The 57,671-nt window shown below is 43.7% G+C and carries 59 protein-coding genes and 1 other RNA gene (1 of these 60 only partly in view); 9 read left to right on the top strand and 51 right to left on the bottom strand.

The features are described 5' to 3' along the window. Nucleotides 1-60: 60 nt before the first annotated feature. The 8 genes from GC096_RS29530 to GC096_RS29495 form a co-directional block, all read right to left on the bottom strand. A complete protein-coding gene (locus tag GC096_RS29530; protein ID WP_171635298.1) occupies nt 61-1,035 on the bottom strand; it encodes an ABC transporter ATP-binding protein in 975 nt (324 codons plus the stop codon). Further along, nucleotides 1,028-2,065 (bottom strand): ABC transporter ATP-binding protein, encoded by a 1,038-nt coding sequence (locus GC096_RS29525; RefSeq protein WP_057314638.1) that lies wholly within the window; start codon nt 2,063-2,065, stop codon nt 1,028-1,030. The genes GC096_RS29530 and GC096_RS29525 overlap by 8 nt, the downstream gene beginning before the upstream one ends. 13 nt (nt 2,066-2,078) lie before the next feature. Then, nucleotides 2,079-3,011, bottom strand: coding sequence for an ABC transporter permease (locus tag GC096_RS29520; protein ID WP_171635296.1), 933 nt, complete (start codon nt 3,009-3,011; stop codon nt 2,079-2,081). A gap of 3 nt (nt 3,012-3,014) precedes the next feature. After that, on the bottom strand, nt 3,015-3,947 hold the full coding sequence (locus GC096_RS29515) for an ABC transporter permease (protein ID WP_171635294.1): 933 nt from the start codon (nt 3,945-3,947) through the stop codon (nt 3,015-3,017). A 101-nt stretch (nt 3,948-4,048) separates the two neighbouring features. Next, nucleotides 4,049-5,731, bottom strand: coding sequence for a peptide ABC transporter substrate-binding protein (locus tag GC096_RS29510; protein ID WP_171635293.1), 1,683 nt, complete (start codon nt 5,729-5,731; stop codon nt 4,049-4,051). Between the two features lie 389 nt (nt 5,732-6,120). Beyond that, a complete protein-coding gene (locus tag GC096_RS29505; protein WP_246303085.1) occupies nt 6,121-6,477 on the bottom strand; it encodes a DUF3397 family protein in 357 nt (118 codons plus the stop codon). A 58-nt stretch (nt 6,478-6,535) separates the two neighbouring features. Further along, entirely contained in the window at nt 6,536-7,489 is a 954-nt protein-coding gene (locus GC096_RS29500; RefSeq protein WP_171635289.1) for a ketopantoate reductase family protein, read from the bottom strand. A 101-nt stretch (nt 7,490-7,590) separates the two neighbouring features. After that, nucleotides 7,591-8,244 (bottom strand): RsfA family transcriptional regulator, encoded by a 654-nt coding sequence (locus tag GC096_RS29495; protein WP_056609674.1) that lies wholly within the window; start codon nt 8,242-8,244, stop codon nt 7,591-7,593. Nucleotides 8,245-8,633: 389 nt separating this feature from the next. Between GC096_RS29495 and GC096_RS29490 the strand changes: the two genes are divergently transcribed. Further along, nucleotides 8,634-8,864 (top strand): DUF2626 domain-containing protein, encoded by a 231-nt coding sequence (locus GC096_RS29490; protein ID WP_029196536.1) that lies wholly within the window; start codon nt 8,634-8,636, stop codon nt 8,862-8,864. A gap of 32 nt (nt 8,865-8,896) precedes the next feature. Here the strand turns inward: GC096_RS29490 and GC096_RS29485 are convergent, their stop codons facing one another. After that, on the bottom strand, nt 8,897-10,027 hold the full coding sequence (locus GC096_RS29485; RefSeq protein WP_171635288.1) for a class I SAM-dependent methyltransferase: 1,131 nt from the start codon (nt 10,025-10,027) through the stop codon (nt 8,897-8,899). 89 nt (nt 10,028-10,116) lie between these two features. On the opposite strand from GC096_RS29485, the gene GC096_RS29480 reads away from it, so the two are divergent. The 3 genes from GC096_RS29480 (at nt 10,117) to GC096_RS29470 (ending at nt 12,813) form a co-directional block, all read left to right on the top strand. After that, nucleotides 10,117-11,085: a hypothetical protein gene (locus tag GC096_RS29480; protein ID WP_171635286.1), complete on the top strand. Its 969-nt coding sequence runs from the start codon at nt 10,117-10,119 to the stop codon at nt 11,083-11,085. 100 nt (nt 11,086-11,185) lie between these two features. After that, on the top strand, nt 11,186-12,283 hold the full coding sequence (locus tag GC096_RS29475; RefSeq protein WP_171635284.1) for a hypothetical protein: 1,098 nt from the start codon (nt 11,186-11,188) through the stop codon (nt 12,281-12,283). A 41-nt stretch (nt 12,284-12,324) separates the two neighbouring features. After that, entirely contained in the window at nt 12,325-12,813 is a 489-nt protein-coding gene (locus GC096_RS29470; RefSeq protein ID WP_171635283.1) for a hypothetical protein, read from the top strand. 44 nt (nt 12,814-12,857) lie between these two features. On the opposite strand, the gene GC096_RS29465 is transcribed toward GC096_RS29470, so the two are convergent. Continuing rightward, entirely contained in the window at nt 12,858-14,189 is a 1,332-nt protein-coding gene (locus GC096_RS29465; protein ID WP_056609685.1) for a PhoH family protein, read from the bottom strand. A 113-nt stretch (nt 14,190-14,302) separates the two neighbouring features. On the opposite strand from GC096_RS29465, the gene GC096_RS29460 reads away from it, so the two are divergent. Continuing rightward, on the top strand, nt 14,303-14,851 hold the full coding sequence (locus GC096_RS29460) for a YhcN/YlaJ family sporulation lipoprotein (RefSeq protein WP_376769533.1): 549 nt from the start codon (nt 14,303-14,305) through the stop codon (nt 14,849-14,851). Nucleotides 14,852-14,891: 40 nt separating this feature from the next. Here GC096_RS29460 and GC096_RS29455 read toward each other — a convergent pair whose 3' ends face one another. From GC096_RS29455 to GC096_RS29430, 6 genes are all read right to left on the bottom strand, one after another. Continuing rightward, nucleotides 14,892-15,035 (bottom strand): hypothetical protein, encoded by a 144-nt coding sequence (locus GC096_RS29455; RefSeq protein WP_171635279.1) that lies wholly within the window; start codon nt 15,033-15,035, stop codon nt 14,892-14,894. A 185-nt stretch (nt 15,036-15,220) separates the two neighbouring features. After that, nucleotides 15,221-15,502: a hypothetical protein gene (locus GC096_RS29450; RefSeq protein WP_171635277.1), complete on the bottom strand. Its 282-nt coding sequence runs from the start codon at nt 15,500-15,502 to the stop codon at nt 15,221-15,223. 1 nt (nt 15,503) lies between these two features. Beyond that, complete coding sequence (locus tag GC096_RS29445) at nt 15,504-15,941, bottom strand: hypothetical protein (RefSeq protein WP_171635275.1); 438 nt, start codon at nt 15,939-15,941, stop codon at nt 15,504-15,506. Nucleotides 15,942-15,967: 26 nt separating this feature from the next. After that, nucleotides 15,968-16,243, bottom strand: coding sequence for a YlaH-like family protein (locus tag GC096_RS29440; RefSeq protein WP_171636175.1), 276 nt, complete (start codon nt 16,241-16,243; stop codon nt 15,968-15,970). A gap of 145 nt (nt 16,244-16,388) precedes the next feature. After that, nucleotides 16,389-18,230, bottom strand: coding sequence for a translational GTPase TypA (typA, locus tag GC096_RS29435; RefSeq protein ID WP_171635273.1), 1,842 nt, complete (start codon nt 18,228-18,230; stop codon nt 16,389-16,391). 164 nt (nt 18,231-18,394) lie between these two features. Continuing rightward, nucleotides 18,395-18,850 (bottom strand): hypothetical protein, encoded by a 456-nt coding sequence (locus GC096_RS29430; RefSeq protein ID WP_312886387.1) that lies wholly within the window; start codon nt 18,848-18,850, stop codon nt 18,395-18,397. Between the two features lie 243 nt (nt 18,851-19,093). Here GC096_RS29430 and GC096_RS29425 point away from each other — a divergent pair, with 243 nt between their 5' ends. Further along, nucleotides 19,094-20,299: an MFS transporter gene (locus GC096_RS29425; RefSeq protein WP_171635271.1), complete on the top strand. Its 1,206-nt coding sequence runs from the start codon at nt 19,094-19,096 to the stop codon at nt 20,297-20,299. A gap of 23 nt (nt 20,300-20,322) precedes the next feature. Here GC096_RS29425 and GC096_RS29420 read toward each other — a convergent pair whose 3' ends face one another. The 9 genes from GC096_RS29420 to GC096_RS29380 form a co-directional block, all read right to left on the bottom strand. After that, entirely contained in the window at nt 20,323-21,003 is a 681-nt protein-coding gene (locus GC096_RS29420) for a TerC family protein (protein ID WP_171635270.1), read from the bottom strand. A 72-nt stretch (nt 21,004-21,075) separates the two neighbouring features. Next, nucleotides 21,076-22,284, bottom strand: coding sequence for a tRNA uracil 4-sulfurtransferase ThiI (gene thiI / locus GC096_RS29415; RefSeq protein WP_171635268.1), 1,209 nt, complete (start codon nt 22,282-22,284; stop codon nt 21,076-21,078). Then, nucleotides 22,281-23,459: a cysteine desulfurase family protein gene (locus tag GC096_RS29410; RefSeq protein WP_171635266.1), complete on the bottom strand. Its 1,179-nt coding sequence runs from the start codon at nt 23,457-23,459 to the stop codon at nt 22,281-22,283. The genes thiI and GC096_RS29410 overlap by 4 nt, the downstream gene beginning before the upstream one ends. A 164-nt stretch (nt 23,460-23,623) precedes the next feature. Then, nucleotides 23,624-24,334 (bottom strand): lytic transglycosylase domain-containing protein, encoded by a 711-nt coding sequence (locus GC096_RS29405; RefSeq protein WP_171635265.1) that lies wholly within the window; start codon nt 24,332-24,334, stop codon nt 23,624-23,626. Nucleotides 24,335-24,454: 120 nt separating this feature from the next. Continuing rightward, nucleotides 24,455-25,747: a hemolysin family protein gene (locus GC096_RS29400; protein WP_171636171.1), complete on the bottom strand. Its 1,293-nt coding sequence runs from the start codon at nt 25,745-25,747 to the stop codon at nt 24,455-24,457. Between the two features lie 339 nt (nt 25,748-26,086). After that, the gene (locus GC096_RS29395) at nt 26,087-26,494 is read right to left on the bottom strand and encodes a hypothetical protein (RefSeq protein WP_171635263.1); all 408 of its coding nucleotides are present in this window, start codon (nt 26,492-26,494) and stop codon (nt 26,087-26,089) included. A gap of 22 nt (nt 26,495-26,516) precedes the next feature. Further along, nucleotides 26,517-26,738 (bottom strand): DUF1540 domain-containing protein, encoded by a 222-nt coding sequence (locus tag GC096_RS29390; RefSeq protein ID WP_376769532.1) that lies wholly within the window; start codon nt 26,736-26,738, stop codon nt 26,517-26,519. 44 nt (nt 26,739-26,782) lie between these two features. Further along, the gene (locus GC096_RS29385; protein ID WP_171635261.1) at nt 26,783-27,877 is read right to left on the bottom strand and encodes a glycoside hydrolase family 15 protein; all 1,095 of its coding nucleotides are present in this window, start codon (nt 27,875-27,877) and stop codon (nt 26,783-26,785) included. A 74-nt stretch (nt 27,878-27,951) separates the two neighbouring features. Continuing rightward, complete coding sequence (locus GC096_RS29380) at nt 27,952-28,452, bottom strand: YpuI family protein (protein ID WP_145656973.1); 501 nt, start codon at nt 28,450-28,452, stop codon at nt 27,952-27,954. Between the two features lie 179 nt (nt 28,453-28,631). On the opposite strand from GC096_RS29380, the gene GC096_RS29375 reads away from it, so the two are divergent. Further along, nucleotides 28,632-30,551 (top strand): S8 family peptidase, encoded by a 1,920-nt coding sequence (locus GC096_RS29375; protein WP_246303043.1) that lies wholly within the window; start codon nt 28,632-28,634, stop codon nt 30,549-30,551. A 122-nt stretch (nt 30,552-30,673) separates the two neighbouring features. Here GC096_RS29375 and rnpB read toward each other — a convergent pair. The 25 genes from rnpB to rsgA form a co-directional block, all read right to left on the bottom strand. Then, nucleotides 30,674-31,088, bottom strand: an RNA gene (gene rnpB, locus GC096_RS29370) — RNase P RNA component class A. Nucleotides 31,089-31,174: 86 nt separating this feature from the next. Next, complete coding sequence (locus tag GC096_RS29365; RefSeq protein WP_171635258.1) at nt 31,175-32,284, bottom strand: Nif3-like dinuclear metal center hexameric protein; 1,110 nt, start codon at nt 32,282-32,284, stop codon at nt 31,175-31,177. After that, on the bottom strand, nt 32,260-33,024 hold the full coding sequence (locus GC096_RS29360) for a tRNA (adenine(22)-N(1))-methyltransferase (protein WP_171635250.1): 765 nt from the start codon (nt 33,022-33,024) through the stop codon (nt 32,260-32,262). The genes GC096_RS29365 and GC096_RS29360 overlap by 25 nt, the downstream gene beginning before the upstream one ends. Nucleotides 33,025-33,027: 3 nt before the next feature. Continuing rightward, nucleotides 33,028-33,858: a hypothetical protein gene (locus GC096_RS29355; protein ID WP_171635248.1), complete on the bottom strand. Its 831-nt coding sequence runs from the start codon at nt 33,856-33,858 to the stop codon at nt 33,028-33,030. A gap of 119 nt (nt 33,859-33,977) precedes the next feature. Then, nucleotides 33,978-35,093 (bottom strand): RNA polymerase sigma factor RpoD, encoded by a 1,116-nt coding sequence (rpoD, locus tag GC096_RS29350; RefSeq protein ID WP_028558036.1) that lies wholly within the window; start codon nt 35,091-35,093, stop codon nt 33,978-33,980. Between the two features lie 37 nt (nt 35,094-35,130). Then, nucleotides 35,131-36,978 carry a DNA primase gene (gene dnaG / locus GC096_RS29345; RefSeq protein WP_171635246.1) on the bottom strand — a complete coding sequence of 616 codons (1,848 nt, stop codon included), beginning with the start codon at nt 36,976-36,978 and terminating at the stop codon, nt 35,131-35,133. A 48-nt stretch (nt 36,979-37,026) separates the two neighbouring features. Then, a complete protein-coding gene (locus GC096_RS29340; protein WP_082593666.1) occupies nt 37,027-37,491 on the bottom strand; it encodes a YaiI/YqxD family protein in 465 nt (154 codons plus the stop codon). 92 nt (nt 37,492-37,583) lie between these two features. Further along, on the bottom strand, nt 37,584-38,396 hold the full coding sequence (locus tag GC096_RS29335; protein ID WP_171635244.1) for a pyruvate, water dikinase regulatory protein: 813 nt from the start codon (nt 38,394-38,396) through the stop codon (nt 37,584-37,586). Nucleotides 38,397-38,574: 178 nt separating this feature from the next. After that, the gene (gene recO, locus GC096_RS29330) at nt 38,575-39,324 is read right to left on the bottom strand and encodes a DNA repair protein RecO (RefSeq protein WP_171635242.1); all 750 of its coding nucleotides are present in this window, start codon (nt 39,322-39,324) and stop codon (nt 38,575-38,577) included. A gap of 46 nt (nt 39,325-39,370) precedes the next feature. Further along, entirely contained in the window at nt 39,371-39,523 is a 153-nt protein-coding gene (locus GC096_RS29325; RefSeq protein ID WP_082593664.1) for a YqzL family protein, read from the bottom strand. A gap of 94 nt (nt 39,524-39,617) precedes the next feature. After that, nucleotides 39,618-40,517, bottom strand: coding sequence for a GTPase Era (era, locus tag GC096_RS29320; RefSeq protein ID WP_056609724.1), 900 nt, complete (start codon nt 40,515-40,517; stop codon nt 39,618-39,620). Nucleotides 40,518-40,523: 6 nt separating this feature from the next. Beyond that, nucleotides 40,524-40,937 carry a cytidine deaminase gene (cdd, locus tag GC096_RS29315; RefSeq protein ID WP_056609726.1) on the bottom strand — a complete coding sequence of 138 codons (414 nt, stop codon included), beginning with the start codon at nt 40,935-40,937 and terminating at the stop codon, nt 40,524-40,526. A 125-nt stretch (nt 40,938-41,062) separates the two neighbouring features. Continuing rightward, the gene (locus tag GC096_RS29310; protein WP_171635241.1) at nt 41,063-41,767 is read right to left on the bottom strand and encodes a diacylglycerol kinase; all 705 of its coding nucleotides are present in this window, start codon (nt 41,765-41,767) and stop codon (nt 41,063-41,065) included. Next, nucleotides 41,767-42,303: an rRNA maturation RNase YbeY gene (ybeY, locus tag GC096_RS29305; protein ID WP_171635240.1), complete on the bottom strand. Its 537-nt coding sequence runs from the start codon at nt 42,301-42,303 to the stop codon at nt 41,767-41,769. The genes GC096_RS29310 and ybeY overlap by 1 nt, the downstream gene beginning before the upstream one ends. Before the next feature lie 18 nt (nt 42,304-42,321). Then, entirely contained in the window at nt 42,322-44,550 is a 2,229-nt protein-coding gene (locus GC096_RS29300; protein ID WP_171635239.1) for an HD family phosphohydrolase, read from the bottom strand. Between the two features lie 39 nt (nt 44,551-44,589). After that, the gene (locus GC096_RS29295; RefSeq protein ID WP_171635238.1) at nt 44,590-45,555 is read right to left on the bottom strand and encodes a PhoH family protein; all 966 of its coding nucleotides are present in this window, start codon (nt 45,553-45,555) and stop codon (nt 44,590-44,592) included. 7 nt (nt 45,556-45,562) lie between these two features. Then, a complete protein-coding gene (gene yqfD / locus GC096_RS29290) occupies nt 45,563-46,756 on the bottom strand; it encodes a sporulation protein YqfD (protein ID WP_171635237.1) in 1,194 nt (397 codons plus the stop codon). A 37-nt stretch (nt 46,757-46,793) separates the two neighbouring features. After that, nucleotides 46,794-47,072 carry a sporulation protein YqfC gene (gene yqfC, locus GC096_RS29285; RefSeq protein WP_171635236.1) on the bottom strand — a complete coding sequence of 93 codons (279 nt, stop codon included), beginning with the start codon at nt 47,070-47,072 and terminating at the stop codon, nt 46,794-46,796. A gap of 576 nt (nt 47,073-47,648) precedes the next feature. Next, complete coding sequence (locus GC096_RS29280; RefSeq protein WP_171635235.1) at nt 47,649-48,110, bottom strand: YqfB family membrane protein; 462 nt, start codon at nt 48,108-48,110, stop codon at nt 47,649-47,651. Between the two features lie 18 nt (nt 48,111-48,128). Continuing rightward, entirely contained in the window at nt 48,129-49,118 is a 990-nt protein-coding gene (gene floA, locus GC096_RS29275) for a flotillin-like protein FloA (RefSeq protein WP_216626290.1), read from the bottom strand. Between the two features lie 14 nt (nt 49,119-49,132). Next, complete coding sequence (locus tag GC096_RS29270) at nt 49,133-49,798, bottom strand: NfeD family protein (RefSeq protein WP_171635234.1); 666 nt, start codon at nt 49,796-49,798, stop codon at nt 49,133-49,135. 166 nt (nt 49,799-49,964) lie between these two features. Further along, nucleotides 49,965-50,408 (bottom strand): GatB/YqeY domain-containing protein, encoded by a 444-nt coding sequence (locus GC096_RS29265; RefSeq protein WP_171635233.1) that lies wholly within the window; start codon nt 50,406-50,408, stop codon nt 49,965-49,967. An 8-nt stretch (nt 50,409-50,416) separates the two neighbouring features. After that, a complete protein-coding gene (gene rpsU, locus GC096_RS29260; protein ID WP_028558020.1) occupies nt 50,417-50,590 on the bottom strand; it encodes a 30S ribosomal protein S21 in 174 nt (57 codons plus the stop codon). A gap of 114 nt (nt 50,591-50,704) precedes the next feature. Next, a complete protein-coding gene (locus GC096_RS29255) occupies nt 50,705-51,055 on the bottom strand; it encodes a histidine triad nucleotide-binding protein (protein WP_171635232.1) in 351 nt (116 codons plus the stop codon). A 90-nt stretch (nt 51,056-51,145) separates the two neighbouring features. Further along, entirely contained in the window at nt 51,146-52,216 is a 1,071-nt protein-coding gene (gene rsgA / locus GC096_RS29250) for a ribosome small subunit-dependent GTPase A (RefSeq protein WP_171635231.1), read from the bottom strand. Nucleotides 52,217-52,401: 185 nt separating this feature from the next. Between rsgA and GC096_RS29245 the strand changes: the two genes are divergently transcribed. Next, on the top strand, nt 52,402-54,324 hold the full coding sequence (locus GC096_RS29245; RefSeq protein ID WP_171635230.1) for an FAD-dependent oxidoreductase: 1,923 nt from the start codon (nt 52,402-52,404) through the stop codon (nt 54,322-54,324). Nucleotides 54,325-54,408: 84 nt separating this feature from the next. Here the strand turns inward: GC096_RS29245 and GC096_RS29240 are convergent, their stop codons facing one another. Next, nucleotides 54,409-56,346 carry a stalk domain-containing protein gene (locus GC096_RS29240; protein WP_246303082.1) on the bottom strand — a complete coding sequence of 646 codons (1,938 nt, stop codon included), beginning with the start codon at nt 56,344-56,346 and terminating at the stop codon, nt 54,409-54,411. Between the two features lie 227 nt (nt 56,347-56,573). On the opposite strand from GC096_RS29240, the gene GC096_RS29235 reads away from it, so the two are divergent. Next, nucleotides 56,574-57,671 carry the 5' portion of a CapA family protein gene (locus GC096_RS29235; protein ID WP_246303041.1) on the top strand. Its footprint extends 159 nt past the window's final position, so only the first 1,098 of its 1,257 coding nucleotides appear in the window; its start codon is at nt 56,574-56,576; its stop codon lies off the right edge, out of view.

Raw genomic sequence — 57,671 nt, 5'->3', positions numbered from 1 at the left:
CAATTATATCTTGTTTAGGATAACAAGGAAAAGCCGCCCCTCTCGGGACGGCTAATCTCATTAGTATAAATGACAAGCAACGAAGTGATTCGGTTCCACTTCTTTGCTAGGCGGCATGGAATCTGCACACTTCGCCATCGCTTGCGGACAACGTGTTCGGAACGGACAACCACTTGGCGGGTTAAGCGGACTCGGTACGTCGCCTTGAAGAATGATACGCTCACGAGTACGTTCAATTTCCGGATCTGGGATCGGAATCGCAGAAAGCAAGGATTGTGTATATGGGTGTAACGGCTTCGCGTATAGCGCGTCGGACGTAGTCACCTCAACAAGACTTCCCAAGTACATAACCCCGATACGGTCAGAGATGTGCTTAACCATCGCCAAATCATGCGCGATAAATAAGTAAGTTAAGCCCATTTCTTTTTGTAATCTTTTGAAAAGGTTAACGACTTGCGCTTGTACGGAAACATCCAATGCAGAAATCGGCTCATCCGCGATAATGAATTTCGGTTCAATCGCTAGCGCACGGGCAATCCCAATACGTTGACGTTGACCACCGGAGAATTCATGCGGGAATCGGCTAGCATGCTCATCATTCAAACCAACTGCACGAAGCAATTCCATAACTCGTTCTTTACGCTTTGCACCTTTGTATAAGCCATGGATATCAATACCTTCAGCAATGATATTCCCGACAGTCATACGTGGGTTTAAGGATGCGTAAGGATCTTGGAATACCATTTGCATATTCCGGTTGAATTCCTTCAACTTTTTCCCAGTCAGCTTATGAACATCTTCACCATCGAAAATGACTTCGCCTTCCGTTGCGTCATAAAGTTTAATGATAGTTCTTCCTGCTGTGGATTTCCCACAACCCGATTCACCAACAAGACCAAACGTTTCACCACGTTTAATTTCTATAGAAAAGTTGTCCACGGCTTTCAAGATCTTACCGTTTCCAAGATTAAAATGTTTCTTCATATTGCGAATTTGTAAGATCGGTTGTTCCGACTTAGCCAATGTTTTAGACATGCCTATTACCTCCCACTCCTACAGGACGTTCAACCTTCGGCGCATCCGGGTGAAGTAACCAACAAGCGGCTGAATGTGTTTCAGACAGCACGGAATGTGCTGGATCTTCTTCCAGACAGTGATTCATCGCATAAGGACATCTAGCTGCGAAGGCACACCCTTTCGGCGGAGCGAACAAATCTGGCGGTGTACCTGGAATCGGCACAAGCTCCTCATTCGTGTTCGTATCCAACCGCGGCACTGAACGAAGCAATCCCCATGTATATGGATGCTGTGGCTCATAGAATATTTCATCCACGGTGCCCTGCTCAATAATTTTACCTGCGTACATAACCACAACACGCCCTGCCATGTCAGCAACGACACCAAGATCATGTGTAATCAAGATAATGGATGAGTCCGTTTCCACAGAGATCTTCTTCATCAAATCAATAATTTGAGCCTGAATGGTAACGTCTAACGCTGTTGTCGGCTCATCTGCAATAAGAAGCTTAGGCGAACAAGCAAGAGCGATCGCGATCATGACACGTTGACGCATACCACCAGAAAGTTCGTGTGGATATTGATGAATACGACCCTCAGGCGAGTTGATCCCAACAAGCTTTAGAATTTCGATGGCTCTTTCTCTTGCAGCACTTTTACTTAAACCCTCGTGTTTGATCAAACCTTCCGTGATCTGATCACCAATTTTCATCGTTGGATTCAACGAAGTCATTGGATCTTGGAAAATCATACCCATTTCCGAGCCACGAATTTTCTCCATTTGTCTGTTGGAAAGCTTGGTAATATCCACTTTCCCATCAAACATGATAGAGCCGCTTTTTATATAACTAGGCGGAGTAGGAATTAAACGCATGAGCGTTTGTGCCGTTACGGATTTACCGCAGCCGGATTCACCTACAATCGCCAACACTTCACCTTTTTTCAAAGAAAAAGATACGCCGCGAACAGCCTGAACTTCACCCGCATAAGTCTGGAATGAAACTCTCAAATCTTTCACTTCTAGTAAATTGTCTTTGGTGCTCATCATTATTCACCCCTTCTTACTTGCGCATTTTTGGATCTAGCGCATCACGAAGCCCATCGCCGAGTAGATTGAAGCTCAACAAGATTAAGCTGAACACAATTGTCGGGAAAATAAGGCGATGCGGATATAACCGAATATAGTTAGCACCGTCTGACAGCAAGTTACCTAGCGATGCCAGTGGTGGCTTTACACCAAGACCAATAAAGCTCAAGAAAGCTTCCGTAAAGATCGCAGATGGCACAACGAATGTGATCTGTACAATGATTATACCAAGCGCATTGGGGATCAAACTACGCATAATTATTCTCATGGGAGAAGCTCCCAGTGTACGCGAAGCTAATACGAACTCTTGTTCCTTAAGTGTAAGCATCTGCCCACGAACAAGCCGTGCCATAGGCACCCACCCTGTAATACTATAGGCGATAATGATGGAAGAAACCCCTGAGCCAATAACCATGATTAAAAGAATAGCAATCAACAAGAAAGGAATCGCGTAGACAATCTCAATGGAACGTTGCATCACTTCATCAACTTTCCCACCGTAATACGCGGAAATCCCCCCGTAAATAACACCAACTACTAAGTCAATTAATGCCGCTGTAATACCGATAAACAGGGAGATTCGAGTCCCCCACCATACGCGCGTCCAAACATCTCGACCGAAGTCATCTGTTCCAAAGAAATGTGAACTGCTTGGCACTGCATTTTTAAGCTTTAAGTTTTGCGTCTGATAATCGTAGCTTGAAACAAATGGAACGATAATCGAAAGTACGATTAAAGCTACCAATATAATTAAGCCAGCCATAGCCAGTCTATTTTTCTTAAGTCGTCTCCATGCGTCCTGCCAATAATTAAGTGAAGGTCTTACAATTACTTCACCAGTTAGAGATTTATTTGAAACGGGAGCAAACTTGTAGTTAGTATCTGTTGATTCATTTGGAGTTTGCATGAATTATTTCCCGCCTTTCCCAAGACGAATTCTAGGGTCTACTAAGCCATACACAACGTCAGTAATAAAGATAACGACAATCAAAATCGCTGAGTAAAAGATAGTTAATCCAGAAATCATCGTATAATCATTCGAATATACAGACGATACAAAATGTTTACCCAAACCTGGTACACTAAAAATTTGTTCAACAACTAACGTACCTGTGATGACGTTTACAAATATTGGACCGATGATCGTGATAACCGGCAATATCGCATTACGAATTGTATGCTTAAATACTACTGTCATAGTTGACAAACCTTTTGACTTCGCTGTTTTAATATAATCTTGATTCAAAACATCCAACATGGACGTACGCATTAACCGTGCCAAAATCGCAATTGTACCGAAGGATAAAGCAATTGCTGGTAATATCTTGTATTCTGGACCTTTCCATAAACCAGCAGGTAAAATCCCCCACTTTACTCCTACATAATAAGAAAGCATTGGCCCAAGTACGAAGGACGGAATGGAAACACCTAAGATCGCAATGAACATAGCTGTATAATCGCCAACTTTATTATGTTTCAAGGCTGCAATAATCCCTAAAGTTAAACCAACAACAATTGCGATAACAATTGAAATCAATCCAAGTTCTAAGGATGAAGGGAAAGCTTGTTTGATAATATCAGTAACTTTGTGAGCAGGGAATTGAAAGGAAGCTCCTAGATCGCCATGGATGATATTGTTCATGAATGTCAAGTATTGTTCCCACAATGGCTTATCTAGCCCGTATTGCTTCATCAACATATCTCTCGTAGCTTTCGGAATCTTCTCAGCGCCTTCTCCTAGTGGATTACCTGGCAAGTTTTTCATCAGTACGAAAGTAAATGTTGAGATTAGCCATAACGTAATAAGCGCATATAGGAAACGGCGAAGAATGAACTTAATCATATTGCTCCTCCTTTATTAAAATATAAGACAAGAAAGTTAGAAGAGGCCGCTCCCACGAGGTGCGAACGGCCCCTTCTGCTTTAAACTACTTTAAAGATTACTTACTTAACTGTAGCCCATTTCAATTCCCACTCTTGACCAAACGATGGTAGAATCAAACCGGAAATGGATGCTTTTTTCAGGTACGCACGAGTACGGAAGTACAATGGAGCTACACCTTGATCATCCATAAGGATTTTCTCAGCATCAACCAAAGCTTTAGCACGTTTCGTCGTATCTGTTTCTGTTTGAGCGGACTTCACAAGTTTATCGTACTCTGGGTTGCTGTAGTCACCTTCATCAAACTCACTGCCAGTTACCCACATATCCAAGAATGTCATTGGATCGTTGTAATCTGCGCCCCATAGGGAAAGAACGATATCGAAATCTTTTTTGGAGGAAAGCTCGATACGCAATGCATGAGGAACTGGGTTCGCTTCAGCAACGTAACCAAGGTTTTGTTTCCATTGTGCAAGGATAAACTCAAGTGATTTTTTCGCAGTTTCTGTATCATCCGCGTTCACTTTCATTTTTGGAAGTGCTGTTAGACCAAGCTCTTTCAAACCTTCAGCAAGCAAAGTTTTCGCTTTAGCAGCATCGAAATTCGGTTGTGTGTCACCAGCTGTTTTACGGAATTCACCGCCAGCACCGTCAGAAGTACCACCTGGCACTAGACCAGTGGAAGCAACGGAACCGTTAGCTAGAACTGTATCTACATAAGCTTGACGATCGATTGCCATACCAAGTGCTTGACGAATTTTTTTGTTCGCAAGAGCTGGTTGTTTCTTCACTTGGTACATCAAGTAGGAGTTCGTCAACTCTGGTTTAGGCAGGTTGTCCGGTTTACCTTTGTACAAAGTAAGTTGATCACGATTGATTTCAGTCAAATCAGCCGCATCTGTTTCATATAGGTTAAGGCCTGTATTTGTGTCTTTAACAATATTGACTGTTGCTTTTGTTAACTTCACATTTGCAGCATCCCAATATTTTTCATTTTTAACAAGCTCAAGTGTTTGGCCATGATCCCATTTGCTCAAAATGAATGGACCTGCACCGATTACTTTGTCAGCTTCAGCGCCATATTTGTCGCCAGCTTTTGTTACGAAATCTTCACGTTGTGGCAAGAAAGTTCCGAATGCAAGCATTTGTGTAAAGAATGCAACCGGCTTCTCTAGTTTAATTTCAATTTGCTTGTCGCTGATTGCTTTAACACCAAGTGCATCTTGTGCTTTTTTAACTTCTTCAGGAGTTTTCGCTTTAGTAACAGCTTCTCCACCTTTAATCCATGCTACTACGAAACTATATTGCCCTTTTGTAGCCGGATCTAATGTACGTTTGAAGGAATAAATGAAATCTTGTGCTTTTACTGGTTGTCCGTCAGACCAGTTCGCATTGTCGCGAATGTCAATTGTGTACGTTAGACCATCAGGAGAGATTTTAGGCATATCTTTTGCAAGACCAGCTACTGCTTTGCCATCTTTATCTGTACGATATAGACCTTCATTAAATGCGCTAATAAAAGTAAAAGCAGCATTTGCAGTTGCTTTGGAGCTGTCCATAATAGGAGGCTCAGCAGAGAAATTGATCTTAATTTCTTGAGGCTTGTTGGAAGCTGGAGCCGAAGTACCTTTAGTACCATCTGTTGGTGATACTGCTGGTGTTTCCTCACTTTTGCCACAACCTACTGCTACGCTACCCATAAGCGTTAATGCTACTGCTGTAGTAACCCACTTTGTCGCTTTCATATAAACTCCTCCTTTAAAATATGTATGTCTAGACATCTATGGCTAGGTGCTTTGTTAGTTTTAATAACATAAACCTTACACCCTTAACCCGAAGATCAATGTAACCGCTTCTTTCATGTTATATAACATCACCTATATCTCTGGTAAAAAAATTTACTAGAGTCTACGCAAGGAATTATAACATAAACGATGAGTTTGTCCACAATTAATTTACCTTTGACTAAATAACTGGTAAAAAAATTTACTCTCACGGTTTTTAATTATACAACCAACGGTCAATAAAATCTAGACGATTTTGTTTGTTATTTTCTACAAATCTCAAATAAATATTACAAAGATCCGCTTAATTAATGCCCATAATATCCAAAATCAGGTAATCAGAAAGAAATTTATGTTGAAAAAAGGTAGTTTTTACCTATATGGACGAAAAATAACAGAATATACAAGGCCGATAAGCCTACAAAGCTAAGACGCCATACCAACCTGCCTACTTTGATTAAATTAGTTTCCCCTTTCAAATGGTTTTGATAACCCCCAATAATACCAAAAGCAATTAATAAGATTAGGGCAATTAACCAGAAACCAAATTGGGTATGAAAAAGTTTGTTCCACATCAAGGATACGGATCCTAGTAGAAACAAAGTTGTTATATCCATAGTAAACCTCGTAGTCATCTTCTTATCCTTCAGAAACAGAAAGATGAGGAACCACACTAAAACAAACGTGATAAATGGCGCTACAGCCAACAAGGCATATAAGGTAGATAATAGACTAACGAAACTATTCAACAAAAAGTTTCACCTCTTAATTTTCTATCGCTTTAATCATTCTGTACACCAAGCTATTTGCAGGCAGCTCAATGCCCTTTTCATTGCCCATATTCACTATACTGCCATTTAAATAGTCAATTTCCGTATGGCGCGAAGCCTCAATATCTTGCAACATAGAAGAATGATTCGTTTTTGTCGCTTCGCAAACTGCCTGAACGGTATCCCATAATTCAACCGGAAGTTCAATTCCTTTGGCAGCAGCCAAAAGAAGCACTTCTTGGTAAAGATCTTTCATAAGTGAAAGGGTCCATGCTGAACGTAGCAATTCACCATTTTGAACACGTAGAATGGCTGTGAGTGGGTTGATGACCGCATTGATGACTAATTTGCTCCAGATTCTTACTTCCATATTTTTCGACAATTCCGCACGAAATCCTGCTAATTCCAACAGCTGCACAATGAAATTATGATGATGATTTGTGGCAGCAAGATTGTACGCTTTTAACTCCCCCAAATAGGTGATTCCATGCCCTGTATGTTTAACGGAAGTAGGCCCAATTCGCTTAGCCCCTTCTGTTGTAATGGCAAAAAAAAGCTTATCCCACCCAATGGCTTGACTTAATTTCACTTCATGACCAACGCCATTCTGAAAGCATATCAAGTAAGTGTGACGCGTCATTTGGCTTTGAATATAGGTGATGAGTTCTGGTGATATTGCCGTCTGTTTCACCATAAGGAAGATATAATCGATTTCCCGCGCTAGCGGTACCACACTTCCACTAATCTCTTCGGAATAACTCTGACATACAATCGACTTCGCAAGCTTCGCCTCTTGTGACTCTGTCCCAACGAGTTGGATGCCGTGCTCCGTCAATTCTCTAGCTTGTCCAACAGATCTTGTTACTATTGTTAATTGCGAACAAACCGGGGCAAGCTTAGCAGCAAAAAGAAGGCCAAGAGAACCAGCACCAATGATCATGATATGCATACAATAACCACCTTTATCCATGTATCCCCATTATACAGCAAAAAAGCCACAGACCAAGGCTCCCCTTGATTTGCAGCTTTTCATTCCAAGAAAATCAATGATTATTCGACTCTTTCCAAATTACCATTTGCATCCATTTTGAAGCGTGGCTTCTCTTCTTCCTCTTCCTCAACAAGAAAGGCCATTTTTCTGGCACGGTCCATGATTTGAATAAGCGCTTTATAATCATCATTCACAACGCGATAATCGGTTTCAACTTCATTCACTTGTTTATTCAGCTTATTATTTTCTCTGCCAAGTCTATCGAGTTCGTCCTCTTTGTCCTGCAGTTCTTTTTCCAACGTTTTAATATGACGATTCATATCCTGATAGGTACTGCGCCATTGCCGTAAGAAACGAATGACTGCATCAATAGATAGTGTTTCTTCAGTAAACACTTCATTCTTGCCAGTAGACACATCTGGACTATCAAGTAAACCAATGGAAGAAGAACCGGAAATCGAAACAGGGGCATGCTTTTTCAGCTGTGTCCGTTTCTGGCGCTGAGCTTTCGCGATCTGAATGGCTGCTTCATATTTCTTCCGTACAAAGCTGTTCCAGCGAAACCCGCACGCGGCCGCGGTCCGTCCTATGCGCTCCCCAACTTCTTCAAACGCAGATAATTGTGTACTTCCTTCTCGGATATGACGCAATGTCAACTCCGCTAAAATTAAGTCGTCTTCATCGCTCCAAGCATCTTGTCTAATTGCCGACATAAGGCCAAACCTCCTAACAAATTATAGGGATCTTTGGTCGGAGAGCAAAGTCTCTCCTTTTCGGGAGCTTCGATTCCTGATCAAATTCTCTCCTACCTGCGGATACATCATAAAGAAGAATCAATTAGTCAGACAGGTATCAATTGATTCGTTGCCATTATTACTATTTCTATGCCCGTACTAGAGTTCATAGAATCTATTTGATACTAAATGGTATTGCCAAATTTTTTGACACTCATACATGGGATTCGTATAAAAAGACATACTACGTCTATATGATGAAATGTTTTCAATTTCGTCACCGTTTGACGGTTTACACCACTTGGATCAAACGGTATAATGTGTTGTAGTTATTGTGCAACGTGGTACGAGAGGGGGATGTAACGAGAATGGATCGCATGTTTCGGGTTCTAGGTTTTTGGACACTTGTTATCGCACTAATGAGCTTAGCTGGCGATATGATACCTATGTCTCTGATTTTCTTTTTTCAAACTGCCGTATTCGTCATTCTAGGCTATATGCGCTTGTCAGAACGTACTTACATATTGCTGTTCTGGGGATACATGATTATCTCCTTCAGCGGATTTACGTATTGGTCATTTTTCAAAATGTCCGTCTAACGCAGATAACGAGCAAAAAGGTGGATCGGCAATTATGCCGATTCACCTTTTTTAATTGAAACAAACACTTTAAACAATTCACTCATTCCATCGCTTAACAGTAATTGTCGGATTGAACGATTTCTTTTGGACACCTCACTAAATGGATTCGGATCGAAATGATTTTGCAGTTTTTCCAAAATGCCCTGCTCAACTAAGAACTGACGCTGCGTCTGATACACAGAGGGTTCAAACCCTGCGGAAACCGCGGCCTTTTGACATAAGCTGAAATTAACATGTGCCGTAATATCCTGTTCACCTGGGTCGATAAAGGGATTATCGTGCGCTTCGTGCTTCCGATAGCACATTAATGTCCCCTGATGCCGATGAGAGGCGTACAGTTCCTCCTCCCGATCTCCATAATCAATTGCTATTACGCACCCGCTTCGCATCCGTCCCGAAAGTCGGACATACCAATCTATTGCCTCTAGATTCAATTCACTGATCTGTCCTTCTTGCCATTGAACTTCTAAGGCATTTAGATAGTCTAATATGCGTCCAGGTCCAAGAGGCAACCAGATTTCTTGTAAAAGAGGCTCTTCCTCTTGCCATATCACAAACGATTCGTGAAAGGCCCCATCTTTGTACTGCAGGCGGTGAATCGGGAAGGCATCCAGCAATTCATTTGCCAATACATATACATGATCGCTCGGAGGCTCACTTAACCAAACTGTTTCATCCACGAAACGAATCCGATCCACATGTTCAACAAGCACTTCTTGTTGCAACTGGCGGTGATAGGCACTCGATTCAATAAGCGTATACGTTAACCGCTCATATATATCGGGTGCAGCCTGATTCATTTCATCAAGCAATTGGCGTGCCATTCGCCCATTACCTCCACCCCATTCAACAATTTCCAAATAAGGCGGCAGATTGGATTGCGTTCGTAGATGGTTATATATGAAAGAAGCAACCATTTCCCCCATTACGGTTCCTATCGAAGAGCTGGTATAGAAATCTCCTTGTTTACCTATCTTTATTTGATCCTTTCGGTAATAACCGACTGTTTCCTGGTATAAGCATATTTCCATATAGTCTCGAAAGGATATTCTTCGATCTAGTGTCGAACTAATACGCTCCTTCAGTACCTCGACAATGCTAGCAGGCCCTAGTTGATGCACGATTGTAAACCCCCAGTTCTTTACTTACAGACAAATGAATAAGAAACCCTTATAATGATAAAGGATTATGGAAGGAGAGACAGCCCAGCATGACAAAAAAATGGATTACCCTAACAGCGATAACGGCAATTGGCCTCGTCTCGTTGACCGCTTGCACAGACAATTCGCAAGTTAAAGAAGCATTTCAACAATCCGTAAACAAACAATCGGAATTGAAATCTTATACGTTCGATGGAAGCACAACTCTCGCAATCAGTGATGGTTTAATGAAATCAGCAAACCCTCTTACCAATGGGTTGTTATCTTTGATCAGAGAAAGCACGATTACGTGGAAGGGCATTAGCCAAGTGGACCCCCTCCAATATCAATCAGACTTACGTATAACGCCCAAGGGATCTACGTCCCCCATCGATATACCAATTCTCATTAAAGATAGCAAATTGTATTTTAATATGCCAGCCTTAAATAAGACAGCCGATGAGTTCTATGCCATAGATTTACAAAAAATGAGCAGCACAACGACTAGTCCATTAACGGCTGATACGTTGAAAAATACACCTCAAGTTTCCACTGCACTTACGAAATTGATTTTCGAAGGATTGGATGCGAAGTGGTTTAAGCAAGCCAAAGATCCCATTAAACTATCTGACGGATCCTCAGCTAAATCGATTCAAGTTGATCTGACTACCAAAAATGTAAAAGAAATCAATACGCAATTCCAAGCCAAATTGCCAGAGTTCATCAGTACCTTACAAACAAATAGTTTACTAACAGCCGATAAAGCCGAAGCACTCAAGAAAAATGGGATGGCTACACTAGCACTTAAAGCACCAAGCAGCATGAAGATCGCAATAGATGATCAAGGCTTTATTCGAGATCAGACGCTCGATATCACATTCTCAGTAACGCTAGATGGTAAAGTCCTCGACAATCACATTACACTCCATCAGACCACGGATGCGATTAATCAAAGTGCACCTCTGACAAAGGAAATCCCTGCTAAAGTGAAGAGTTTCGATGATATTCTCAAACTATTAACACCGGCTGCCAAAAAATAGGTATGGAGTTAAATACTTACCTTTCCCCGAAGGTAAGTATTTTTTTGTGCTTCATTTAATAGAAATATGATAATCTATTCATAGGGGGAGAATACCATCAATGAATTCTAAAAAACTCACAGCCTTGCTGTTATCCATTGTTTTGCTCATACAAATTTCATTGCCTTCTGGAGGCGCTTTGGCCGAAGAAACGAATTCATCTCAAGATGAAGCCAAGGAACTGCTCCAGAAAGGGCTCACTATTTTCGAAATCGATAAAGAGGTCGCTCGTCTGAACGAGCAGGATGCCAAAATTGGTGAGCAAATCAAGCAGAATGAACAAGATATCGTAAAGCAAAATGGCAATGTGGATGTAACTCGCAAGCATGCAGGCAAAGTGCTTCGAGCGTACTATACAGGAGATCGAGACTCGATCTGGATGCTACTTTTCGCGGCAAATTCCTTCACTGACGTCTTGCGCATGTTCGAATACTTACAGATGATCATCACGAATGACCATCGTTCACTCGCGCAGTTCACGGATTCCTTTCAGAAACTCACGAAGTTGCAAACGGAACTAGCGAATTCTCGCACTGAGCTGCAGAATACCAAAACAAAATTCCTTGAACAGCGCGAGCGACTCGTCAAGCTTCAAGAAGAACTGGACAAACAGCTGGCTGTCAGTGTACAAGCTCAAGCTATTGCGACTCAAATCAAGAGCTTAAATGATCAATGGAAGCAAGAAGGCTTGCCTTTGGCGAGAGATTATCTGGACAATTTATCTTCGGCCTTCCGCGAGCTGCCACAATTCCTTATGTCGGACAGCAAGTATATTAGCATTACTTCCACGACGCCCGTTGTCAATTTGACAGACACAGATTTCAATACGTATCTTCATTCCAAGAGCGATCTTCTGAAAACGTTGAACTTTGAATTCAAAGAAGGCGCTATGGTCGCGACTGGCAAAAAAGGTGACTTGCAGATAGCCATACAAGGGAACTTCGTCCTTCTTACGAATGCAGAGAACTTGAATGAAGTCAGCTTCGTTGTTAATAATCTTGAATTTAACAGCTTTAAGCTGCCAGATACGACCATCGCAGACTTTACGAAGGAATTTTCTTTAGGTTTTGTACCAAAAAAAGTAGTGAGCTACCTCGATGTGATCAGTGTTGAAACCAAAAAAGGCGTGGCAGTTGTGAAACTCAAATTATCTCTGTAAACTAGTAGGGATAATGCATGGAAAAGTGAGGAACAACAAACATGGAATCTAAAATTGGTCTTATGATGGATCTACCCGAAGGAAAAATACCTGGCTTCTATGCCCAAATCGTCAAAGCGCTTGCCGGCAAAGTCGAGTTATTCGATCGCGATAAAGAAATGCTGATTGTTAGTAACGAAGAGCAACAACGCGCTGCGCTTGAAGTCATGGCCCATTTTAATATTGAGACCACGGTAATGGAGCTCCGTTTGCTAGTTGAAGATGCAGAATTGACGGATTTGTTCAGTGACTACGGGTTCACTAGTCGTGCAGAACATAACTATCTATACGATAAAATCGTGATCCCTTTCCGCTTTACTGCGATTAGTCCCGCTGTTGAGGTTGATCAAGCCGCCCTTCAGGTTGAAGAGCATCTCATCGCCCAGTACAAAGATGGCGACCACGACGTATACGTCGTTGATCGGCAGCTCGAAGAGCTCATGCACGGAATTGCCAAAGCTTATCGCTGCAGCATCGAAATCCTTCGGTAAATGCAGCAAAAAGCCCACATCGGCTGATGTGGGCTTTTCTCTATTTAGAGCAAATCTGCAGCCAATTGAGCGAGATGCGAGCGTTCGCCGCGTTCTAATGTGATATGTCCGCTTATACCTTCCTGTTTAAAGCGCTCCACCACGTACGTAAGCCCATTGCTTGATGCATCCAGGTATGGATGGTCAATTTGATCGGGATCACCCAGGAGAACGATTTTACTGCCCTCTCCCACACGAGATACGATCGTTTTCACTTCGTGCTTCGATAGGTTCTGCGCTTCATCGATAATAATAAATTGCCCAGGTATGGAACGTCCCCGAATATACGTTAACGCCTCTACTTGAATACTACCTAGACCGGCAAGTATTTTTTCAATATCACCTGGTTTTTTGGTATCGAATAAGTATTCCAAATTATCATAGATCGGCTGCATCCAAGGGCGCAGCTTTTCATCTTTTTCACCAGGCAGGTAACCGATATCCTTGCCCATCGGAACAACCGGACGAGCAATTAATAATTTCTTATATTTACGATCATCCTCAATTTTCATGAGCCCAGCAGCTAACGTAAGCAGCGTTTTACCTGTACCCGCTTTCCCAGTTAGGGTGACGAGCGGGATATCGTCATTGAGCAACAGCTCAAGAGCCATTCGCTGCTGCGCATTGCGCGCGGCAATTCCCCAGATGGGATCATTACTCATGTAAAGCGGCTCAAGCTTTTTGGCATCTGGTGTAACTTTGAGCAGTGCGGACTTGGAAGAGCCCAGCTCATCGCGCAGGATCACGAATTCGTGCGGGTGCAGCATATAGCTCAAATTAAGTGAAGTCACGGTCAAGAAGCGATACGAATAGAATTCATCAATAATCGAAGGATGAACAAAGAGCGTGATATAACCAGTATACATATCGGTTTGAGCTACAATCCGATCTGTTAAGTAATCCTGTGCAGGAATACCCAGTACATCCGCCTTAATTCGGACCAACGTATCTTTACTCACAATAACGACAGGTCTAGCTACATCATTCTCTTGTTCTTCCAAATGGTAATTAAGTGCAACTGCTAGAATACGATTGTCGTTCGTTAATTCAGCGAACGTATCTTGTAGTTTGGCAAAGCTGCGATGGTTAAGCTCCACTTTAATACTGCCGCCATGTCCAAGTGTAATACCATCAGATAAATTGCCTTTGGCTCTTAATCCGTCTAGTAATCTCGAGACATGTCTAGCATTGCGACCGATTTCATCCGCATTTCGTTTCTTAGAATCGATTTCTTCCAACACCACGGCGGGTATGACCACTTCATTATCTTCAAATGCGAATAAAGCATTGGGATCCTGAAGCAGTACATTGGTATCTAACACGTAAATTTTTTTCATTGGTGTGTCCCCTCCCAGATTTGGCGTTAGATCATTGGTTATATTCATACATACAACCTAACTGTACAGGACAAACTAAACGCGAGATTCAAGGAAAGAAGGGAACGATTCTGGTGAGACTAATATACGTATGCGGACTGATACTGATCCTCGCGGTAGGCTGCAGTCAAGCGCCGAAAAGTGGTGCCCCCTCTCAAGATACGAATCAAAAGCAAGTAAAAGTTCAACAAATTGCTCCGCAAAAGCTAGAAATCAAAGATTCCAAGGCGGTTGCAGCGCATTTGGAAAACCTAGCAATGGGTATCCCGCTGGTTGAAAGCGCACATTGCGTCGTCTTCGGCAATACAGCTGTCGTCGGCATTAATATTAAGAAGGAGCTTGATCGAGCCAAAGTCGGTACCGTTAAATATTCAGTGGCCGAGGCACTCAAGAAAGATCCTTATGGTGTCAATGCAATCGTGACGGCTGATATGGATTTAGATCAACGCTTACGCAACATCCGGGATAACATTCAAGCAGGAAGACCTATACAAGGCTTTGCAGAACAAATGGCTGATATCGTTGGTCGTGTGATGCCACAACTGCCACGTGATATCCGCAATGATCCAGACATCGATAACGCAGGTCCCAATGGGAATAGCCCCCAGGTTCCAGCCCGATAAATCGCCGAAGATGACAAAAAGCCTGCCTGCATACGCAGATCTAGGCTTTTTTTATCGCATCAAAAACTTGGCCGAGTGAAAAAAGGGCATCTCGGCTCTCACAAGCTTTCGCATATTCAGCTTTATTCATCATGTGGGCGCTATCTATCCATTGCATCGGTGCAGCTGTTAGAAGTTCAGCCATATCGTTTGCGCCTCCTACTAGGTGGTTGAAAACGCTCCTTACACTTACAGTATAGCATAGCGAGTGCCAAGCGTTCCACCATTATGTATCTATTTTCAAATCAACAGGCACTCCTTATTGCCCAGATATATTAAAGTGTACGTTGATTTGTTAAAGATATGTCCTTAATTCACAGCGTTAAACCGCTATTGATTATTGTAAATGGGATTCGAATTGATATCGTCCAACAGCTTCTCCGCACTCTCGCGGTCGAAACAATGCTTATGATATTCCCCTTCATGGTCATAGCCAATCCATATTTTCGTTGGATCTTCGAGAGGCAACACTTCAAGATTACTAACCCCGTGATCTTCGACTAAAATAAGTGCAAAAAAATCAAGCGTTTCTTTGGCCGCTTCATCCTCAGGACGAGCCTGAGATACAATATGCATTTGCAGCCAATTGAAAAAAGCATCCCCTAGTTTCATCTCAGCGTCCATCCTCTCTTAGTAAAACAATATCATAACCAGCATCCAACCAACTGAGCCATTGCTTGATCCACACGGCATGCATCCCATTGCTAGCTTCCCTCTGTTCATCCATTGCCATTAGCAGTGCCTTCGCCTCCCGCCTAGTCAACAAACGATCCAGAAAGGCTTCTGCGCAGTGCGATAGATGAAACGGTTCACCATCAAATACAAGGTTACCTTCATTCGTTAAATCTAATTCTACGAGGTCTGATCCACACATCTCTTCATCATCACTCAGCAGGAGGCTCGCTTTAAACATCTGGAGTAAGCGAGGATGCTGTTTGCCTGCAAGCTGGCGGAACGATTCGAATTCTGCATCAGGCATGCAGCTCATGCGCTCTGCCCCCAACACAAGCGGCGAATAGCTGAGAATAGGTGTTAACCAATATCGAGTCATTAGGCATGGCCTCCTCGCTCGTTAAGTTAAGTCGGCCTTTTGCCGGTTCTTTTTTCAATAAAATAGCGGATTCTCACCATGAACATCAAAGAAATCGCTACGGCTAAACAAAGTACTATAGGCAAACCTACAATTTGGAATACGAGGAGCATCACAGAACCAATTGCTAGCAATACATAGATTAGCGCAGCTTTGAGCACAGGCAACTTGCGTGTACGAAACACTTTATTGTACACATAGGACATGAAAACAAAGATTAATAGATACGTGATCAAGAGGTGATCGGCAAACCATTCATTCAGGGCAGTCAACGAACATACACTCCATTTCATTAATAGGTTAAGTCATCCAAGCAAGTCATTCCTCATTATCCCTTAAAACGACAATAAAATAAAGGGAAATGCGGCTTGAAAGCTCACATTTCCCTTTATTCGAAAACTTTGTGAATTAAACGTTAGCTTCTGCTGTTTTGCGGTGCTTCTCAGCACGCTCACGCTCGCTCTTGTTCAAAATCTTTTTACGGATACGAACTGATTTCGGTGTAATTTCACAATACTCATCATCATTCAAGTACTCAAGAGCTTGCTCCAAAGAGTACGAGCGAGGTGTTTTCATTTTTACTGTTTCTTCTTTATTTGCGGAACGGATGTTGTTTACTGCTTTTTCTTTACAAATGTTAACGATGATATCATTATCACGTGTATGCTCACCAACAACCATACCTTCGTAAACTTCTGTTTGTGGATGAACGAACAAGATACCGCGATCTTCGACAGAAAGAATTCCGTAAAGTGTAGATACGCCAGATTCACTGGAAACGAGTACACCTTCGTGACGTCCGCCAACGCCTGCTCCTTGGTATGGACCATAGCTGTCAAAAGCATGGTTCATAATTCCGTAGCCGCGAGTAAGCGTTAGGAAGTTCGTTCTGTAACCGATCAAACCGCGTGCTGGGATCTTGAACTCAAGACGAACGTTACCGCTGCCGTTGTTGATCATGTTGACCATTTCGGCTTTACGAGAACCTAAGCTCTCCATAACGGAACCCATACTGTCTTCTGGAACGTCGATGATCAAATGCTCAATCGGCTCCATTTTTTGTCCGTCGATTTGACGAATGATAACTTCTGGTTTGGAAACTTGCAATTCAAAGCCTTCACGGCGCATGTTTTCGATCAGAATCCCTAGGTGAAGCTCACCGCGGCCTGATACAACGAATGCATCCGGGCTGTCAGTATCTTCAACGCGCAAGGAAACGTCTGTTTCAAGCTCTTTGTATAGACGCTCACGGATTTTACGGGAAGTAACCCATTTACCTTCACGACCCGCAAATGGCGAGTTGTTTACGATAAATGTCATTTGAAGCGTTGGCTCATCGATTTTCAAGACTGGCAATGCTTCTGGGTTCGTAGGATCTGCTACCGTTTCACCAATGTTAATATCTTTGATACCTGCAATGGCAATGATGTCCCCTGCAGCGGCTTCTTCAATTTCAATACGCTTCAAACCACTGAATCCGAAAAGTTTCTCGATTCTAGCTTGTTTTTGTCCGCCTTCACGAGTCATAACTGCAACAGTTTGACCTTGACGGATTTTACCACGGTTCACACGGCCTACGCCGATACGACCCAAGTATTCATTGTAATCCATCAATGTAACAAGGAATTGCAATGGTTGCTCAACATCTTCTGTTGGAGCTGGAATGTGCCCAACGACTGTTTCATAGATAGCTTCCATGTTATCGTCTTGTTTCTCTGGAACGAGGCTTGATGTCCCTTGCAATGCGGATGCATAGACAACGTGGAAATCAAGTTGCTCGTCAGTCGCGCCAAGCTCGATGAACAAGTCAAGCACTTCGTCAACAACTTCTTGTGGACGAGCGTTCGGACGGTCAATTTTGTTTACAACAACAACTGGAGATAGGTTGCTCTCAAGTGCTTTACGTAGAACGAATTTCGTTTGTGGCATTGTGCCTTCGAAAGCATCAACAACCAACAATACGCCGTCTACCATTTTCATGATACGTTCAACTTCTCCGCCGAAGTCAGCATGTCCTGGTGTATCTACAATGTTAATCAAGTAATCTTTATAATTAATCGCCGTATTTTTGGCAAGGATGGTAATACCGCGTTCTCTCTCTAGATCGTTGGAGTCCATCGCTCTTTCTTGAATAGCCTCGTTATCGCGGAATGTACCGGATTGTTGAAGCAATTTATCTACGAGTGTTGTTTTGCCGTGGTCAACGTGCGCGATGATGGCAATATTGCGAATCTTGTCTCTTGCATGCATGAATGTCAAACCCTCTCTACCCTATAATTTTCGTCTCTGTTCATAAAACAAGCGTCGGACATAAGCGCCGACGCTTGACATTTACCATTAGTATACGCAGTTTCTCGACATTATGCAAGAAAAAAGGCACACTTAACAAAACTTTTAACTGGAAAGAAGCAAGTTCACCACAATCTTCGCTTTCGGAAAATCATGGAAAGTCCAACAACCACAAGGATCAAAGCGATTACATAAATCCCTAATTTGACTAGTAAAGTCAAAGCAAAAAGCGCTGCAGCAATAACTCCTAACACCATAGCTGCGATCCAAATCCCGCGATCACTCCCCCGATCAAACAAGTGAAGCTCATATAAACCAATTGCTGGGCCTAATAGGAAACCTGGCCAAATATAGGCCATGGAGCCCCAACCAAATAAATTGCAAAAGAAAAACATAAGGGCATATACGGTTAAAATGCCGCCAGGAACGAGTACGCCCGCTGGTAATCGACGGTTGAAATACAACAAATGAAAGAGCAGTCCAGGCACGAGTAATACAAGCGGCCAAAAAAAGGAAAAAATAAACTGGAAGACTCCTAATTTGCCTAGCAACAATAAGACAGCCAAGCCAATAAATACAATACCAATGGAGTAGCTATTTCTAGCGATACGAATCCCTCCTCAAATGGACATAGGTTGCATGGGGTAAATCGAATTTGAATCGACACCCTTCAACAAATATTTTAGCTCACATGGCCTGAAATTGCTAGGTGTTTATGATGGCACCACTTTGCGTTTGTTTCCAATTGACTGGGTATACTAAAGCTCGCACAGAACCCTATTGCCTTGGCGACCGGTCATCTGATGTTCACCTGGGGAGGTATCATGGAACAAACTCTTACAAGTAATAAGGCAGGGCGGAAACCACTTTGGACCAAAGCTTTTCTAATCACTTCACTCGCAAATTTATTGTTATTTTTTAGTTTTCAAATGCTGATTCCTACGATACCTACTCATCTTTCACAATTAGGTGGAGACAATGTCCAGGTAGGACTTGTTATTGGGATTTTCACTATTTCCTCACTTCTGACACGGCCATTCGCAGGCAGAGCATTAGATCTTTTAGGAAGAAAACATGTTCTTCTAGTTGGTTTAGCGATTTGCGCACTTACGATTGCCGGCTATTCGTATATCGCAGCAGTTACACTTATATTAGCAGCACGCTTTGTTCATGGCATCGGCTGGGGGTTGTCGACGACATCGCTCGGAACCGTCATAGCGGATATCATCCCTCCTGAACGCCGCGGTGAAGGGATGGGTTATTACGGGTTATCCAACACGTTGGCCATGGCCGTCGGTCCGTTAACAGGTCTGTGGGTCATGCAATCCATTGGGTTTTCTTATGTGCTTTTAATCTCAACTATTCTTGCGATATTATCTTTATTTAGCTCGCTTTTCATTACATATCCGAAGCCCATTCTACCCGTGAAACCAAGTCAGCGACCTCGCTTTGTCGATCGCCTATGGGAACAGAGCGCACTCCTCCCTTCTGCCCTGCTGCTCTGCAGCGCAATCTGTTACGGAGGAATCGTGACCTTCATTACCTTGTTTGGTTTAGAAGCAGGCATCCCCAATGTGGGTCTATTCTTCTTATGTAATGCCAGCATGGTTCTACTCGTTCGTCCTCTTACAGGGGTTCTCTTTGATCGCAAAGGGCCAGAGTGGGTTCTGCTCCCTGGCGCGGCATTCACGATTACTGGCCTATTGTTGCTCTCGTATGCACATTCCAATATTAGCCTCGCTATTGCTGCCTTATGCTATGGCGTTGGGTTTGGCTCCATACAACCTGCACTACAGGCGTGGACAATCCAGCGATCTTCCCCTGAACGTCGAGGTGCCGCCAATGGGACTTTCTTCTCAGCCAACGACTTAGGCATTGGATTAGGCGCCATGGCACTTGGGGCTCTCGCTAACTGGAGTGGCAGTTATGCCATGATGTATCGGTATTCCACAGCATTAATTATCCTTTTCCTCTTGATCTATGGCTGGTCCTTCTGGGCTTTCACTTGGCCAAAAAAAACAGCACACTGACCCATGGTCAGCGTGCTTAGAATTCATTCATTCCGTGTCTTGAATTGAAGCAGTCGGACCCCTTTGGCGATTCCACCCGCCGCAATAACGACTATGGTCGCCATAATGGGGATCCAAACATGCAAAGACTCATAATCATGCAGCAGCCAATCAATCATTTTCTCATCTTTTACAAACATTTCCCCTGCTGTATAACCAAGTATCCCCGCTCCGAGAAATACGAGAATCGGGTATTTCTGCAACAAGTTCATCACCAGCGTACTCCCCCAAATAATGATCGGAATACTTAGTCCAATACCTAAAATAATGACCGTATTATTGCCATTTCCTTTAGCTGCAATCGCTAATACATTATCCAGACTCATGACGAAATCTGCGACAATAATGGTCCAAATTGCTTTGCCAAGCGTTGAAGCTTCCTTGACATTGGAATGCCCCTCTTCGTCCGTAAGGAGCTTAATCGCAATCCATAAGAGCAAGATAGAGCCGCCCGCTTGAATAAAAGGAATGGTAAGCAGACTTACGGCAACAAGTGTCAATACTAAGCGCAGAGCGATAGCGCCGAACGCCCCCCACCAAATTGCAAGCTTGCGCTGCTCGAGCGGAAGATTCTTGCTAGCTAATGCGATGACAACAGCATTATCGCCGCTCAGAACGATATTGATTAACATAATCTGCAGAAATAAAAATAGCGCATCAATCATTACTTCACGACCTCCTGGCGAACATGGAGAGCAAGTGAATGGAATGGTTGCGATCACAGCGGCATCGAGGAGTTAGAATAAATGGGCGTTAGTTTCCTGTTTCAATTGTCCATGTACGATTTCAATAGTTTCTGTTTCTAAAACTGCTTTGTCAATTAACTCATTTAGAAAACCCATGCTAGCTTCCAGTTTCTCCACCAAAGTTAAATTAGGATTCGTACTTGGCGATGGCGGCAGAAATAAGGAGCAGCAATCTTCATAGGGTAAAATCGAAATAGGAAAAGTCCCAATCGATTCAGCAAGACCAATAATTTCTTGCTTGTCCATCATCATCAACGGTTGAAGGAGCGGTAATGTGACCACACGACCAATGGCATTCAAACTTGGCAGGGTTTGACTGGCAACTTGCCCTAAGCTCTCACCAGTAACGATGGCTCCGAGTCCTTCACGCTCTGCAATCCGTTCTGCAATTCGGTACATAGCCCTTCTAATAAGCGTGACCAGCAGATTATCCTGATACGCACGATGAATAGAGGTTTGAACCTCCGTGAAAGACACCATGTGAAGCTTTAGGGAATCCGTGTAGCCTGCCAACTGATTCGCAAGCTGAATGACCTTATCCTTCGCACGCTCGCTGGTATAGGGGTAACTATGGAAATGAATGGCCTCCATCGTCAATCCTTTGCGCATGGCTAACCAGCCTGCAACAGGACTATCAATACCTCCAGACAGCATGAGCAGCGCTTTGCCACTAGTACCTGACGGGAATCCCCCAGCCCCTTCAATGACTTCAACGTATAAAAGCACTTTATCCTCTCGGATTTCTACTCGCAATTCAACCTCAGGCTTTCGAACGTCCACCTGTAACCCCGGAATCGCTTGAAGCACATAGCCGCCAACTAAGTAATTCATCTGCTGAGAGTCATGTGGAAATGATTTATTGACCCTGCGAACTGTCACTTTAAAGGTCGCCGGTTGCTTAGGTAATGCCTGCATCATCCGCAGCGCTGTCTCCTGAATTGACGCTAGTTCTAATGGCGCATGATAAGCTGGACTGAAAGATGCAAGTCCGAAAACACGCTGTAAGGAAGCAGAAGCCTGTTCATAAGCGGCACCCCCTAGCTCCACATATACGCGTCCAAACTCCGGAATATACCTAACATCAGGAAAAGAACTTAAAACTTTACGTATTTGAATCATCACACTCTGTTCAAATCGTTTGCGATTTTTACCTTTTAACATCATTTCGCCAAAACGTAGTATTAAACAATCCGGTTTCAATTTCGCTTCCCCCTATGGATGACGGATGGATTTCTCATGGGAGCAAGCTCCTTGACCACCTCTTGTAATGAGCGCAGGAATAGCGCTATATCTTGCGCTTGATGTTCATCAGAAAAGCTTATTCTTAAGCCACTAGCGGCCACATCACGCGGATACCCCAATGCCAGCATGACCTCACTAGGCTCTGACTCACCAGAAGAACATGCCGATCTCGTGGAGATATAGATCCCCTTCTGCTCAAGGGCATGTACGACGACCTCTGCTTTCATTCCTGCAAAAGCAAAATGCACAATATGAGGAGCCATCTCCTGCTCCACCGCAGAGCCTGAAATCGAAAGCTCAGGTATTGCACCGATACCAGCCAACAATTGCTGCCTGAATGCCTGCTTACGCGCTATTTTCGCTGCAAGATTGTCCATGCTGATTCGGAGTGCTTTGGCCATGCCCACGATCAAAGGGACGTTCTCCGTACCTGAACGAACGCCAAATTCTTGTCCCCCTCCTGCAAGCAGTGGCTTGAGCTGTACGCCTGCTCTCCTATACAAGAACCCCGCACCCTTCGGCCCTCGAAATTTATGCGCAGAAGCACTGCAGAGATCGATTCCCCATGTCTTCGGTTCTAGAGGAAGCTTAGCAATACCTTGGACAGCATCAACATGAAATATGATTTTCGGAAAACCCGCGAGGTATTGACCGATTTCTTGAATTGGTTGAATTGTGCCAATCTCATTATTCACATACATGATGCTAACAAGGATCGTATCTTCACTTATTACCGCTTGAAGATCCTCTAGCTTTACGCAGCCCGTCTTTGAGACAGGCAAATAGGTAACCCGAAATCCCTCCTGCTCTAGTCCCGCAAATACTTCCTTAACGGATGGATGCTCGATTTGTGTAGTAATCAGATGCTTACCTCGTTGTTGGTAGTTGTAGGCTACGCCTTTAATCGCTAAGTTATTACTCTCCGTCCCCCCAGAAGTGCATATGATTTCACTCGGGGATACCTTAAGCGATGTAGCTATGACTCCTTTCGCGCTCTGCAGAAGTTTTTCCGCTTCTACACCAAGACGATGAATCGAGGATGGATTTCCGTAATGGGATTTCATCACTTCCGCGATCGTATCTATGACTTCTTCATAAAGCGGCGACGTTGCCGCGTAATCCATATAAAGCATGGTTTGCAGATTCCCCTTCATACCCCTAAACTAATTGTTTCTTGTTTCATAGGATGCTTTTCCTATTAAAACGTATATTCGAGTAGAACTCAAGTTAATAGGCAACAATGCGAAAAGCCGATCTCCGCATAGCACATGCGAAAACCAGCCCATTGGTACTGTAGTTATAGAGAAAATTTAGCACGATGATCGAGCACTTTCGATACATACGCTTGCGTCTCTTTTGGCAAGAACTGCAGCTTACTGACCAAATCTTGATCTGTCTTTATCCCTAAGCGATCGACACGACCAGGCCCAGCATTGTAAGCAGCAAGCGCAACGCCTTCGTTCCCATTATATTTCTTTAGCAATTCACTAAGGAAATGTGTACCTGCGTCTATGTTCTGCTTGGGATCAAATGGATTCGTGACTCCATAACCACTGCTTGTCCCATCCATAAGCTGCATTAATCCTTTGGCACCTGCGGAGGAAACCGCCTGATGGTTGAACGAAGATTCTTGCTGGATGATCGCTTTAACCAGAGAAGTATCTACGCCATATTTCAAACTAGCTTGCCCAATGAGCCCTTCAAACTGTGTAACCGCTGTTGACTGTGAGAGCGACTGCAGAGGTGTATATGATTTATTCAAAGCGCCTAACGCGCTTGGCAGGTTGTTTAGCGATTGATTAAGTTCAGATGTGTCTAGCGGATCATTCCCCGTACCCACACCTTGGCCCATCAAAGTGTTCAAAAGCTCACTAAAATCACTGGTTTCATCTGAGCTTGAAGATGAGGCGTTATCAGCGAAAAGACTTAATTTACTCATCGTCTGAAGCTGAAGCAGCTCCTTCAACACTCTAGGGTCAATTGCTTGCGTATTCGAGATGCTGTTCATTCTCAGACCTCACTTTTCCATTTTCGATGTATTCATTGTACACGTTTTGAGCCCTGACGACTATACTTTTATTCATATGCATAAAAAAAGGACAGTCTAGTGACTGTCCCCTCTTGCCTTTCAAGAAATATTCTGTTGCAACATTTCATTATCATTCAATGATCTTCTCACTGTAACACGTGATATGCGCAAATGATCGGTTTCTTCAACGATAAACATAAACTCGTCATTATAACTTACCTGTTGATTACGACTAGGAGGAATTTCCGTTTGCGAATAAATCCAACCACCGATCGTATCGTAGTCATCCGACTCGATTTCAAGTCCGAAGTAATCATTGACTTCATCAATCAACAACAGTCCATCTATTGAGAATGTATTCTCATCCTTCATTTCAATCGTTGGGCGCTCCTCGTCAAACTCATCTTGGATTTCACCAACAATTTCTTCCATAATGTCTTCCAGCGTCACTAAACCTGAAGTACCGCCGTATTCATCAATGAGCAAAGCCATTTGGCTTTTGCGTTTCTGCATCATTTTCAGCAAATCACTGATATGAATGGAATCCGGTACTGTCGTAATCGGTCTAATGATTTTCTTAATGCCTTTTAAGTTAGCATCTGGCTTCAGCAAATCCTTAATGTGAACGAAACCGATGATGTTATCCTTATCTGGATCACACACAGGGTAACGTGTTCGCATTTCTTTGATCGCGATAGCTAAGTTCTCCGCATAAGAAAGTCCTGCGTATAAGCATTCCATTTCTGTACGAGGAATCATAATCTCGCGCGCTGTCGTCTCAGCAAATCCGAATATATTATCAACAAGCGTGAGCTCTGTGTTATCTATTAGTCCGTTTTTGTGGCTTTCCTGCATCAGGACTCGAATTTCGTCCTCCGTATGCGCAGATTCATGTTCCGTTGTAGGCTCAATCCCAGCACGGCGCAACATCCAATTCGAAATGCCATTCAATGTCCAAATGAACGGGTACATCATTTTATAGAATAATACCATGGGTCCTGCAGAGAGCAACGTAATTTGTTCCGCTTTACGGATCGCATACGTCTTAGGAAACTGTTCACCTAATGTGATATGAAGAGTAGTCATTAAAGAAAAAGCGATAATAAATGTAATCGTGTGAAAAACGGAGTCTGGTAATCCCAGCGGAGCGAACAAAGGCTCTAAAATTTTGGCGAACGTCGGTTCACCTACGTAACCAAGTCCTAATGAGGTGAGTGTAATTCCTAATTGACACGCACCAAGGTAAGCATCAAGATTATTCATAATACCTTGTGCAAACTTCGCATTACGCCGGCCTTCACCGACAAGCGATTCAATCCGACTTCCACGCACTTTCACCATTGCAAATTCTGCTGCGACAAAAAAACCGTTTAACAACACTAGTCCAAACATTAACAGAAAACTGATTAACGTTTCGGGCAAAGGATCTTCCAATACCTTACCTATCCCCTAACAAGTGCAAAAGCTGCACCCAGGAGAGTAGGTACACCTCCCTTAATTTTCGATTTTAATTTTATTAAATATCACTATTCATTATATAATAATACTGTAATCATTCAAAGGTGCGAATATGACACTTGAAGCCAAATAGTACGAGCAAATGGGCGTAAACATATTAAAATGAGCCCTTCTTGCGCTTTTACACAGGAATAGTGGCATTCTTAAGCTCTTTTTCACCTTTTTTTCATAAAAAAATAAAAAGCAAGCCGATTTCTCAGCTTGCTTTGCTTGCTAGGAATAATATGGAATCAATAAAAAATAGGCGGCAACGGCAATTAAACCAAGTGCAACGGACCAAGAACCCAAACTCTTATTCCCCATCACGAATGCAATAACACCGAGAATAATACCTGAAATCCCAAGCAGTACTGGCCATACAAATAAAGAGGCCAGAGCAACAAAGAGTGCGATATACCCCACTGCTTTATTACGTGTTACAGCTTCTACGAGCTCAGCGACTTCCTCATCAGAAACTGTCGAGGTCGAACTGGATTTATAATCTCGGCTTATTCTGGTCTGAGGTACAGCAATCTCAGCTGCATATTCTTCCCCAGCATGGAGTCCGCTTTCGAGATGAAGCTGACTCTTCTGGAATCGCTCCTTGGTGGCATTGTCTAAAGAACTATCCTCTTTATTCATGCTACCTCCGCGTTACACATACCTAGTGTTTAGTCGCAGCCTTAAACGTGTGGCAACACGTATTAGCCGCTTTGGTTGCAGTATCATGATGAGTAGTATCAAACGATTCCTCTGAAGCAAATTCTTCATTGTAGCTAGCATGAGCGTGCTGATCAATTTCAATCATAATCGTGTCCGCATGACAGTTGTTTCCTTGTGTCCAATATTCACAATTCGCTACTGCGCATTTAACTGCTGGCATCATTATCACCCCCTTAACAATTTGCCCGCCTCAGGAGTGAACTATACTTAGTTAAGTCTGTCAGATAAGACCAAGAACATGGCGTGTGACCACAACAGCGGAAGTGCAGGATCACCATGCTTCTCAATCCATTCCTTATACACCGACGCTTCGAGAAGATGATCATCTACTTGCTCTGGTAAACGTCCGAGCTCATCAGCTTTACTTGCTATCCATGTCAAACAGCGCTGAGCTTCTTCTTTATTACCGAGTTCAAGCTGAATCCAACCATACCAAGCGGTCAGTAGCAGCCACTCACCACCACCGTAATAGCGATCCTCAATGTAGCGCTGAATCCCGTCATGTTTGAGATCAGCTTCAATCGCTTGCACTGTTCGAAGCATAATCGGGTCATTAGGTTCACATACACCAAAAGGTAAGGCGAGCCACATCAGGCTTGCATCCACACCAAATAGAGCAGGCTGCCAAACTTCGTTCACACAATGAATAGATTTTACGAAACGTCCGTCATGAACAGCATGGTTATGTATGAAAAGTCGTATGAGATCAGCTTTCTCAATCAAGTCCGGACGCCCTTCTAGCTCACCTAACGCCTTCAGTCCTCCATATAAGCAAGCCAATGTTGCGGGATGGACATAATCGGGATATTCCTCCCAGCAATCAAAATTCGGGTAATGCCAAAATGTCATGATATAATCAACTGTTATTTCAATACTTTCCCTGAACTCTTCCAAAAGTGTAGTATGACCAGTCATGCGTATATGTTCGACTAGCCCCCAGATCCAAGCGCCGTAACCATCCAACTGGAAGTGACCCCATTCAGAATGATCATCCCGCCCATCCAAGTGATACCTTGTCCCCAAAAACTCGGAACGATCAATCCACTCTCTATTCTCGTGTTTGCGCAATAGCTCCGTTAGCCGCGGGCGTTTGTCTTTCAGAACACGATTCACCCAGCGATAGAATTGCTCGGCGCTTTTCGTTTCTCCTACACGATCCATCGCATTTGCTATAAAAGTACCATCACGCAGCCAACTATAGGAATAGGTTGAAAAAAGAGGAGAAGCCACGTAACCTCCACTAGGATGTTGATTCAGCTTAATGATGTCTTTGCTAACGCTGACTAAATGTTCTAGTTCCATGACGATTTCCTCCCTTTTTATATAAAAAGGGATGCGTTGTGGCCGCATCCCTTTGTTGGTTTCTTTGTGATTGATTAAACTTTTTCGCCTTGCATACGGCGCTGTGTAATGTAATCTGTTTCATAGTAAGCAAGATCTTCACGAAGCTCTTCGAACACCTTGGACAATTCGATCGTTAAATCACGTACTTCACGTGATGGTTTCTTGCGGAAACGAATCGCATCTTGTCCTGTATAAGCGTAACGACCATCTTCAGAGTAGCACTCGTTCTTAGGATAGAAAAAGGTATTAACACATGTATGGTATACCTCATAGAGCACTTTTTCCGAAAAATCAACATTAAAAGTAGGACGTCTTAAGCTAACGCCCAATTTCTCATATGCCACTTCACAAAACACTAGAAGATGACGAGTATCTTGTAAATACCCGCGGTAAAATTCATCCATTGCTGGATCATTTTCCACATTTAACTGTGAGAGCGAATGTTGATTAAGAAACAGTTCCATTTTGGCCGTCGTTTCTTTGAGTTTCGTACGCGTGGAATCACAAACATTTTTCACATTAAAAACAGCCATGTTAGAAGACCTCCTATAATTGCGCTACTTCTATCCTACCATAATTTATCCCGAAGTGGTATATGTAAAACACCAGTTACCATGCATAAAAGATACCCGCTCGCCTAACCCTACTCGTAGATAATATGTTTTCATTAACGAGTTAACCTTTTTCTACAAACAAAAAGGAGGGCATGATCATGTGGCGTTATCTCTCCACCCTAGCGGTTGTTCTGGGATTAGGCGTAATCCTCTTCCCTCATCAGCCTGGGCATCGTACCAAACCTGGTCCTGAGGTTTACAGTGCGAAGTATGAAACAACGTCCAAGCTTGCGCTATTAGAACAAGATGTAAAACTTACAGATGAACTTTGCAGAAGTCAATGCGCTGTCGATTATACGACCATGCTCAGTCAGATCGAAAGCGGCGAACCTGTCACCAACGTTTTGAAAAACATGCGAGCTCACCATGAGAAAATGGATGTGCTTGTGTGGTCTAAGCGCGGCCAAACCTGGGAGCAAGGCATCAAATCCGGCGAACTCCCCACTGCTTATACAGACCAGGCCGCAACCTATTTGAAGGAAGCGAAAGCTGCCGTTGATGGGGCCAAGCATTACCAATCACCTAAATTCGGTGCTGGACATCACGTTTACTTCGTCCAAGGTACTCCTTCAACCAATGGTCAGGATTCACTTATCGGGGTCATTCACCAAGATGTACTCGCACAAGTGACCGATCATCAGATGAAAAACTTAAGACTTGAACCTTATCCCAATGAGAATCATTGGAAAGTAAAAGCCGTTGAAACGAATACGCTAAAAGAGAAGATTGTCGATCATCCCGAAGATAATCAAGGGACTAGCCACTATCATCAGAATGAAGTCGTCGTCCGTTTCAAAACAGATCCAACAGAAGCTCAGCTCAATCAAATTAAAAATGAAATCCATGCAACATCTGCGCAAAAACTAGGTTATACCTACGTTTTCCGAACAAACGATAGAGACGCCAAGTCGTTGATCGCTTATTTCAGTAAATGGAATGTTGTGTATGTTGAACCACACTTTCTTTATATGACCAATGATTACTATGATGATCAAGAACAAACGGATTCAAACCCATCCAGCACCAATTCAGATAGTAAGCAAACACCAGTCTCTGCAAATTTCACGCCTAATGATAATTTATATCAAAAATATCAATGGAATCTGCCGCTGATCGAAACGTTACAAGGCTGGCAGCTAAATCGCGGCGCCGATAATGTCATTGTAGCTGTTGTTGATACAGGTGTAGATATGGCACATCCCGACCTGCAAGGACAGTTACTGCCTGGTTACAATGTCATTAGTGGAACTGATAATCCGCAAGATGATGTTGGTCATGGTACACATGTCACAGGCGTCATTTCAGCTCTTGTCAACAATCAGCTAGGTGTTGCTGGAATGACTTGGTTTAACAAAGTGTTACCCGTTAAAGTGCTAGATCAGACAGGTGCAGGCAGCACCTATTCGGTAGCTCAAGGGATTATTTGGGCTACGGATCACGGTGCAAAAGTCATGAATCTCAGTCTCGGTAATTACGCGGATTCAGGATTTCTCCATGATGCTATTCAATATGCCTATGATAAGGATGTCGCCCTCATCGCGGCTAGCGGAAATGACAATACCGAGCAACCTGGATATCCAGCCGCTTATCCTGAGGTATTTGCAGTTGCCGCTATAGATTCACAGAATGAGAAAGCGCCCTTCTCGAATTATGGCGACTATATTGATGTAACTGCGCCAGGTGTCACCATCGCCAGTACGTACCCAAATAATCAGTACGCAGCCTTATCAGGTACCTCCATGGCTAGTCCCCATGTGACAGCACTCGCTGCGTTAATTCGATCTACTAATCCCAATTTGAAAAATACGGACGTTTATGAAATTATGAGGCAGTCCGCACAGGATCTTGGCGACAAAGGTCATGACAAATACTTTGGTTATGGCGTCATCGATGTCGTCAAAGCACTTGAAATGGCGAAGCAGAATACATCGCCTTTGTCCTACTGGCCGCAGGAATTAGCACGCCAATTACATCTCGTACCGAAAAAATATGCGGGCAGCTTGGGGCTTGAGAAATAGAACACTCACCACCTTCCATGCACAGTTAAAAACCTTCAATCCCCCCATTTAGCGGGATTGAAGGTTTTATTGATTTTAGAATAAATACCCGCAAAGCTGATGCCTTGCGGGTAACCGACTGAGTGGAAAGTTTGCCGTAAGCCGGGTTCTGTACTTCCAGTGGTCATAACGGGCGTCTGCTCCCCTGCCACTATTGAAGCGACAATCATCTATCTAGGCCGTACATTGCTGCACAGCTCAAGCGACCAACCCGAACGCGTCTCAGGCGAAGACTGTTGCCTCGAAAGCAGCTTGCGTTCCACTAGGTCTTGCTCCAAGTGGGGTTTACCAGGATCTATGTCACCATAGAACCTCGTGGTCTCTTACACCACGGTTCCACCCTTGCCTGTGCTATATTTCAAGCCATCGGCGGTCCATTTCTGTGGCCCTATCCTTCAACTCGCGTTGACTGGACGTTATCCAGCACCCTGCCTTATGAAGCCCGGACTTTCCTCTCGCTATGGCTTACCCATAGCCAGCGATTGTCTGTCAAACTTTCCATTGCATAGGCTAGTATACTAGGAATGTCTTCGAATTACAACACATGGTCGTTTCCTTTCTTTCCAGAAGCAGCCGTAAGCTGCTTAGACGAATTGAAACGGCTCCGTATTAATCGCGGATGCGAGCACCTGCGTATCCGTCTTGGCTAGCTGCGCGGCAAGATAATCCGCGACGCCGCGCTTCATAATCTTCTCGACGTTATGCCCAACGTCGAGGAGGGCTAACCCTGCCGCGAGCGCATCATGCGCGGTGTGGTAGTCGATGTCACCGGTGACCAGCACATCGGCGCCGGCAAACATGGCGTGCCGCATGTAGCGGCCGCCAGAGCCACCCAGCACGGCCACCTTGCGGATGGGCCGTGATAGGTCGCCGACGACGCGCACCGTCGGCACGTCGAACACAGCCTTCGCGTGCTCCGTGAGCTCGCGAAGTGTCATGGCCGCGGGCAGCTTGCCCACGCGGCCCAAACCGAACACTCTACCCTTGAGGTCCATCGGGTAGAGGTCATAGGCCACCTCCTCATAGGGGTGGGCCTTCAACATCGCAGTAACCGCTTTGCGCTGCACGCTAGCGGTTACGATCGTCTCCACGCGTACCTCTTGTACGCGTTCCAACTTCCCAACTTCCCCGATAAACGGAGTCGCCCCTTCCTGCGGCAGGAACGTCCCCGTCCCGGGGATATTGAAGCTGCAGGAGCTGTATTGGCCAATGCCGCCTGCTCCAGCCTTAAATAGGGCATCCAGCACGACTTGATGATGCGTCTCAGGTACGAAGACGACGAGCTTCTGCAGTTTCTCCGTATGCACATCTTCCAAGTGCGTCATTTCGATTAGACCAAGTTGTTCCGAGAGCAAATCATTAACGCCGCCTTCTGCCACATCCAGATTCGTATGGGCAATATACACCGCGATATCATTCTTAATTAATTTTTCGTATAAACGACCTGCTGGTGTTTCTGTCTGCAGATGAGCCAGAGGTCTGAAAATAATCGCATGATGCGCGATAATAAGGTTGGCGCCAGCTTCAATAGCTTCATCAACAACGGCATCTGTCACATCAAGGGCAACAAGCACTTTCGTGATCTCCTTCTGAAGGGAGCCTAGTTGTAAGCCGATCTTATCATCTGCCATCGCGTAATGCTTAGGAGCCAACTGTTCAAATAACTGGATTACGGTTTGACCTTTTGCAAGCACGCAAGCACCTCCTTTATTTCCTGCATTTCTTGGCTAACTTGCTCTGCTTTTGCAATAGAGGCTTCTGCCGTGGACAGCTTTAACTGATCTACGATCATGGCAAGTTTCTTCAGTTCACTTTCCCACTTCATAAACCAGACCTCAGGTGCCTCATTGATCAAATAAGGCCCCATTTGTTGCAAACGTTCCTTCGAAACAGTAACTCCATTGGGAAGAAGACGCTCCTCATACAGCGATTCTAACGCTCTACGCTCCTCTGTATCAGCGGTCACCGCCGTTAAGATCTCATAGATCTTGCCATCTTCTTCAAGAATAGTCTCCGATTCCAACTTCCAACCATTGGCTAACAGCCAACGGCGCACATGATCTTCACCCACATTCGGTTGTAAAATCAAATGCTGAACGCCCGAAAGCTTCGATTTACCAGCCTCTAGAATGCTCGCCATCAAGCTGCCGCCCATGCCAGCGATCGTGATGACATTCACTTCACTAGGCTCAATTACGGCAAGACCATCACCCGATCTGACTTGAATGACTTTAGATAAACCACTTTCGAGCACCTGTCTTTGCGCTGCCTCGAAAGGTCCAGGGTTTACTTCCCCTGCTACCGCAGCTATGATAATCCCTTGCTGCGCCAAATAAGTTGGCAATAAAGCATGATCCGAACCAATGTCGGCTACTTTCGAACCCACTGGCACGCGGTCAGCAATCATTTGAAGTCTTTTCGATAATTTAACCATATGCTACATTACCCACTCTACCCATTTTTTTCGCAGCAAAAATAATGCTACGCCTACTGAAACTAATTTGGCCGTAAAAGATATTTGAATGAGACGCGAGCTCATTTCGGTATCCACAAGGAATGTCATCGCCTCAGGAATAAACCAAACCAAGCCTCCTACTAGCATGAGCACGCTAGCTGCTTGTTTATTCGTGTGATGTGCAAGCCAAGCCATCCATATGAGTACAACACTTACAGGAACAAAGCTTAATTCAAGTGAAAACCACGCAGGATGCTCCAATTTTTGCATCAACAACCAACTATATGTCCCTACTAGCCCAAGCCATCCACAAATTTGGAAAATCGCCATTCGACCAATCAAACCATTAAATAACCAAATACAACTGCAAAATGCCAAATATCCGATATACGTAGTTGACGTGTGGATACCCGACAAATCCATTATATGTAACCCCAAAAGTAACATAGCAATAGATGCTATGCCGCACAAGACATAGGCAATGACAGGCGTACGACTAAATTGTCTGTATGCGACTGCATAACAAATGATGACAAAAAGTGTGGAAATACCAATTTGCATTGGCAATCCAAAAGAGTTAAAATTAAGAGCAGATAAGGCAAGAGCGGCAATTCCCGCTAATGCGAACAACCATATTTTCCAATTACTGTTTGTTACAGCCGTAGCCGAAACACCCAAAAGTGAAGCCGGTTTAGGGGTCAAATCATCCACATACAAATTCATTAGAAAATCGCAATAATGCTCGGGAAGCAATTTGCTCCGGCGCCAATGATCGATTTCTCTTACGATTACTTTTCTTCTCTCAGCATCCATCTATTCGCTCACCTTCCTAGCTACTTTATCGGTGATTCAATGCTCAGATTTTAGTGAATTTTATGGAAAACCGCAAAAAAAGACCCCGCCGAATTTGGCAGGGCCCACTCCAAGCGATTTTATTCCAAAAAGTCTTTCAAACGTTTGCTACGGCTTGGATGTCTTAATTTCCGCAAAGCTTTTGCTTCAATTTGACGAATCCGTTCCCTTGTAACACCGAATACTTTACCGACTTCTTCTAATGTTCTTGTACGTCCATCATCAAGACCGAAACGTAAGCGAAGCACGTTCTCTTCTCTTTCAGTTAACGTATCCAGTACGTCTTCAAGCTGCTCTTTCAGAAGCTCGTATGCTGCTGCATCCGCTGGCGCGAGCGCCTCTTGATCCTCGATAAAATCCCCTAAGTGTGAATCATCTTCTTCACCGATCGGTGTTTCTAAGGAAACAGGCTCTTGTGCAATTTTCATGATTTCACGAACTTTATCCGTGCTTAAATCCATCTCTTTCGCAATTTCTTCTGGCGTAGGTTCGCGCCCTAATTCTTGCAGCAATTGACGAGAAACACGAATCAATTTGTTAATCGTTTCAACCATATGTACCGGAATCCGAATCGTTCTCGCTTGATCCGCAATGGCGCGAGTAATCGCTTGACGAATCCACCAGGTCGCATAGGTACTGAATTTGTAACCTTTGGTATGGTCGAACTTCTCCACAGCCTTAATAAGACCCATATTACCTTCTTGAATCAAATCAAGGAACAGCATGCCGCGACCTACATACCGTTTGGCGATACTTACAACGAGTCGAAGGTTTGCTTCAGCTAAACGACGCTTCGCTTCCTCATCCCCATTTTCAATACGCTTAGCCAACCCCACTTCGTCTTCCGCGGAAAGAAGCGGTACGCGACCAATTTCTTTCAAATACATCCGAACTGGATCATTAATTTTAATCCCCGGCGGCAAAGCCAGATCATCATCGAAGTTAAATTCGTCGCGCTCGTTTTCTTCCGGATTCATCGAATCTTCATCTGACTCATTCCCCACATCAATACCTTGCTCGGAAAGTTGTTCAAAGAACTCATCGATTTGTTCAGGATCCTGATCGAAGGGAGCTAATTTCTCCATGATATCCTTGTAAGTTAGTGAGGACCGTTTTTTCCCCTGCTCTATAAGTTGGTCTTTCACCTGGTCCAGGGTCAATTCTGTCTCTAATTCTGTACGCTGATCATTCGCCATGGTACGGACTCCCTCCTCCCTAGTCATATCAGTTTAGCTAAGATGACTTCAACCGTTTTTCTAGGGCAATAATTTCAATTGCAATTTGTGCAGCTCTGAGATGGTCTCCCTCGCGAACTGCGCGAGCTTGTTCTTCTTTCTTGCGTTCAACTTCTTCTTGCATTGGAACTTTGCGAATTTGGCGAATATAGTCGTCAATCACTTGTTCGTTTAGTCCATGACCAGCTCCCATCATAACGATGGAACTAGCCAAGCTCTCCAGCTGTTCGTCTTGCAGCATGGCAATGTATCGGCTTGCATCGGGCTCTAAATACTGAGCGTAGTAAGCATATAAATAAGCAGCTAAGACTGCGTGAGCTTCAACATTAAACTGGTCACCCAATTGCGCTTCAACATGAGCACATACGTCACGATCGTGCATCATTACAGCTAAAATCAAACGCTCTGCATTATGATATGCAGGTAGTAACGAGGGCGTTTTTTTCTTTGTTCGTTCCGCTGGTCTCCCATTATTCATAACATTATTCCACAGAATTGGTTTATTATCCCCATCTGGTCGGTTTTTTTCCGATTGCAATAAGATTTCATGGAGATCTAACTTCATCGCTTCATAAGAAGAATCCGGAAACTCTGAAGCTAACTGTTTGAGATAATGTTCGCGTTCCATAGGAGATTGCAACTGGCTAATTAATTTCACAGCGGATTGCAGATAACGTAGTCGTTCACCGTCCTCATGCAATTTAAAATTTTTGCGGATATATAAGAGCTTATATTTCATCGATGGCACGGAAGCTCCAATAATCTCCCTTGCGAATCGGTCAAACCCATATTGACGAACATAATCATCTGGATCTTTGCCATCTGGCAGCATCGCAACCGTGACTCGGCTTCCGGTGTCTTCCAATAAAGGAATACTCTTGAAAGCTGCAGATTGTCCTGCATTATCACCATCATAACAAATGACGATTTCGTCCGCATTGCGGTTCAGTAAGGCTGCATGCTCATTGGTTAATGCCGTGCCCATCGTCGCAACACCATTGGTAATCCCCGCTTCCCACGCTTTGATCAAATCCACATACCCTTCGAAAATAACGGCTTGCTGAAGCTTTCGCATATTCGGCCGGGAAAGGTGCAGATTGTACAAAGTCCTGCTTTTATTGAAAAGGATAGATTCGGGACTATTCAAATATTTGGGTTGCGCATCCCCCATGGCTCTGCCTGCAAATGCGATGACCTTGCCCGTAGAGTCGCAAATAGGGAACATGATACGTTCACGGAATTTGTCCACGTACCCATGACCTTCATGTTTGGCAGAAATCAAACCGCCTTTTTCCATTAAAGCTAAATCAAATCCTCGTTTGTCCAATTGTTGAACTAGCGTGTCCCACATTAACGGTGCGTAACCAATCTGAAACGTATCAATCAGCTTATCGGAAATCCCTCTAGAGGTCAGATAGCCTTTCGCCGCTTTACCTTGATCGGTATTACCCACAACATAATGATAGAATTTGGCTGCAAATTCATAGGCCTTTAAAAGGGTAGCTTTTTCTTGCTGCTGCTCATTCTGCTCGTCAGACACCTCTTCCCAAGTTATTGGGATGTCTGCGTCTTCTGCAAGCTTCGTAATCGCTTCTGCAAAGCTTAAGCCCTCGATTTCCATAATGAAACGAATTAAGTTCCCGCCTGCCTGGCAACCAAAGCAACGATAGATCTGTTTCTCCGGTGTAACCGTAAACGAAGGACTTTTCTCCGAGTGGAAAGGACATAGTCCCTTCATATAATGCCCTTGTTTGCTTAAATGTACGTGCCTGCCGATGACATCTACGATATCATGGCGCTTCAGTACAGCCTCAATAACCTCTTCAGGTATGCGTCCGTACCTCATTTCAATCCACCTACAATTCAGGTCGCTTTTCCGACTAATTACTATTCGCTACTTGTTTTCGATTTCCTGCAAATTTTTTAAAAGATTTGTCAAACCATGTAGAAAATTTTTACGATCCGTCTCTGTAAAGGGTTTTGGCCCTTTCGTATGCTTACCATTTCTTCGCATTTTGGCGGATGCATGGCGGCGTTCCAACAGATAATCAATCGAACTATCGGTATATTCCTGCCCCCGATTCGTCAAACAAATCGAACCCTTCGCTAGACCTAACGCGGCGAGCCCAAAGTCTTGTGTTACCAGAATATCACCTGACCGAATCTGATTGGCAATATATAAATCGACAGATTGATCGGAACGATCTACTTGAACTACCTTCACACCTGGATTTTCCTTCATCTTGTGATCGAATGAAGCAACCAGAACAACTTGTACGCCAAACTGTCTACCTGCCTGTTCGATTTCCGACTTTACAGGACAAGCATCGGCATCAACGATAATACTTCTTGCACTCAAGTGTCAGCCCCTGCCTTCAGAAAGAAATCTCACCGTACTATTATATACGATGGACTTGCAAAAAATCCTGCAAGCCAGAACATAATAGCTTACTAGATATGTTCAATGTGATCCATAATTAAACTGGCTGTTTCTTCTACAGCACGATTGGATACATCAAAGATGACACACCCGATTTTACTCATAATTTTATCAGCAAAATCCAGTTCTATTTTAATACGTTCTACATTCGCATAGGTTGCATTTTCTGCAAGTCCAAGTGTACGCAGTCGTTCCTGACGAATCACATTTAATTTATCAGGGTCAATGCGTAGGCCAATAATTTTATCCTTTGGTACGGTATAAATGGCAGCAGGCGGCTGCATTTCCGGCACTAACGGCACATTTGCCACTTTCAATCTTTTGTGCGCCAAGTACATGGATAACGGTGTTTTGGACGTACGCGATACACCTAATAGAATGATATCGGCTTTCTGAATGCCGCTAAAATCTCGACCATCATCATATTTAACGGCAAACTCAACGGCTTCGACCTTCTTGAAATAGTCTTCATCCAGAGGATGAATCATCCCAGGTTGTCTGCGCGGTTCTTGCCGCAATGCTTTCCCTAGCGTCGTCACAACGGGTCCGAGTAAATCGATGTAGGGAATATCGTATTGTTTCGCTTTCGTTATCAAGTCATCTCGCAGCTCGGGGATAACTAACGTAAATACAACGATTCCTCCGTGCGTACGAATCCCATTGATCACTTTATCAATTCCCTCAAAATCATGAATAAACGGAGCACGTACGATTTCAACAGGCACTGGGTGAAATTGCATCGCAGCTGCCCGAACGACAGATTCTCCTGTTTCACCGACAGAATCCGAAACAACATAAACACGAGTAGGTTGTGGATGTTCCATCTTCCTAACCCCTTTCAGCAGGGACAGACCCTACACTAGCATTTGTATGTAAAGAACATTAGAACAGAACGACAGCATGAGAAAAACCTCACCGATATGCGGACAGCACAAGGGCGAGGTGTTTTCCACCACATCATAACAAAGGGAGAAACACATGTCAATTGAAGCACATATTCATTTAAATATTGTATTTCTCCATTTGTTCAATAAATCCTCTTGATTTCCACTGTACACCGATATGAATGTCCATGTACGCACGCATGCATTGCTTAAGCTGCTCTTTGGTCTCCTCTTTCACTTGAACGGAACCCAGTCTACGCATATCCATTCTAGGAAAAAGTCTAAGCAGTTTCTGCGCACCTTCACCAATAGCAATCGCAGAGGCATCTTTAAATCGACAGCGACTACATAATGTACCGCCCATATTCGGACCGAAAGTCGTGATTCCAGCTGTTTCACCACAAGCAACACAGGCATCCGTTATGGGTAAATAGCCAGCTAAATCAAACATTTTCATTTCATACAAATGAGTGACTATTTGCATGTCCTTATTTTCTTCGATTGCCATTAAACCCGCTTTGAGCTGTTCGAATATGTAGTTGTTACCCTCTTCGTCACCCAGCATGCGGTCCGTCATCTCAGCTAAATACGAAGCATAGGCCGATTTATGTAAATCTTCACGTAGAGCATGATGAGCCTCAATAATTTCGGCCCCGTTGAGAGATCCCATCTGACCTCGTTGTTTGAAAAAAACAAAATCGCCGTACGTAAACAGCTGCGTAACGGCGCCATGTTTGCTTTTCAGTTTCTTCGCACCGCGAGCCATAACTCCTACTTTCCCCAGCTCGGGGGTGAATAAACGAATAATTTTGTTGCCTTCTCCGTAGTCCATACTACGAATGACAATTCCTTCAACGCTATGCAGCAAATAGCTTCCCCCATGAATGCCGCTCTGAATATATGAAATCTTACTGTCACATATTCAGACCATCGAGCGGCTCTTCGTTACTTTGATCCTCTTCTTGCACTTCCGAATCCATGCCAGGTTCTCCCGTTACTTGTTTATACAGCAGATAGGCGTCCACATCACCGGTCTTTGAAAAATACGTCCACGAAAAATCTTTCATGTTCAGCATCCTCTCCATCGAACGTGATGTTCATAGGATGTGCATTGGGCGCCTCAGTATGCGATGTAAAAACTGGTACTCTTAGGAAAAAAAATTACTCGTGACGGAAACCGAGATCGCGAAGGACTCTGTCTTGGTTTCTCCAGTCTTTCTTGACTTTTACCCATAATTCTAAGAACGTTTTCGAACCTAGTAGTGTTTCAATATCTCGACGGGCTTGTCGCCCAATTTCTTTCAGCAACGCACCTTGTTTACCAATGACAATTCCTTTTTGCGACTCACGCTCCACGAAAATAACCGCGGAGATATGAACGATCCCATTCGGTTCGACACGCATATCTTCAATCTGGACGGCAATAGAGTGTGGAATTTCTTCCCGTGTCATATGCAAAATTTTCTCACGTACAAGCTCCGCACAGACAAATTGCTCCGGGTGATCTGTAATTTGATCCGCAGGGTAGTATTGAGGTCCTTCCGGCAAGTAGCGAATAATTTGCTCAAGAAGCGTCGTTACATTGTTCCCTTTCAACGCAGATACAGGTACAATTTCCGCGAAATTGTACAGGTCTTTGTAATTCGTAATAATGGCAAGCAGCGCCTCAGGCTGAACGAGGTCAATTTTATTTAGGACCAGAATGACTGGCGTTTCAATATGCTTTAACTGCTCGATAATATAACGGTCTCCACCACCTATACCATCTGCAACGTCAACCAAAAATAATACAGCGTCTACTTCACCTAGTGTCCCATGAGCAACTTTACTCATGTAATCGCCTAGCTTAGACGTAGGTTTATGGATACCTGGTGTGTCTAGAAAGACAATTTGCCCATTATCCGAAGTATATACACCATGGATCTTATTTCTAGTTGTTTGAGGCTTATCTGACATAATGGCAATCTTTTGTCCGATAATTTGGTTCATTAGTGTTGATTTACCGACATTCGGGCGTCCGATAATCGCGACAAACCCTGACTTAAATTCTTTTTTGGCCACTTCTACTTATCCTCCATTTGTGTGCAAATCTTTCGTTGTAAAAGCACCTGGCAATAAAGCAGCCACCGTCGTTTGAACGAAAGCTCCTTTGAGATTACTCAAATAAACAGGCATTTCTGGTTCGCACAATTCAATTAATACTTGTCGACAAACGCCACATGGCGAAATCGGCCCTTCCGTATCTCCAGTTACCGCAATTGCTTGAAAGGATCCCCTCGGATGCCCATCTGCAATAGCACGGAATAACGCAGTTCTCTCGGCACAATTCGTCGGTCCATACGCTGCATTTTCGACATTACACCCTAAATGCACATGTCCATTCGCGTCCAATAATGCGGCACCGACCTGAAAGTTTGAATAAGGCGTATAGGCTCGCTTCATCGCTTCTTTGGCGAATTCAATGAGTTCTTGCGGATTCATAGCCATCCACCCTTTTATTAAATTTAGAAATTATTTGTTTCACTTCTTAACTTGTCTAAATTTCTCCATAAACGCATCCGTCCAAGCTGGGACGATGAATCCGTTTATTTTGAGTAATAGTTAAGTTATAGCATGTTTAAGCATGAAAAAGCGAGGAGCGTCACGACAATACCTATCATTGCCCCCAAAAAGAGTGCTGGGAAAGGCCTTGTTTTCTTATCATACAAAACAATTAGGATAATAATAGACAGGGTGTACCCAAGTAACGCGGCGATCGTTTCGGTGACTAATACCAATATGACAGTAGCAATCGCAAAGGCGATAGCTGTTAATAAACTGGGTCTAACTAGTTTTCCTTTGTCCGAGAACCTAGTCTCAATCACGATAACGGTTAGCATGACTAATGCAATCAAGACCCATATCGCACCCGCTGACATCGGTGTTTCTTCGAGTCTGGCGTGCCGTAACAATCGATCGACGGGCTCGTAGAAAACAACTAAGCCGACAACGATTGCAAACATAGCAGACACTAATACGGACGCCGCGGCGACGTCCTTCGCAATTTTGGCTAACGGATGACGGTCTGGCATAGCTAGATCCACCGTTTTCTCGACAGCCGTATTAATTAATTCCGTGACAATCATAAGTGTAACAGCCAACAAAATAAACAATATATCGGTTTTGGATAAATGAATGAAAAGAGCTGCTAATAACACAAGAAACGCAACGGAAAAATGAAACTTCATATTTCGCTGCGTATCTAGTGCATATTTAATTCCTTCATAGGCATACCGAAAACTTCTGCGCCATTTACGGAAGCCGCCTGACATTAACGTGTCAAGCCTGCCTTCTGCAAAATGTCCTCCTGTTTAGCGAACATCACTTTCTCTTCTTCTTCACTCTGGTGATCATATCCAATCAGATGCAAGAAGCCATGGACAAATAGAAATCCAAGCTCACGTTCAACAGAATGACCATATTCTTCCGCTTGCGCAATTGCACGTGGCACGGAAATAATAATATCGCCGAGCGGCTCGATGAACGCCTCTGATACGGTTTCGCCTTCTTCAAGCTCTCCCTCAGAATCGTCACCATCATCTTCATAGTTAATTTGAATCTCATCATCGCCAAATTCACTCATCGCAAAGGAGAGGACATCTGTAGGCTTGTCTAAATTGCGGTATTGCTTGTTCAAATCTTGAATTGTCTCGTCATCAACGAACGTAAGGGCAACCTCACCTTCGGATACACCTTCAATCTCACCTGCTAGCTTGAGAAGCTCCTCGAGCTTTTCAATGAACGCAGGCGAGATTTCTTTCTCTTCTTGTTCACTGCTCCATGCTAATGTCAAATCTACACTTGCCATAGGGATAAGCCCTCCTTCTTATGCTCCTGGCTTCTTAGCCGTTAATTCACTTGGATATTCAATGCGAGAATGGAAGATGCCTAACAACGTTTCATTCAAAGTTTTGGCAATCTTATCAAGCTCCTTCAATGTGAGGTCACATTCGTTGAATTGACCATCGTCCAAGCGTGATTTAATAATTTTGGTTACCATGGAATCGATTTGTTCAAGGGTCGGGTTACGTAATGAACGTACCGCTGCCTCCACACTATCTGCAATCCCGACAATAGCCGCTTCCTTCGATTGTGCTTTAGGCCCAGGATAACGGAAATCTTCTTCACGTATCCCTTTCTCACTATTCTCTTCTTCAGCTTGCTTCTTCGCTTTATGATAGAAAAAGTGCAATAGCGTTGTCCCATGATGCTGTTCAGCGATATCGCGGATCGGTTTAGGCATTTTATAATCCTTCAGCATATCAACACCATCGCGCGGATGCGCAATAATAATGGACTTGCTAAGATTCGGATCTATACGATCATGCGGATTCTCGATATTCGTTTGATTTTCAATAAAATAGCTTGGCCGCTTGGTTTTGCCAATATCATGATAGTACGAACCTACCCGGCACAAAAGCCCATCTGCACCAATGGATTCAGCAGCTGCTTCGGACAGGTTGCCCACCATCACACTGTGATGATACGTACCTGGTGTTTCCGTTAGCAGCTTGCGGAGCAGTGGATGATTCGGATTCGAAAGCTCTACCAGCTTAAGCGGGGACAAGATTCCGAATGAAGCTTCAAAAAACGGAAGCAATCCGATAACGAAAACAACGGTGACCAGTCCTCCAGCAGTAGCGAAAGACAGAGACATCAGTGCTTCACGTTGTTGAAAGTGATCTTCCATCAACAGCATCGACGTGATCGTTAACATGGAGAAAAAGGCGATCATTAGGCCCGCTTTCAAAATAGTTGCACGTTGACTTGCTCGTTGAATCGTAAATACTCCGCTTAAACAAACAACTAAACTAACTAAGCCAAACCGAAAATCGAATAACGCATCGTGCTCTGTATTAAAAATAATACTAGCAATGATAGAGAACAAAACCGATGAAATAAAAGCAAGCGGTGCATCAAGTAATATAGCGATTAAGATGCTGCCGAGGGCTGTCGGTGCCAGATATCCGATAAATGGATAATCAAAATTCTGGAGCAGCGAAATGATTTTCATACCTGCAATATTCAACACGAAAATGAGAACAAGCATAACCAATTGTGAATTATTGTATTTGACCTGTAAGGTACTCTGTCTAACAAATATAAAGATCACAAAGGACAAGAGTGCACAAAGGATGCCAAGTCCGAACTGAGGTAAATGATTCGCTTTATCCTTTAGCAGCTTCAGTTTCTCCAACCGCGTGTATATTTCTTCCGTAATGACATCTCCGGCTTTAACCAGAACATCATTCTTATTAATATAAACGGTCTTCATGTTGCCCCTGGCTTGTCCTTTTGCATCATCGGTACCTTTTTGATCAAAAAATTTATTCGGGGTAATCAACGCTCTCGCTATCTCGGTAACCATCTCACGAGACGTATTCTTCGCTAAGTTAGACGTATTCACCACTTCTGCAACCTTAGCCCTGGCTGTTTGTGCATCCAGAATTTCATCAATCATCAGCTTGGTGACAATATCTTTCGTCACAATGCGCATGTCCGCGAGCTCTTCCTTGGTCAACCGAGGCAGTTTAAAATAAACTTCCTCTGGAAGCGGATATTTCTGGTCCGATAGTCCGAGTTGAATTTGTTCCAGCAACAAATCATTATATTGCCCACTATTGCGCAATGTTTTGATGGCATCATTCGTCAGATCACTTATGAGCTGCGGAATGACACGGCGGTAAATGCTGACCTTATCATCGAACTTCACTTCTTCATCGGCATTGATCTGAGATAATTTATCAAAAATAGCATCACTAATGACTTCATTCTTAAGATTAACGATCCGATAAACAGGTTGAACGCGCTTCGCAGCATCTTCTTTGGCTTGCTCCGTTGCGACAGCGTTCTCAATCTGCTCTGGCGCATAAATCGTCTTTTCACTCTTCATACCTAAAGTAATGTCGAAAACTTGTGGAACGAGCTTAGCATACAATGTGGCATAGAATATCAATCCCAATATGAGAAACAAGATTACTCTTAAGCCTGTATTGTATTTCCATCCGCTCAGCCGGTAATGAAATTTGCCCTTCATTTGCACTTCATTTTTCATTACGGAGGTCATTCCTCTCTATCTATCCAACCTACATCATTACTTAGTCATTTCAGCGTTATAGGCAACAATTATTTTCTGTACAAGTGAATGACGTACAACATCACCTTCATCAAAATAAATAAAGCCCAGTTCTTCAATACCACTAAGAATACGGGACGCTTCAACTAAACCAGAAGATTTCCCTCTAGGTAAATCAATCTGTGTCACATCACCTGTAATGACCATTTTGGAACCGAAACCAAGTCTCGTTAGGAACATTTTCATTTGCTCTGGCGTCGTGTTCTGTGCCTCATCCAGAATGATGAAGGAATCATCCAACGTACGCCCTCTCATATAGGCTAAAGGGGCGATTTCGATGAGTCCGCGCTCTAGTGACTTCGCAACTTGCTCAGGCCCTAGGACATCATTAAGAGCATCATACAATGGGCGTAAATAAGGGTCAACTTTTTCCTGTAAGTCCCCTGGCAGAAACCCTAAACTTTCCCCTGCTTCGACGGCTGGACGTGTGAGAACAATACGTTTGACAGCCCCTTCTTTCAATCGCGTCACGGCAAGAACAACTGCTAAATACGTCTTACCTGTTCCTGCTGGACCTATCCCAAAGACAATATCTTTCTTCTTGATCGTATCCACATACTTCTTCTGCCCAATCGTTTTGACACGAATCGGCTTTCCTTTATGTGTGGATGTAATTTCACCTTTGAACAGATCCAATAATTGCTCTGCTTTCATTTGCTTCGCTAACTCAACGGCATAGAGAACATCTCGCTCAGTTACCGTGTAATTATTGCGAATCAGTTGCAGCAGAACTTCAAAAAGCTGCTGAAGTGAGTTCACTTCCGCAGCTCTGCCTTGAATTGTGATTTCGGCTTCGCGCGTAAAGATTTGAGCTTCAATTTCCCGTTCGATGATATGTAAGAACTTATCCTGCGGACCAAACAAAGCTAGTCCTTCATTTGGATTTTTCAATGTAATTTTTACAGATTGCGCATTTTCTATCAACAGGGCCTCATTCTCCTTGTGTCACTATTGGTTGTTCTTCAGCAATATTCTCTTCGACCTCAAAATGAACGTCTATATAAATTTTACCATTCTCTGTTTTTTCATGCAAAATTTTTTCTCCAACGATCCTTGCATCCTCGCCTGCAGCAGCCAATAATTTGGCTCTAGCTTGCTCTAGACCGACCTTTTTCGCGTTCGCTGCTTCTACCGGTTCTTCGACGACATGTACCTCCATTATTTTCTCATGAAGCCAACCTAGAGGGATTGAAAATGAGCGCCAAGCTAGTGTCTTGCGATCAGGTATCGTTTCAAAATGTTCGAATGCCGTCTTTCCATAGCCTGTAAGCTGCAACGCTCTTGAACCTATTACGAGATAACTTCGATGTTCGGTTTCACCCGTGAAGACCTTATATTGTTTCGTAAGCGGAGCTTCAATTCGGGAGGTATACCAGACCACTCCCTTTATCTTACCATCTGCAACCACGATTTGACTATTTTGCTCATCACCAATCGTACCTGAGATCAAAATAGCCCCTTTGCGAACATAGGTATTCGGTTTAACCATCGGTTTTCCTTTCACCGACTGTATTTCCGTTACGAGCGCACTTTTGGAGGCCACAATGTTACGTGGGTTTTTCAATGGATCTTTTCCGGGGATGGTCGCCTCAACAACCTTAATGGTAATGTGCGTTCCACGAATTTCGACGCCAACCCACGCTGCATTAGGAAGTTGCTGCTGAATAGCACGAGAGAGCTCCTCGGTCTTGTCCAATTTAAATTTCCACTGAAACTTATGGATGCCTTGCTTGGATGCAGCCTGTAAAATGTCAGACGATGCAATACGGTCATTACCGTCCACTGACACCTGCCACACCAATGACGTGAGCACATAGAGACTAATAATAAAAGCAGCTATACCGCCAAATAACACTTTTCTCCGTCCAATTTTATCCATAAAAAATGGCAGCCCAAATCGCTCCACCACATGTACTCTGCAGCCTGTCCGTTTCAAAAGCGGCCGAAGTCGGAAGAAATCTTTGATCAGAATGCACAGCTCCAGCTTCCCATCTTTGTCAGTTTGAATATCCCAAATGGAGAAGCCCCCCTCCACCATGGGACGAATCAACCTTTCGCAGTCCTTGCCTCTAATTTGTATGCGTACATAGCCACGCAAACGGGCAATGAATAGGGATTGTTTCATGACTCAGCCTCCAGTTCTCATTCGCACTACCACTACATTAAGGCATATATTTTACATGATCGATGATGCCTTCAATGAATACTTCTTCTGAAAGAATCGCTCTTATGACCAACTGTTGGCCGCATACTTCCAGCGTTCCTTTCGATAACTCCAGCTTCAGAATCTCACTGGAAAAATGCAGTACGCCCCGGTGATTCTCAACATAAAGCTGTACGTTGCCGATCATCGTGATTCGCGGCAAATCCTGTACAACATCTTGGGGAAGATCAAGGATCTTGGCCGTGAACTGGTTCCATTTGCGGGTCAAGCGACGCATAGCTGGGCAGTACCCCCTCTAACTAGAAGATCGAGAATGCAGAAAAGGCGCATAGACTTTCTACCAAATTATGCGACAGCAGCCGCTTTTATGCTGAATAAACGACTGCACCGTCTTCTTTGGATACATGCGTAACTGTTCGGCTTGGACGCAGAGGATCAGAGGATATGGCAAGTGATCTCGAAGGTCGGAAGTTGTTGGTGGTGTTAATAGGCTTAGAGAGACAAGTACTTTTCACATTTGTTTAACTGGAAAATGTACATCTATTTATGAGAAATCCTCACAAAAATTCGATTTAAATGTAAAACATGTAGTTAAAACTGCTACTTTTGTTTAGATCGGGTAAAATGGTCAAAATTAACTGCAGGTTTTCCATCTATGTTGGGATTAATCGGAATTTTCGGAAAAGTAACTGTATAAAATCCATCTAATCATCTGAGGACAGGAAATTCACGAATTCCCCATCCGACCAAGTCGCCCTTCCGACTCAACAAATTAGATTCATGCTATAGATCCTGGCGTGTGCGCAAAAAAAACACCCTTTCGCAATTGCAAAAGGGCGTTACTTACATCATTTCATCTACGATATGGCTTTTTGGCACGTGGCGGACCTAATATCTCTGCCCAAACAACGCCTTGAAGAACTTGATCCCGATTCGGTTGATCTGGAAATTGACTTGCGGTTGAGATCTCATCAGCATAAATAGGTGAAGTTACTGCTGTTCCACTTTTCACAACTGGCGTGAAGGGTGATGGCTTCTGCTTCTGAGCTGTTGCGGTTGCTTTACCAAGACCAGACTGACTAAATTCGTCTCGTACGCGTTCCGAACGACCAGATGGAGCCATATGTCCTACTTGCACTTTCTTCGCTTCTACAGGCCTTCTAGCGTCGCCTGGGCCGTCTCCAAAGGTCGGCATACCTTTACTTGAAGCTTTCTGCTCAGCTCGCTTGCGTCTGCTTTGTATTTGATAGAAAAAGGTTAACGCTATAATGACCAAATACCAGTTCTTAAATAAGAATGCGATCAGCTGTTCCATTTGATCACCTCACAAACCTTATTCTTTTTCATTTTTTCCATCGTTGACTTTGCCTAAAGAGGAACGCATTTGTGTATCAGATTCAATATTTTTGAGATTCATATAATCCATGACCCCTAATTGACCATTTCGCAGCGCTTCAGCCATGGCAAGTGGGACTTGCGATTCCGACTCAACAACCTTAGCACGCATTTCAACAACTCGCGCTTTCATTTCCTGTTCTGCTGCAACAGCCATCGCGCGGCGTTCCTCTGCTTTCGCCTGAGCAATCCGTTTGTCTGCCTCCGCTTGCTCTGTTTGCAAATGAGCACCAATATTTTTACCAACATCCACATCCGCAATATCAATTGACAGAATTTCAAAAGCTGTCCCTGCATCCAAGCCTTTACCTAAAACAGTGCGGGAGATCATGTCTGGATTTTCTAGGACATCCTTATGAGATTCGCTGGAACCTACGGTTGTAACGATCCCCTCTCCGACACGCGCGATAATGGTCTCTTCACCGGCTCCACCTACGAGTCGATCAATGTTTGCACGAACCGTAACTCGCGCGATGACCTTTACTTCAATACCGTTCTTCGCGACGGCTGAAACATTCGGCGTTTCAATGACACGTGGATTTACACTCATTTGAACAGCTAACAACACATCACGACCCGCCAAATCAATGGCTGCCGCGCGCTCAAACTCCAAATGAATTTTGGCACGATGCGCAGCAATTAATGCGTTCACAACACGGTCAACATTACCTCCAGCTAGGTAGTGACTTTCCAATTGATTGACACTAAGATCAATCCCGGCTTTCGTTGCTTTAATCATTGGGTTCACAATGCGACTTGGCGTTACCCGACGGAGTCTCATAGCAATCAAAGTAATAATGCTGATTCTCACACCGGAAGCCAGCGCAGAAATCCATAGCATAACGGGAACAACACTAAGTAAAATCGATAATACAATAATAATGATGGCTGCAAGCAGCACCAAATATAAGCCTGGTTCAATCGTCATTTGTTTGTATCCTCCTAATGATTTGGTTGGTCATCCACAGCTTTCACTACAACACGAACTCCTTCAACTTCCACAACGATTATTGCTTTATTGACCGAAATAAAACCACCATGCGTGACAACATCAACACGTTCTCCTTGAATTAATGCCGTTCCAGCAGGTCGCAATGGCGTTATGGCTTCTCCCGTCAAACCAACTAGATTAGATCGATCAGGGCTCGATGTAAAGCCCTTGCTCGTGGTTAGCTGTTCCTTCAGAATGAAACGGTTCCAAACGCCGCGATGTTTAAACGTCCTAATTGCAGCAATGACAACTACAAGGGCGACTAGCAAAGCAATAATTAACATGTACGCTGCTTCCTTAGGATCTGAAGAAGCCATCAGTACACCGCCGAATAGGCAAATCGCCCCTAGAACACTTAGAATTCCGAAACTTGGCACAACCAATTCTAGAATCAAGAGAACCAAACCAAGTCCTAAGACAGCCAAGTCACCAAAACTCGCAAAGCCAGCCAAGTAAAAACCTAAGAAATATAAACCAAAGCCAGCAACCCCCGCCAAGGCCAACAATCCACTACTGAAAAAAAGCAGTTCCAGCGCTATACCAATAATGCCAACCATCAATAATACGGTACCTGTCACAGGGTGAGTCAGAAACGCGGATAGATTATCGAGAAACATCGTCGTTCACTCCTTCCCTTCAAACTTCCTTCTCATAAGGTATGTACGTATTAACTTATGAACTGTTTCGGAATTTAGTAGAAAATTTAAAAAAAGCACTTAAACATGTAGAAGAAAAAAGACCAAATGGAATGATCCACTTGGTCTTCACAAAACATATTTGGTATTAACCTAATAATTGTTGAACTAACTGATTGATAAGTTTACCATCAGCGCGTCCTTTAACCTGAGGCATCAATGCCGTCATCACTTTGCCCATATCCGCTTTGGAAGAAGCACCAATTTGCTGGATGGTCTGCTGTACAATGGCTTTCACTTCTTCCTCAGAAAGCTGTTGCGGCATGTACTCAGCTAGAATAACAAGTTCCGCCTTCAGGTTGTCGGCTAGATCATCACGACCTGCCTTACTAAATTCTTGGAGGGAATCCTTACGCTGTTTGATCTCACGAGTTAGAACATCAAGCACTTCATTGTCGTCTAAGGGTCTTTTCAGATCAATCTCAGAATTCTTAATCGTAGAACGTACCATTCGAATTACAGAGAGCTTAAACTTGTCCTGACTCTTCATCGCTTGTTTCATATCTTCGTTCAATCGATCGCTTAAGCTCATGTTGCCTCCTAGAACTTTCTTTTACGAGCAGCCTCAGATTTAAGCTTACGCTTAACGCTAGGCTTGTCATAATGCTTACGTTTCTTTACTTCTGCAAGAACGCCATCCTTAGCGATGGAACGCTTAAAGCGACGAAGTGCAGCATCTATAGTTTCGTTCTTACGAACTCGAGTTTCTGACAACAGTTTTCCCTCCCTCCGAACAGACCATCTAAGACAAAACGGTTCATCAAATCTCATTATAGGTGATAGTAATTAGGGTGTCAATCGCAAAACTGATCTTTCCTACTAGAAAGATTAGTTATGGACCCCAAGGGGTGCCAATCTAGCACCTGCCATCAAATGATAATGCAAATGATGAACAATTTGACCCGCATTTGCTCCAATGTTCGTGATCACACGATAACCTGATTCTTCTACCTCTAGCTCTCTAGCAATTTGCGCAGCCACACGCTGCATTTGCCCCACGACTGCCCAATCTTCCGACTGTCCTGCCGATAGAGAAGCAAAGTGTTTCTTCGGAATGATAAGGACGTGAATCGGTGCTGCTGGCTGAATATCATGAAAAGCTAGAATCTGATCATCTTCATAGACTTTCTTAGAAGGAAGATCCCCCGCAATGATTTTACAAAAAATACAATCACTCATTGATCCATTCGTCCTCCCGACATTGTTATCATACTTAGTTATAAGTTTATCGGAAAGCGTTCAAAAAATCCAATCCAAATCTTATCGGAATTAGCGATGAGGTTGACTTTTGAGGGATTGGTGGATCTTCTTCCATTTTGCCTTCTCAGCGGCTTGAAGTCCTTTGTCCTCTTTACGAGCCAAATAAGCCAGTTCCTTCTGTAATTTCACATAATTCTGAAAACGCTCCGCGGACAAAGCTCCCGAATTTAGCGCAGATTTCACCGCACATTTCGGTTCATTCTCATGCTTACAATCTTGAAAGAAGCATTGCTCGGCGAATTCCTCAATATCCTGGAAGGATGTGCTCAACCCTTCGGAAGCGCTCCAAAGCTGCAGTTCTCTCATTCCTGGTGTATCGATCAAAATACCGCCATCCGGCAGTAAAATCAGCTCACGATGGGTTGTCGTATGTTTTCCTTTGTCATCCCCGGATCGAATATCTCCCGTGTTCAAAATATCTCTGCCATAAATACGATTCACTAAGGTTGATTTCCCAACCCCTGATGAGCCTAGAAGTGCAACCGTCTGTCCGCGAGTCATGTAGGCAGCAAGTTCATCTAAGCCTCGATTTTCGGCAGAACTAATAATATGAATGGGTACGCCAATGGCAACAGCCGCTACTTCAGCCGCTAACTCATCTGGATTCTCGCATAGATCAGACTTACTTAATACGATGACGGGATTAGCGCCGCTCTCCCATGCGAGTACTAGGTAGCGCTCAATTCGACGAACATTAAAATCTTGATTCAAAGCATTTACCAGAAAAACGGTATCTACATTGGTTGCAACAATTTGCTCTTCCGTGACTTGTCCAGCCACTTTACGGGAAAACTTACTTCGACGAGGAAGCACGGCATGGATCACAGCTCGCTGCTCTCCTTCACGGATTGATATCACTAGCCAATCCCCTACCGCAGGGTAATCCTCACGACGTAGAGCTTGGTGACGCAGTTTGCCAGAAACTTCAGCCAACACTTCGCCAACTTCCGTCTGAACGCGATACATATGTTTATGTTCTAAGGAGACGCGGCCTGCGACAAATCCTTCTTCGTTAAGAAAGGGTTCAAATGCTTTTTCGAAACTTACATGCCATCCTAAATCTGCTTTATTCAAGTTCATATTTACATCCTCTCAAGGGGTTCTAATGTGAAGTATATACCGAACCGATAAGCCTCACACGGGAAAGAATGAGTTAGATTATTTAATCCGCGGATCCTTTTTGACACCGGTCAATTCACTTGTAGACTGCAAGTCTATTTTTGCATATAATAAGTGTAAATGGATCGTTTGAATGGAGTGAGCGGATGAGTCAATTCATGAGAGCCTCGACCCGCAAAAAGCGTGATGTGATGATGGAAGTTGCCCTAACGATGTTCATGGAGAAAGGCTACGAGAATGTTTCTGTCGATGATATTATCGCAGCAACCAGCACCTCCAAAGGAACCTTCTATCATTATTTCAAAAGTAAAGATGCCATCATTTCAGCGTTATACAGCAAACAGACACAATTGATTCAGGAGTGGGTGAAACAGCCCCCTTCGAAGGTACAATCGCTAGAAGGTCATATTAATCGTCTATTTTTAGACTTAGCGTCGAATATTCAAATGTCACCGAGACTAATTCGTAGTTTGCAGGCACTTTCTCTACAAAATGATACGGTAAAATCGGAAGAACTACAGCAATTGAAAGTCTTGACTCAAAGCTTAATGCACTGGCTCCCGGAGCCCAAAAAGATTGAACTACTCGTATGCATGTATACCGGAACGATTCTTACTTGGTGCAATCAAGATGATGCCGACCTACTCTCCATGATGAAAAACAACTTAGCCTGGCTTTGGGTAGGTCTTCGTTCTGAGGAACCTTACGCATCGCTGCAGGTAGAACCCGTCCCCAAGGAGGAAAAGCGAATGAAAGTAGCTATTATTGGCGGAGGTTTAGCTGGATTAACAGCAGCCGCGTATTTATCAGAAAATCCACACGTTGAAGGTATTCTATTTGAGCGCAGTCCACAGTTGGGAGGGCGAGCCTTTACGTATGAGAAAGCAGGTTTCACGCTCAACTATGGTGCGCATGCCATCTACGGAATTGATCGTCATACACTGACTACGATGGAACGTGAGCTCGGTCTGTCCTTCTCCTCTAAACAAGTAGATAAACGCAAAGTCGTCTATGCAAAGCATAATCAACTTACAACCGCGCCGCTGGATGCCATTAATTTACTCAAAACAGATCTGCTAAGCACGATTCAAAAAGTTCGCTTTGTAGGTGAAATCGCGGCCATTATTGCTAATATTCACAATATTAAAAACTACGCTACACTAGCAGACTATCTTGCCGAATCTAACGCCGACGAAGATGTTAAAGAGCTGTGGGAGCATTTGGTTTGTTCCAACTTCTTTATTACACCTGAAGATGCTCGCAACGTGTCCGGCGCTGTAATTAGCGAGTATTATCACAACTTGTTCTTGTCTAGCAAACCGGTTAACTATGTCTTGGGCAGCTGGGCTGTCATCACAAATCAACTAAAACAGAAGATGACCTCTTCCGGTAAGTGGGAAATCGCTTTGCAAGAAGGTGTCGACGGACTTCGTTATGAGGATCGTAAATTTGTTTTAAAAACGAAAACCCGTGAAATGGCGTTCGATAAAGTGATCTTCGCAATGCCGGTTCAACAAGTAGTAAAACTACTTAAAGGTTCGGCTTGGGAGCCGTTCCTTGCCCCATACGAGTCCAACACAGCAACCGAAGTTATGGTTTATGATATTGGATTAAGCACCGTTGTCGCTAGACCATTCAGTTACATCAGTGACATGGATAATAAATTATTCATCAGCGATGTTTCCGCAACGGATCATACACTTGTCCCAGAAGGTGGTCAACTGCTTCAAGGTATCGCCTACCTTAGTGATAAGTTCGATAACGACGAGGAACGCAAGGCCTATTTGGACAATAAAACCTCACAAATGGAAGCACTATTCGACATGCATTACCCAGGCTGGCGCGATGTTACCGCGGTAAAACGTGTTTCGAAGAAAGCCATGGTATCCAGTGTGAAAAACATTGCAACCAACCGACTTTTGCCAACTCGTGTGGAAAATATTCCGTTCTACTTCTGTGGAGATGGCTGCACAGGTAAAGGCGAGCTTGCTGAACGCGCATTCTCGAGTGCACGCAGCGCGGCATTATCCATCGTACAGGAAGTGGAACAAGCTTTACAGAACGTATAAATTCGTGCAAACGTAACTGCGATAACAAATAAAAAGCTGTTCAAGATCTGACGTGTTGTCAGAAATTGAAACAGCTTTTTCGCTTTATTTGCTGGTAATGGACACTGTTCTCGTTGCCCCATCCCAATTGACAATACCGCCAAAAGTTTCTCCTACGAATCTAGCAGGCGCAAGTGTGTAACCATTGACTAGTCTGGCTGGTTCTTCCAACTCAATCGGCTTGCCATTCACATTGACCGTTTTCTGATCAAGTGTCAGCTTTACAGTCGTGTTCCCTTTGGTTGCCGTGACAGATCGGGTTGCTGCTTCATAATCAACCTTAGCTCCCATTGCTTCGAAAATAGCTCGAAGCGGTGTAAATGTCGATCCATTTACAATGGCTGGGGCTTGTTCAAATTGCTGTACAGTACCATTGATATTCACGGAAACTTGTGATGATATGCCAAACGTGCGGAACGCCACTTGTTGGCCGGATTTATTCAAGATACGCAGCTGAAGAACAGAGCCTTCTGGCACCTCGCCAGCTTTGAGATCCAACCCGTACGGTAAACTCGTTTGGGTAGCAATAACACGACCATTCAGTAGATACTCCACTTTACCAATGTATACTTCAGGTATTTTGATAAAAGGAATGATTCTCGTTTGCTTCGTAAATGCTTGATGATCCGCATCAATCGGCACATATCCTACACGGTCCGCAGGTTTAGCTGCGTCCTTCACTTCAGAAAGCAAATACGGATTAGCAATCAACTGGCTGTAATAGCTTTGAATGTCAGAGGAAGTCGATAACGAGTAATCGTTCTTTGCGTTATTCATTTGCTGATCCACATTAAAATACGTAATAGCTTTCAATCTTGGATATTTGTAAGGCATAATTTCATACAACCGTTGTAGGTTCAGCTTCGCCCATTCCGTGTAATCCTCACCAGCCGAATGTGAATAATGCGGAACGCCAGTCTCACTCAGCATCAAAGGCTTACGATCTGCATAAGTGTTGTACAATCTTGTAAGTCTTTCTACGTTACTCGTCGCAAGCATGGATGGCAGTGATGGGTCTCCATTTTCGTAAGGCTCAATGTATAAGCTGACACCAACCCAGTCCACATACGCATCACCTGGATAGTAGGGATCGATATCATTCGCCGGTACATCCCCAGGGCTCCACACCATAGCCACGTTAGGCGCGTCTGTCGCAAATACATCATGAAGCATTCTAAACTTCGCGATATACTGCGCAGGATTCCCATGCCATTTCACCCATGCACCGTTCATTTCTCCTGCAAAACGTAAAAATATTGGAATTCCAGCAGCTTTCGCCTCTTTCGCCCAGCTCCTTAAATAAGCTCCATCTGTAACAGGATCTAGCCCATCATCTGGCTCCCAAGCGATTTGCAAAGCACCACCAGCATCTTTGGCGCGCTTCGCATAGGAGGATGGAAAACCTTGCCCCCAATGAGCATAAGCTAAGTAAATCGCATGCTTTTTGCCGTAGACGGATTGCATTTTAGTAAAAGTATTACCGACTTTAGGATCTTGCTCGGAATATATGCCTAAATATGTACCATATGCAGGTTCAAACTTAGCCAAGCGTGATCCGGCAGATTCGGAGCGATCCTCGACGATGCTCTCGATATTCTCTTCCCGATATAATTCAACGGTTGTCCGAATTTGATCAGCACGCTGCAACTTGACAGCGCCCCAATCCTTGCCTGCATTGACCCAATATTGATTCTCCTGTTCATAATAATGAATCGCTTGATCATAATCACCGATCTCATCAAAATATTTGTCTAATTTGCCACTGAAAAGAGCCGCATTCTCCCAGTCCCCTGCACCTGCATAGTAGTCAGCTAGATATATCCAATGAGGAACCGCTGCTTTGGAATTTCCAGACGCTTGCAACGAGTCCGCTTGTTTCCAATGATCCCAAACAACATCCGCACGTACAGGTACTGGAGCCCCCGCCATACCCGCCGCAAGAATACCAACAGCCAGTGAAAGAATTCCTATTCGTTTATTCATTTTCAATAGTTATATACTCCCTTTCATGATGTTCTAAAATATTCGCATGTACTTGATACGTTATGAGTCACGGAAAAGTAGCATATTACTTAAAAAATTACAAAATCCCACTACCTATCAGGCAAAATTGACCCAAATTTGATGATTTCAGCACGACGGTTCGATCCCTTTTGCAATTAACCATTGTTAAAATATAGAAAATAAGAGTGTGAAAGGGTTTGCATCACATGAAAAATAAAGGAGCAGTTATCCTGATGGCAGTTTGTATATGTTCGTTATTTGTTGGTTGTAAAGCCGCCCTTAACCCCTTGCCCATTGGAATGAAGTCAACTGCTAATGAATCAAAATCAACTGAAGCTACCCAGGATTTAAACAACCTACATGTTTTGGAACCCCTACCAACGACGAAGGTGACTGGATTAGATGAAGATATGAGTCAAACACCTCCCTCCATTCTCAGCACAATCAATGATGATAGTTCTCCGAATGTCGTATATGTACAACCAGCTCCAACCCAACAAGATAGGTCAGAACCCTTACATATTCTCTATGCTGGCGATGCGATGTTCGATTGGTCTGTCAAAGAAGCGATCAACCGTAACGGACCTGATTATCCCTTCGTGCATATTCAATCCGAGATTGAACAGGCTGATTTCTCTTTCGTCAATCTGGAAACGGCAGTAACCCTGGAGAATGAAAAAGATACCAATCAGATCTACAATTTCAAATCGAATCCTGAATCACTTACTGGTCTGAAAAATGCAGGTTTTGATATGGTGTCCGTGGCCAATAATCATTCTATGGATTTCTTGCAAAAGGGGTTTCTCGATACACTTTCCCATTTAGATAAAGCTGGCTTGCTCTATGTGGGAGGTGGTCTGAATGCCCAAGAGGCGTACCAGGCAAAGCGTGTAAGTTTGAAGGGAAAAACGGTGAAATTCCTCGCTTTCTCTCGGTTCATCCCAACTGGAGATTGGTTTGCAGGCAAGAACAAGCCTGGTATTGCTCAGGCCTACGATAGAAAGCCAGTGCTCGATGCGATTGCTCAGGAACGTAAGGATGCTGATTATGTACTCGTCTACCTGCATTGGGGGGTGGAGATGAATAATCGCCCTGAGGCTTGGCAGCGCGAATTCGCTAAACAAATGATAGATGCAGGCGCAGATGCCATCATTGGGAGTCACGTGCATGTACTGCAAGGTTTTGAGTATTACAAAGGCAAGCCTATTGCCTATTCGATCGGTAATTTCCTATTCCCTGACTACGTAACCGGCCCAAAAGCGGACACGGGTCTGCTCCATTTGAAGTTCGATGATGGGCAAATC

Source organism: Paenibacillus plantarum (assembly GCF_013141695.1).
Classification (GTDB): domain Bacteria; phylum Bacillota; class Bacilli; order Paenibacillales; family NBRC-103111; genus Paenibacillus_E; species Paenibacillus_E plantarum.
Note: the sequence above shows the minus strand (reverse complement) of the source record. Positions and strands in the feature narration are given on the sequence as shown.

Bases quoted from the DNA above. Each gene is read 5' to 3' on its own strand.
- GC096_RS29530 (WP_171635298.1), bottom strand. From the start codon at position 1,035: ATGTCTAAAACATTGGCTAAGTCGGAACAACCGATCTTACAAATTCGC.
- GC096_RS29525 (WP_057314638.1), bottom strand. From the start codon at position 2,065: ATGATGAGCACCAAAGACAATTTACTAGAAGTGAAAGATTTGAGAGTT.
- GC096_RS29520 (WP_171635296.1), bottom strand. From the start codon at position 3,011: ATGCAAACTCCAAATGAATCAACAGATACTAACTACAAGTTTGCTCCC.
- GC096_RS29515 (WP_171635294.1), bottom strand. From the start codon at position 3,947: ATGATTAAGTTCATTCTTCGCCGTTTCCTATATGCGCTTATTACGTTA.
- GC096_RS29510 (WP_171635293.1), bottom strand. From the start codon at position 5,731: ATGAAAGCGACAAAGTGGGTTACTACAGCAGTAGCATTAACGCTTATG.
- GC096_RS29500 (WP_171635289.1), bottom strand. From the start codon at position 7,489: ATGCATATCATGATCATTGGTGCTGGTTCTCTTGGCCTTCTTTTTGCT.
- GC096_RS29495 (WP_056609674.1), bottom strand. From the start codon at position 8,244: ATGTCGGCAATTAGACAAGATGCTTGGAGCGATGAAGACGACTTAATT.
- GC096_RS29490 (WP_029196536.1), top strand. From the start codon at position 8,634: ATGGATCGCATGTTTCGGGTTCTAGGTTTTTGGACACTTGTTATCGCA.
- GC096_RS29480 (WP_171635286.1), top strand. From the start codon at position 10,117: ATGACAAAAAAATGGATTACCCTAACAGCGATAACGGCAATTGGCCTC.
- GC096_RS29475 (WP_171635284.1), top strand. From the start codon at position 11,186: ATGAATTCTAAAAAACTCACAGCCTTGCTGTTATCCATTGTTTTGCTC.
- GC096_RS29470 (WP_171635283.1), top strand. From the start codon at position 12,325: ATGGAATCTAAAATTGGTCTTATGATGGATCTACCCGAAGGAAAAATA.
- GC096_RS29465 (WP_056609685.1), bottom strand. From the start codon at position 14,189: ATGAAAAAAATTTACGTGTTAGATACCAATGTACTGCTTCAGGATCCC.
- GC096_RS29455 (WP_171635279.1), bottom strand. From the start codon at position 15,035: ATGGCTGAACTTCTAACAGCTGCACCGATGCAATGGATAGATAGCGCC.
- GC096_RS29450 (WP_171635277.1), bottom strand. From the start codon at position 15,502: ATGAAACTAGGGGATGCTTTTTTCAATTGGCTGCAAATGCATATTGTA.
- GC096_RS29445 (WP_171635275.1), bottom strand. From the start codon at position 15,941: ATGACTCGATATTGGTTAACACCTATTCTCAGCTATTCGCCGCTTGTG.
- typA (WP_171635273.1), bottom strand. From the start codon at position 18,230: ATGCATGCAAGAGACAAGATTCGCAATATTGCCATCATCGCGCACGTT.
- GC096_RS29425 (WP_171635271.1), top strand. From the start codon at position 19,094: ATGGAACAAACTCTTACAAGTAATAAGGCAGGGCGGAAACCACTTTGG.
- GC096_RS29420 (WP_171635270.1), bottom strand. From the start codon at position 21,003: ATGATTGATGCGCTATTTTTATTTCTGCAGATTATGTTAATCAATATC.
- GC096_RS29410 (WP_171635266.1), bottom strand. From the start codon at position 23,459: ATGCTTTATATGGATTACGCGGCAACGTCGCCGCTTTATGAAGAAGTC.
- GC096_RS29405 (WP_171635265.1), bottom strand. From the start codon at position 24,334: ATGAACAGCATCTCGAATACGCAAGCAATTGACCCTAGAGTGTTGAAG.
- GC096_RS29400 (WP_171636171.1), bottom strand. From the start codon at position 25,747: ATGTTTGGACTAGTGTTGTTAAACGGTTTTTTTGTCGCAGCAGAATTT.
- GC096_RS29395 (WP_171635263.1), bottom strand. From the start codon at position 26,494: ATGAATAAAGAGGATAGTTCTTTAGACAATGCCACCAAGGAGCGATTC.
- GC096_RS29390 (WP_376769532.1), bottom strand. From the start codon at position 26,738: ATGATGCCAGCAGTTAAATGCGCAGTAGCGAATTGTGAATATTGGACA.
- GC096_RS29385 (WP_171635261.1), bottom strand. From the start codon at position 27,877: ATGGAACTAGAACATTTAGTCAGCGTTAGCAAAGACATCATTAAGCTG.
- GC096_RS29380 (WP_145656973.1), bottom strand. From the start codon at position 28,452: ATGGCTGTTTTTAATGTGAAAAATGTTTGTGATTCCACGCGTACGAAA.
- GC096_RS29375 (WP_246303043.1), top strand. From the start codon at position 28,632: ATGTGGCGTTATCTCTCCACCCTAGCGGTTGTTCTGGGATTAGGCGTA.
- GC096_RS29360 (WP_171635250.1), bottom strand. From the start codon at position 33,024: ATGGTTAAATTATCGAAAAGACTTCAAATGATTGCTGACCGCGTGCCA.
- GC096_RS29355 (WP_171635248.1), bottom strand. From the start codon at position 33,858: ATGGATGCTGAGAGAAGAAAAGTAATCGTAAGAGAAATCGATCATTGG.
- rpoD (WP_028558036.1), bottom strand. From the start codon at position 35,093: ATGGCGAATGATCAGCGTACAGAATTAGAGACAGAATTGACCCTGGAC.
- dnaG (WP_171635246.1), bottom strand. From the start codon at position 36,978: ATGAGGTACGGACGCATACCTGAAGAGGTTATTGAGGCTGTACTGAAG.
- GC096_RS29335 (WP_171635244.1), bottom strand. From the start codon at position 38,396: ATGGAACATCCACAACCTACTCGTGTTTATGTTGTTTCGGATTCTGTC.
- GC096_RS29325 (WP_082593664.1), bottom strand. From the start codon at position 39,523: ATGAAAGATTTTTCGTGGACGTATTTTTCAAAGACCGGTGATGTGGAC.
- cdd (WP_056609726.1), bottom strand. From the start codon at position 40,937: ATGAATCCGCAAGAACTCATTGAATTCGCCAAAGAAGCGATGAAGCGA.
- GC096_RS29310 (WP_171635241.1), bottom strand. From the start codon at position 41,767: ATGTCAGGCGGCTTCCGTAAATGGCGCAGAAGTTTTCGGTATGCCTAT.
- ybeY (WP_171635240.1), bottom strand. From the start codon at position 42,303: ATGGCAAGTGTAGATTTGACATTAGCATGGAGCAGTGAACAAGAAGAG.
- GC096_RS29300 (WP_171635239.1), bottom strand. From the start codon at position 44,550: ATGAAAAATGAAGTGCAAATGAAGGGCAAATTTCATTACCGGCTGAGC.
- yqfD (WP_171635237.1), bottom strand. From the start codon at position 46,756: ATGAAACAATCCCTATTCATTGCCCGTTTGCGTGGCTATGTACGCATA.
- yqfC (WP_171635236.1), bottom strand. From the start codon at position 47,072: ATGCGTCGCTTGACCCGCAAATGGAACCAGTTCACGGCCAAGATCCTT.
- GC096_RS29280 (WP_171635235.1), bottom strand. From the start codon at position 48,110: ATGGAACAGCTGATCGCATTCTTATTTAAGAACTGGTATTTGGTCATT.
- floA (WP_216626290.1), bottom strand. From the start codon at position 49,118: ATGACGATTGAACCAGGCTTATATTTGGTGCTGCTTGCAGCCATCATT.
- GC096_RS29270 (WP_171635234.1), bottom strand. From the start codon at position 49,798: ATGTTTCTCGATAATCTATCCGCGTTTCTGACTCACCCTGTGACAGGT.
- GC096_RS29265 (WP_171635233.1), bottom strand. From the start codon at position 50,408: ATGAGCTTAAGCGATCGATTGAACGAAGATATGAAACAAGCGATGAAG.
- GC096_RS29255 (WP_171635232.1), bottom strand. From the start codon at position 51,055: ATGAGTGATTGTATTTTTTGTAAAATCATTGCGGGGGATCTTCCTTCT.
- rsgA (WP_171635231.1), bottom strand. From the start codon at position 52,216: ATGAACTTGAATAAAGCAGATTTAGGATGGCATGTAAGTTTCGAAAAA.
- GC096_RS29245 (WP_171635230.1), top strand. From the start codon at position 52,402: ATGAGTCAATTCATGAGAGCCTCGACCCGCAAAAAGCGTGATGTGATG.
- GC096_RS29240 (WP_246303082.1), bottom strand. From the start codon at position 56,346: ATGAATAAACGAATAGGAATTCTTTCACTGGCTGTTGGTATTCTTGCG.